Raw genomic sequence first — 54,507 nt, 5'->3', positions numbered from 1 at the left:
GCCGTCGCCCCGGCCGAGTTGCCCGCCGACACCCGCGCCTTCACCGCCCGCGATGTCGAGCTCGCCTGGCTCGACAAGGCGCTCACCGGCCCGGGCGCCGGCACGCCGGCGATCGTCGCCATCGGCGGTCCCGGCGGGATCGGCAAATCCGCGCTGGCCGTACACCTGGCGCACGCCGTCGCCGACCGCTACACCGACGGCGTTCTCCACATCGACCTGCACGGCGCCACCGACGGGCTCCGGCCTCTGTCGCCGCTGGAGGCGCTCGGCCGGCTTTTGCGCTCGCTCGGGCTGGACGGCTCCGCCGTACCGGCCACGGTCGACGAGGCCGCGGCCCGCTACCGATCCCTCACCTCGGCGCGGAACGTGCTGATCATCCTCGACAACGCCCTCGACACCCACCAGGTCCGCCCGCTCATTCCCGCCGGATCGGGGTGCGCGGTCGTCATCACCAGCCGGCAGGTTCTCACCTCGCTCGACGGGGCGAGCCAGCTGAACCTGCCCGGGCTCGACCCGTCCGACTCCACCACGCTGCTGGCCCGGATCGCCAGTCCCGAGCGGGTCCACGCCGAGCCGGAGGCCGCCGGGCGGATCGTCCGGCTCTGCGGAGGCCTGCCCCTCGCCCTGCGCATCGCGGCGGCACGTCTGGCCGCCCGCCCCGACTGGACGCTGTCCTACCTCGCCGACAGGCTCGCCGACGCCACCCGCCGCCTGGACACGCTGGAGTACGCCGACCTGGCCGTCCGCGCCGGCATCGCCGTCAGCCTCCATCACCTCAAGGAGGAGCCCGCCGGCCAGGACGCCGCCCACCTGTTCGCCCTGCTCGGGCTCCTCGACACGCCCACCCACACCCCGGCAGCCACCGCCGCTCTCGCTGATCGGCCCGAGCGCACGGCGGAGGCCGCGCTGGACCGCCTCCTGGATGCCCGGCTGCTCGAACCGGCGGGGCCGGGCCGCTACCGGATGCACGACCTCGTCCGCCTCTACGCCCACGAACAAGCCGACGACATCGTCCAGGACAGCGATCGAGCGGCCGCCACCCGCCGCGCGTTACACCATTACCTCGCCACAGCCAGGACGGCCAGCCTTCTGCTCAACCCCACCTCCGTCATCGTCAGACACCTCCGCGCCGACCAGCCGGGCCTTGGCCTGGACACACCGCAGGAGGCGATCGACTGGATCGAGCTGGAGCGCGACAACCTCATCGCCGTCGCCCGGCAGGCCACCACCCGCACCGACGATCCCGGCACGGTCGAAGGCCTCGCCGCCAGTCTCAACAGACCCTTCAGCCACAGAGGCTGGCTCGCCGACCTGGCCGAGATCCACCACCAGGCCCTGCAGGTGGCCGTCCGCACTGGCGACTGGGCGGGCCAAGCCCGCGGGCACAACCAGTTGGGCAGCATCCACAAGAACCAAGGTCGCTTCGAGCCTGCGGTCGAGCAGTTCGAGCGTGCCCTCGTGTGCTGGGATCGAGCAGGTCTGCCCCTGCGTAAGGCGGGCACCCTCCACAACCTCGGCACGACCTACGGCAAGCTCGGGCGGTTCGACGACGCGCTTGCCACCCAGGACGAGGCGATGGCGACAGCGACAGCCAGCGGCCTGCGCGACTACCAAGCGATGATTTTCAACGGCCGGGCCGCGGTGCTGATCAGAATGGGCCGGCTGGACGACGCGATCGACGCGGGCCGAAAAAGCCTGGAGATCTGGGCGGAGTTCGACGATCCCCTCGGCGAGGCAACGGCGACCGACACGCTGGCCGATGCCTACCGACGCGCCGGCAGGCTCGATGAGGCCGAGGCCGGATACAGGAAGGCGGCCTACCTCCACCACAAGGCCGGTGCCCGCGCGCTGGAGGCCGTTTCTCTGTGGGGGCTCGGCGACACCCTGCACGATCTTGGACGGCAGGACGAGGCACGGAAGCGCTGGCACCAGTCAGCTCGGATTCTGCGTGACGTCCATCTCCTCACCGAGGAGGAGATGGAGGTCCTGCTCGCCCAGGACCTCCCTCAACCTCCCGACCCCGTCAAGCACTTGAGCGCGGGAGCGCGTTGATCAGATCGGTGATCGCCGTGTAGACGACCTGCTCGGAGAGGAACCTGCTCTTCGACTTGTCCTTGTCATAGACGTCGCCGCTGATGTCGACGGAGACGAAGTAGTCGCCAACCCGGGCGATCCCCCTCGGCGCCGCCGTGCCCGGGCGCATTCCGGAATGGATGCCAGAACCGCGCTTGGCGCGCCGTTGGCACCAAGCCCCGGATTCCGCCTCCCCTCGGGGAATCCGGGAGAGCGGCCTGGACAGAATCAGCAGATCCTGGGCCGAGGCGGCGCGAGTGTGCGTGTCATGGTGTGAAGCGGTAGCCCAGGCCCGGTTCGGTGATCAAGTGGGCCGGGTGGGTAGGGTCACGTTCGAGCCTCTTGCGGAGCTGGGCCATGTACTGGCGCAGGTAGTGGGTCTCCTTGACATTCTTGCTTCCCCACACCTCGGTCAGCAGGTAGCGCTGGGGAATGAGTTTGCCCGGGTTGCGCAGCAGGATCTCCAGGAGCTGCCATGCCGTGGGCGTCAGCCGCAGGCCGCCGGAGATCGTCTTGCTGGTCAGGTCCACCGTGTGGTCGCCGATCCGGACGCTGGCCAGTTCGGCCTCCTGGATGGCCGAGCGGTGGGAGACGGCGCGGACGCGGGCCGGCCGCGCAGCCCGTGGATGACGTCCACGCCGTCGATGTCGGGCAGGCCGGAAAACGAAAACAGGCGCCCGCCGATCGTAAGCGCCCGGGCCGTGATGCTAGGCGCCGTCCACCGCGGGCTTCGGCGCGGGATGCGTCCCCCGGTATACCTGGCAGGTGGCCGTCGATGAAGCGGACGGCGCGCTCGCCCACGACCGCCACGCTGGACTCGCGCGGCCCGGGGCAACGATGAAGGTCAGGAGTTCGGGCCGAGATGGCTGCGGCGTTCTTCCGCGGTCAGCTCGCGGGTACGGCGCGATCTGGCCAGTTCGAGCACCGTTCCGGCCGGGCCGCACACCTCGCAGGCGCGGGTCCGGACGAGGCTGCCGCCCAGACCAGTGACCAGCGGGCGACCGAGGATGATCTGCGGGCTCAACCCCCTGACGATCCGCGTACCGTCGGGGCTGAACGCCGCGAGACTGCCGGTCGCGCCCCAGCCGGTCAACTCCAGCGGTTCGCCGCCGCCTGTCGCCCGCCAGAGCCGCAGGTGGCCCGCGGGTTCGTTGGTGACCAGCCAGGTGCCGTCAGGGCTGAACCTCACTTTACGGACGGTGTTCTCGGCGCCCTGCAGCACGGCCGCGGGCTCGCCCCGGCCGCCGGTGTCCCAGAGCCGGATGGCGCCGTCCGCGGCCGCGGCGGCCAGTCGCAGCCCGTCTGGGCTGAAGGCGAGGCCGGTGATGTCCTCCACATGGCCGCGAAGAATCTTCGGCTCGCTCTTGCCGGTCAGGTCCCAGACGACGACGGTGTGGTCGTCACGGGCGTCGGCCAGTTTCATGCCGTCCGGGCTGAGTGCCACGTCGCCGTCGGCGCGGCCCGTGGGCCGGGCCTGCCAGCCGGTGAGCGCTGTCAGCCCGCCGGACGGGGAGATCTGCCACACCTGCGGTTCGGTGTCGAAGGCGCCCGCCACGATCCGCTTTCCATCGGCGCTGAACACCAGGCCGCCCGGGAGGCCGCGGAAGGGCGCGGGTGTGGTGACTGGCGCGCCGGCGGTGGTGAGGTCCCACAGGCTCAGGGTCCCGGCCCGGCCGATGCCCGCCATCCGCCGGCCGTCAGGGCTCAACGCGACGAGGTAGCCGGAATCACGCGGGCCGTGCACCTCGGCCGGGGTCGTGCCGCGCCATATCTTGATGCGGACGTCCCGCGGGCTGAGGAGTAAATCCGGCCCCGCGCTGACCGCCACCGTGCTCGTGTCAGCGCTGAGCGCCAGGGGCCTGCCCTCGCTCGGTGCCGGGTCGCCCGCCGTGATGTCCCACGTCCGCAGGGAGCCGTCCGCATCGACGCTGACCAATGACTTCCCGTCCGGGGTGAACGCCGCCCCGCGCGGATTCCCTTTCGGGCTGCGCAACACCAGCGGGTCGGCGTCGCTGCCCGTCGTCCAGACGCGGATCACGCCGTCGGCGCCGTAGGTCGCCATGCGATCCCCGGCCGCGGTGAACACCAGGCCGTTCAGCTTCGGGGCGTGGCCGGCCAGCTCGATCTGCGGGATCCAGTCGCCGGCCGACGCCTCCGTCGCGTCCCAGACACGGGGAACGTCGCCTTCGACGGTCGCGACCCATGGTCCGTGCGGGCTGACGGCCACCTGCTCCGGCTCACCGCGCGCGGCCGCGCGCTGCAGAACGGGCCGGTCCCGGGTCATGTCCCATAGTCGCAGCGGCGATCCGTTGCCCCCGGTGGCGAGCAGCCGGCCGCTGGGGCTGAACGAGACGCTCCTGACCGCGCGGCCGGGGACATTGAGCTTGACGGGCTTGGAGCGTCCCGGCTTCCAGATGCGCACGCCGTCGCTGTGCGCGCTCGCCACCCTGCCGTCCCGGCTGACGCTGACGCCGTGGACGCTACCGTCAACGGTCCCCAGAACCACGGGCGGACCGCTTGACGCCAGGTCCCACAGCACCAGTTCTCCTCCGGAGCCTCCGGTGACGAGTTGCCGGCCGTCCTCGCTGAACGCGGCGCTCAGGATGCCGTCCGTCCGATCCGCCTGGAGCACATGGCCGGCCCGGCGCGGTGCGGTACCGTCCAGGCTCCAGATCTCCAGGCCCGCCGGGCCCGACCCGGCGCCCCAGATCGCGATCTTTCGACCGTCCGGGGTGGCCGTCGTTCCTGTGACCCTGCGCAGGCCGACCGGGGTGGAGCCGCGCAGCCGGGAGTCTGCAGTGGCCTGGCGGAGCACGAGGTCGGCCTCCGAAGTGGGCTCCACCTCGTACGCCTCGATCGCCAACAGCAACGCCAGTTCCGGGTCTTGCTGGAGCTGGCGGCGCGCTTCGGCGGCCAGCCGTACCGAGGCGGCACGGTCGCGCTCGACGCCCCGGTTGCCTATCTGGACCAGGACGAGCGCGGCCAGCACGATGACCGCGACGGCGGCGACCGGCAGCCCGCCGAAGGCGAGACGGGTCCGGCGGCGGGCCCGGTCGCGCTCGGTCGCGCTTGAGCGGCAGGCCGCCAGGAAGGTTCGCTCCAGCTCGTTCAGCGGTACGAAGCTCGCCTCGCCGTCCCAGAGGGCGAGGCGAGTGCCGCGATACAGGTAGTCCTCGCCGCGCCCGTTGCGGTCCCACTCGGCCGCGTCAGACGTGAGCCGCTGGTGCCGCAGAAGGGTCTCACGGTCGGCGGTGAGCCATTCCCGCAGCCGGGGCCAGCTTGTGAGGAGCGCTTCATGCGCGATGTCGACCAGGTCCTGGTCCACGACGATGAGCCTGGCGGCGGCGAGCCGGTCGAGGACCGCGTCCAGCTCGCCGGCGAGTCCGATGCCGGCGAGCTCGTCCCGGTCGAGACCGCGGCGGGTGTCGGAGCTGCCCGAGCCCAGGGCGACGAGCCGCAGCAGCACGGCGCGGAGCAACTGCCGCTGGTCGTCTTCCAGATCGGCGTACAGGTGCTCAGCGGTCCGCGCGATCGCGCCGGACACGCCACCCACGGCCCGGTAGTCCGCCAGCGCCAGCGTGTCTCCCTGCTGCCTGCTCCACGTTTCGCGCAGCGCGTGCGCGACCATCGGGAGCGCCCCCGTCTGCTCGGCGGCCTCGGCCACCACGGTGACCACCAGATCCGGGTCCACGCTCAGCCCCGCCCGGCCGGCGGGTTCGGTGATGATGGCGCGCAGCTCCTGCTCGGACATGGGTCCGACCGGGAGGTGAACGCTGTCGAGGAGGGCTGCGGTCAGACCGGGATGCGACATGCAGCGCTCGTAGAAGTCGGTGCGGATCCCGATCACCAGCGCCGGGCCGTCCTGACCGCTGACGAGCTCGCTCAGCGCGTCGAGGAAGCCGGCGCGTTCCCGCTCGTCGGCGCAGAGCGTGAACGTCTCCTCGAACTGGTCGACGATCATCACGTCGGAGCCGTCAGCGTCGGTGGCGTGCAACCGGGACAGCGGGTGCGCACCCGGAGTGAGCAGCGTGACGGTAGTTCCGTCGGCGGTCAGCCGCGCGGCCAGCCCGGCCCGCAGCAACGAGGATTTGCCGCTGCCGGTGGCCCCGCGGACCACCGTCAGCGGTCCCTGCTTCACGGCCTTCAGCAGGACCTCGAGAAGGTCGTCCCGGCCGAAGAACAGGTCGGCGGCGTCGACGTCCAGCGGAAGCAGGCCGGGGTAAGGGCAACGGCGCTGCGACCGTTCGAGTTCGGCCGCGACCAGATGCCACTTCCGCTCCCATTCGGCGGGGTCGCCACCGCAGGCGACGGCGTACGCCAGTGTCGCCTCAAGAGTGGGCAGCCGCGTCCCGGTTGCCGCCTCGGCGAGGGTGCTCCGCGAGAAATGCGCGCGCTGCGCGAGTACGCGGTAGCTCGGTCGCCCGGCCTCGTCCCTGAGCCGGCGCAATTCCCAGGCGAGCCTTTCGACGGGACCGGCCAGCGGATCCACCGGCTGCTCGGGCCGCCCCAATGTTCACTCACCTCTTGTTGTCCGGAGCCTTTGCCGCGTTGTCCTGAACCCACGGAGGGCTATTTCGGACATCCCTGGGCCGCCTTAGACCTTAGATCTCCGGCACGACAAGAGGGGGCAAATCATGAGATTTCACGTACTGGGACCCTTGGAGATCCACATGGGGGATGGAGCCGTCGACGCCTACGTGAACCGGGCCGCGCTCCTGCGCGGCATGGGTGACAGCATCTACGTCCGGCGCGACGTCGAGGCCGGCCTGGCGCTCGCGCTGGCCGACCAGGACGGAGACCTGGACGCCCCCGTCCAGTTCTTTGACGTCCGCGCGGACGTTGCCGCGGTTGTAGAACACCTCGGGGGAGGGCGGGGGCCAGCCGGGCGGCCTGGTCGTAGTTGTTCAGCGCCTCGGTCAATCGCCCGAGGTGTCGGTGGAGGGCAGCGCGCTCGAAATAGGCGCGTGACTCGTTCGGGTCGACGGTGATGACCGCGGTGTAGTCGCCGATGGCCTGCTCGTGGTCGCCGGACTGAGCCCGGACGGCGGCCTGGTGCATAAGCATCACCAGCCGCAGCAGCGCGTGCTCGTCCGGGCGGCGGCTGGAGCGACGAGCAGGGCAATCGTCGCCAGGGGGACTTTGGAGCCGCTTGCTCACCCCAGAGGGCGCGGCGCTCAGTCGATGATCGCTGGGAAGTACGGGTCGGGCTCCCAGTCGTCCTCGACACCCGAATCCTCAGGGGCACTCCAGTCGTCCCACGTTGTCCGCCGAGCCGAGGAAGAGCTCCAGGTGCTCCAGCGCAGGGAGCTCGGAGGCCAGAACGCTGCGTACCACGACCGGATCCAGCCGGTGGGACTGAAGCGTCAGGCGGCGCGACGTAAACGCCGGTTCCTCGCGTACTCCTTTCCGTCCCGCTCGCCGGACCTGCGCCATCTGGCAGTCCTGGCACATTCCGGCTTTGTCAGGGCCGCTTGTCACCCTTCCCGGCACCACCCGGATCGGGCTGCCCTCAGCTCCGCTTCCCTGCTGCGACAGGGCAGGCGATGAAGGTCTCTCACCTCCACTCGAATCAACAGCGCCTCACGGCGCACTCGACGACGCGTGAATACTGGATCAGGCACACATTCCGCGAGTGGGCCATCAGTCCGCCAGTAAGACGCGCTTGCGGAGCCGGTCGTGGTTGGCGCGGCCGTGCATCTGCCTCTTGATCGTTTTGACGCGGTTGACGTGCCCTTCGCCGGGGCCGGAGCTGTAGGGCAGGGTGCGGCCGGCGGTGACGGCGTCCTGGTCACGGCGCAGGCCGGCGACGAAGGAGTGCAGCTCAGGAAGGTCGTCGGCGAGGACCGCGGTCATCCAGGCGTCGAGCTGCCGGCCACGGTGGTGCGTCATCATCTCGGCGAAGTGCCGGACACACGCAACTCAGCGATCAGGAAACGATCTTGGCTGCCCGGAGCCGGAGTACCCGCGCCGGAGGCGTGCAGTGAAGGCCGGCCCCGCGGCCGCGCACGCGTGCGCTGATGAGCCCTGAGTTCCGCAACGCCATCAGAGCATCAAGGGCATCTACGCCGACGCGTGGACACCACGTGAGCTACGACACAGCTTCGTATCACTGCTCCCCGATGATGGCGGCCTATCCATAGACGAGATCGCAAAACTGTGCGGACACGCCAGCACATCCGTGACCGAAACTGTCTATCGACACCAGATCCGGCCCGTCATCCAAACCGGCGCCCTGGCCATGGATCGCATCTTCAACGACATCACGGACGCCTAGCGGTCCAGCAGCATGTCACTCAGAAGATCAAAAGGCCGCTCCCGATCACTCGGAAGCGGCCTTTGACCTGGGTGGAGATGAGGGGATTCGAACCCCTGACCCCTTCGATGCGAACGAAGTGCGCTACCGGACTGCGCTACATCCCCAAGGACTCGACCAGGTTAGCAAACTCTGAGGGGTCCTCGCGCCACCGTTTCAGTCACCCACCGCCCGCTTGGGCGGTTCGGCGTACTGATCGAAGAGGACGTCCGCATGCAGCGCCGTGAGATCGATGACCTCAGCCTGGGCGGCCGCCTCCGCGGCCCGCCGCCGCTCGCGTGCTCGCCGCAGGCGCTCAGCGCGTGCCTGGCGGGCCCGTTCGCGGCGTTCCCTATCGACCTGTACGGCGATGCGGAGAAACGCCATGTACGCGAACATGATGACGACCGAGGGAGCCACGCCCCACCACGGGATCATCTTGACCGCGGCCGTCACGACAGAGGCCAGCACCAGCAGTGTGGTGAAGAACAGCAGCCGCCGCCGGCGGGCCACGATGATGGCGCGGCGCCGGAGCCGGAACTGGCGTACATCGACCTTCTCGACCTCGGCAGGAGCCGACCCGTCGTCCTCGTCCGCGTCCGATGGGTCCAGGTTGTCGAGATCGGGAAGCTGGTGTTCGCCGGTGTAGTGCTCTTCGAGCTCGGCCAGTTCGGCCAGGTTCGTCTTGTCTTTGCGCAGCCACATCGGGATCAGGACGCAAAGCCACATCACGACGATGACCAGATAGAGGAAGGCGCTGCTCATGGGCACCTCCGGGCAGCACAAAGACGCGAGTGTGCTCGTCGCGCCTTCAATGTGCTCACGTCACGCACCGTAAGACCGCGTGTCACTAATTGACGAGCATTCGGTGCGGTGTGTCGCGAGATCGTCAAACCTCTTCGACGGAAGGCCCCCCGTGAGCCGCTGACTCACGCGCGCGACGCCACTGCACGAGCAGGCCGCCAGGAATGTCCTCAGCGGTCAGCGCGTAGCAAATGTGGTCGCGCCAGGCTCCGTCGATGTGGAGTTGGCGCCGCCGAATGCCTTCTTCCCGGAATCCGAGCTTCTCAACCACCCGACGGCTGGCTTGATTCTCGGGGCGGATGTTCGCTTCCAGCCGATGCAGCCCCGTGGTGAAGAAGCAATGATCAACGGCCATGGCGAGGGCGGTGGGGGTGATCCCCTTCCCGGCGAGCGCCCCGTCGATCCAGTAGCCGACCTGGGCGGAACGGGCGGCGCCCCACACGATCGCGCCCACGGTCAGCTGCCCCGCGAAGCGCCCGCCGTACGTGATCACCCACGGCATCGCCAGGCCCTGCCGGGCCTCGCGGCGCAGGGTGCCGACCATGGAGACGTACGGGCCGAGCCCGGTCCTGAACAGTGGTGTCTCGGGATTGCTGGGCTCCCAGGGACGTAGCCAGTCGGCGTTTCGCAGCCGGGTCTCGCGCCACACGCGCACGTCGCTCAGCCGCAGCGGCCGGAGGCTTACCGGACCTTCGTTCAGGGTCACCGGCCAGCCACGAAGTCGATCCACAGTCTCATCATCCCCCCATCGGGCACGATGTCGCCACGCATCACAGAATCGCGATCAGCGCGGGTGATCGCCGCCCCGGATCTGATCGACCGCGTGCCGGAGAATCGGCGCGAGTACGGCGACGCCATCGCGTACGCCCCCCGACGATCCCGGCAAATTAACGATCAAGGTGCCGCCCGCCTGCCCGGCCAGCCCTCTGGACAGAATCGAGGTCGGGACCTTTTCCCGATTCGCCAGCCGAATGGCCTCGGCTATACCAGGAATTTCCCGAGAAATTACTCTGGCCGTCATCTCCGGGGTGAGATCCATGGGCGTCAACCCGGTGCCCCCGGTGGTCACGATGACGTCGTAGCCCTGCGCCAGCCCGTCACGGAGCGCTGCTTCCACCGGCTCCCCGTCGGGCACCACCAAGGGGCCCTCCACGACCTCGCAGCCCGCATCGCGCCGCAGCAGGTCCACGAGTAGCGGCCCGGATTTATCCGCATAAACCCCGGCCGACGCCCGGTTCGACACGGTGATCACGAGCGCGCGGATCATTCCGGCTCCCTGGTCCAGCGGCCGGTCTTGCCGCCCAGCTTCTCCTCCACCCGCACATCGGTGATCACCGCGGCCGGATCGACCGCCTTGACCATGTCGATCAGCGCCAGCGCGGCCACGGAGACCGCCGTCAGCGCCTCCATCTCCACGCCGGTGCGGTCTGCCGTCTTCACCCGGCAGGTGATCGCCACGCCCCAGTCCTCGACGTCCAGCGTGACCTTCACGCCGTGCAACGCGATCGGATGGCAGAGCGGGATCAGGTCGGGCGTCCGCTTCGCCCCCATGATCCCCGCGATCCGCGCCACGCCCAGCGCGTCGCCCTTGGGCACCTCGCCGGACCGCAGCAGCTCCACGACCTCGCGCGACAGCAGCACCCGCCCGGTCGCCGTGGCGGTGCGAGCCGACACGTCCTTGGCGGAGACGTCGACCATGCGCGCGGCCCCGGTCTCATCCACATGGGTCAGCCCCGAGTCGCTCACAGCCGGATCACCTCGACAGTCGCCCCCTCGGGCATCTCGGTCACGTCCTCCGCCACCACGATCAGCGCGTTCGCCGAGGCCAGGGCGGCGAGCTGATGGGAGCCCTGCCCGTGCACCGGCGACACCGTGCCGTCCGAAGCCAGCACGCCGCGCAGGAACGAGCGCCGCCCGGCAGGCGAGCGCACCGGCCCGGTCAGGCGGGCGGTCACCGATTTCGGCATGTCCGCGGAGAGCCCGCGCATCTTGTCGAGCGCCGGACGTACGAACAGCATGAAAGACACAAAAGACGACACCGGGTTGCCGGGCAGCGCGAAGATCGGCACCTGGTCCTCCCCCAGCACGCCGAACCCCTGCGGCATCCCCGGCTGCATCGCCACCTTCTCGAACCGGACCGTTCCCAGGGGTGACAGAGCCTCCTTGACCGGCTCGTACGCCCCCATGGACACGCCACCGCTGGTGATGATCGCGTCGGCCCGCATCAGGTGGGTGTCGAGCCGATCGAGGAGTACGCCCGGATCGTCCCCGACAGACCCCGCTCGGAACCCCTCACCTCCGGCCTCCCGCACGGCGGCGGTCAGCGTGAAGCTGTTGGAGTCCCAGATCTGCCCGGGAGCCAGGGGGCCACCCGGCTCGACCAGCTCCGCGCCCGTCGAGATGACGACGACCCTGGGCCGCGGCCGCGCCCAGATCCGCCGCCGTCCCACCCCGGCGATGATCCCGAGCTGGGCGGGCCCGATCACCGTGCCCGGCTTGAGCACGACCTCGCCGGCCTGCACGTCCTCCCCCGCCCGCCGGATCGCGTTGCCGGCGCTCACCGGGCGGGAGATCTGTACGGTGACCGTCCCTCCGTCCGTCCACTCCACCGGCACCACGGCGTCGGCCCCGGCCGGCATGAGAGCGCCGGTCATGATCCGTACGGCGTGCCCGGGCCCCACGGCCCGCAGCTCCACGGACCCGGCCGCCACATCGTCCGTCACCGGCAACGTAACCGGAACATCCGAAATATCGGCAGCCCGTACGGCATAGCCATCCATGGCCGAGTTGTCGAACGGCGGCAGCGGCACCGGCGAGACCACCTCCTCGGCCAGCGTCGCCCCCAGCGCCTGCTCCAGCTCCAGCTCCAGCGGCGCCAGCGGACGAACAGTGGCCAGGATCTCAGCCAGATGCTCGTCAACCGATTTCATCGAGGAACTCCCGCAGCCACGGCACGAAATCGGGCGCCAGGTCCTCCCGGTCCGCCGCGAACTTCACCACCGTCCGCAAATAGTCAAGCTTGTCGCCGGTGTCGTACCTGCGGCCTCTGAACAGCACCCCGTGCACGGGCCCGCCGTCCCCGGATCCGCGCCCGGCGAGCGTGCGCAGCGCGTCGGTGAGCTGGATCTCGCCCCCACGGCCCGGCGGCGTGTTCTCCAGCACCTCGAACACCGCCGGGTCGATCACGTAGCGCCCGATGATCGCCCAGTTGGACGGCGCCTCGTCGGCCGGCGGCTTCTCCACCAGGTCGGTCACGCGTACGACGTCGTCGGCGGCGGTCGCCTCGATGGTGGCGACGCCGTACAGGGAGACCTGCTCCTTGGGCACCTCCATCAGCGCGATCACGCTCCCCCCGAACGTGTCACGCACCTCGATCATGCGCTTGAGCAGCGGATCGCGGTAGTCGATCAGGTCGTCGCCGAGCAGGCAGGCGAAGGGGTGGCCGCCGACGTGCTGCTTGGCGCAGAGCACCGCGTGGCCGAGCCCCTTGGGCTCGCCCTGACGTACGTAGTGGAGCGTCGCCAGCGAGGCCGGCTCGCGCACCTGGGACAGCCGGTGCTCGTCGCCCTTGGCCTCGAGGGCCTCCTCCAGCTCGAACGCGCGGTCGAAGTGGTCCTCGATGGAGCGTTTATTCTTGCCGGTGACCATGAGCACGTCGAGGAGCCCAGCGGAGGCTGCCTCCTCGACGACATACTGGATCGCGGGCTTGTCGACGATGGGCAACATCTCCTTCGGTGTCGCCTTGGTCGCCGGAAGAAACCGGGTGCCCAGACCCGCGGCGGGCACGACGGCTTTCGTCACAGGGTCGAAGTCAGCCATGAGTAGACCCTAGTGGAGGTATCTGTGGACAAGCTGAACCTGCGTCGTGAGCTGAGCTCGGCACGTGCCTCCCTCTCCCCCGAACAACAGCGGGCAAACTCCATCAAGATCCGCGAAACGCTGCTCGACCAGCCGTGGGTCCAGATGGCCGGTCTCGTGGCCTGCTACTGGTCAACGGGGTCGGAGCCGGATACGCACGGGCTCGTGTTCGCTCTCTGGAAACATGGAGCCACCGTTATCCTCCCCATCCTGCTTGAGGACAATGACCTGGATTGGGCGGTGTACGACGGGCCGGACTCGCTCGCCCCGGGCCGCTTCGGGATCATGGAGCCGGTCGACACCCGCCGCGGCGTCGACGCGATCCGCACCGCCGCCCTCGTGATCGTCCCGGCCCTGGCGGTGGACAGGACGACGGGTGTACGTCTGGGACGGGGCGGCGGCTCGTACGATCGTGCCCTGGCCAGGGTGGGCCCCAATGTCCCGACCGTCGCTCTGCTGCACGACGGCGAGCTGATCGACGGCATCCCGGCGGAGCCTCATGACCGGCACGTCCGTTTTGCCGCGACCCCAGAGGGACTCACTAGGCTTATGTGACCGCAGGTACGAGAGGGGGCCAGATGACACTGGATGTCTGGCTTCTTCTTGGCGCCGCGATTGTCATCGCCGCCATCGCGTCCGTACGCGTCGCGCACCGCACCGGCCTGCCCAGCCTGCTCGTGTACCTCGGCTTCGGCCTGGTCCTGGGCGAGGCCGGGTTCGGGATCCCCTTCGACAACCCGCAGCTCGCCCAGCAGATCGGACTGACGGCGCTGGCGGTGATCCTGGCCGAAGGTGGACTTACCACGAACTGGTCCCATGTGCGCCGTTCAGTGCCCTTGGCCCTGATCCTGGCGACCGTCGGCGTGGCGGTCAGCATCGTCGTGGTGGCACTGGTCGTACAGACGCTTCTCGGGATGGACCAGACGACGGCGCTGATCCTCGGCGCGGTGCTGGCCTCCACGGACGCCGCCGCCGTCTTCTCCGTGCTGCGCAGGCTGCCGCTGCCGCCCCGGCTGGCGGGCGTGCTGGAGGCCGAGTCCGGCTTCAACGACGCCCCCACGGTGATCGCCGTGGTGCTGCTCAGCGGGGCGGGGCGCTCCTCGGCGTCCCTGGGAACGTTCCTTCTCGAGACCTCGGTCGAGCTGATCATCGGTGCCGCGGTCGGCCTGGCCGTCGGCCCCGCGGGCGCGTACGCGCTGCGCCGCGTCGCGCTCCCCGCCTCCGGTCTCTATCCGCTCGCCGTGCTTTCGCTCACATTCGTCTCGTACGGCGGGGCCGTGCTGCTGCACGGCTCGGGGTTCCTGGCCGTCTACCTGACGGCGTTGATCCTGGGCAATTCGCGGCTGCCGCACCGGGCGGCGACCAGGGGGTTCGCGGAGGGGGCCGCGTGGCTGGCCCAGATCGGGCTGTTCGTCATGCTCGGCCTGCTGGCCAGCCCCCAGGAGATGCCGTCGTCCATCGTGCCCGGCCTGATCGCCGGCACCGTCCTGGTGCTCCTGGCGCGGCCGCTCTCCGTCATGACGAGCTCGCTGCTGTCCTGGGCGCTGCGCGTCGGCAGGGTGAGCTGGCGCGAGCAGGCGTTCCTGTCGTGGGCGGGGCTGCGCGGCGCGATCCCGATCGTGCTCGCCACCATCCCCTGGGCGTCGAACGTGGAGGGATCCAAGGAGATCTTCAACGAGGTCTTCGTGATCGTCATCGTGTTCACGTTGCTGCAGGGGCCGACGCTGCCGTTCGTGGCCCGGCTGCTCGGGGTGGCGGCGCCCGGCGAGGCGCACGACCTGGAGGTCGAGGCGGCGCCGCTGGAGGAGCTCAAGGCGGACCTGCTGCAGGTCAGGGTGCCTCCCGGCTCGCGGCTGCACGGCGTGGAGATCTTCGAGCTCCGCCTGCCCGCCGGGGCGCAGGTGACCCTGATCGTGCGTGACGGCAAATCCTTCGTCCCCACCGGAAATACCAGGATCAGGGTGGACGACCAGATCCTCCTGGTCACCACCGCCTCCTGCCGTGACCAGGTCGAACGCCGCCTGCGCGCCGTGAGCCGCAGCGGAAAGCTGGCGGGCTGGTACGGAGAGCGGGGACTGGAATAGGCGTTTGACCTAATCGGTTACCATTAGCAGTCGCATCCCTCGAGTGCCAGACCTTAAGGAGGAGCGCGTGCCGACGTACCAGTACGCCTGCAACGACTGCGGCGAGCAGCTTGAGGTCGTTCAGAAGTTCACCGACGACGCGTTGACGATCTGCCCTGCTTGCGAGGGGAACCTGCGCAAGGTCTTCTCGGCCGTCGGCATCGTGTTCAAGGGGTCGGGCTTCTACCGGACCGACAACCGCTCGTCGTCGACCTCGACTTCCACGACGTCCTCTTCTTCCTCGTCGTCGAAGCCCGCGGAGAGCAAGCCCTCGGACACGAGTTCGTCCACCCCTGCCGCCGCCCCCGCCGCAGCCTCCAGCTGACCTTCCCGTCAGCCACCGCGGCCTCCCTTTCTCAGTAGCGCCCCCCAGGACCCGGCTGCGCAGCGTCAACCGCCGCGGCCACGGGCACCTGGGCGGGTTCGCACGTGCGGCCGCACGCTCGTCACGCGGATTCGCGCACCAACGCGTCGGACCCGCGCCATCCACCGCCGCGGCCACGTGCATGGGTCGGACCCACATGCACGCGTCTCCCTCGCGGCCCGCATCCGTGCACGACCGCGGCGAGACACACGCATCGGGCCACGCCCACCCCTCGCGCGGGCCCACATCGACCTCCATCCGCGCACCGCCGCGGCCGCACATGCCTCGGAACCGCCCCACCCCTCACACAGGCCGATACCGGACCCCGCGCGCCGCCTCGCACAGGCCCAGATCACCCCCTCAGCCGGGCCCACGCTCGCGTGCCACTGCAGCCCCGACGCAGATCTCCCGCCCGCGTGTGCACCGTTGCCAACGCCAGACATCCGGCCCCGGCCCCCCACTCTCAGGGATCCTGGATCCCCACGCGCCAGCCATCCCCGCCCGCTGATGCGCAAAGCCGGACGGCAGCCGCCCAAACCTCAGGATGCCCTTGAGCTTCCGGCCCCTGGGCGCCCATCCCCTTAGGCCTTGAGAGCCGAAATCGAGTTATCCACAGAACGGAATTCGGCTCGCCCTGGCCCGTCCCCGATCCGGCTACTCTCTCGGCCATGGTCACTCGCGCAGACATCGGCGTCATCGGCGGTTCCGGCTTCTACTCGCTGCTCGACGACGCGGAAGAGATCAAGCTCTCCACACCCTACGGCCCCCCGAGCGACGTCGTCACGGTCGGACGCATCGGCAAGCGTTCGGTGGCGTTCATCCCCAGACACGGACGGGACCACCGTTTCCCGCCGCACCGCATCCCCTACCGCGCCAACCTCTGGGCCCTGCGCATGCTCGGCGTCCGTCAGGTGCTCGCCCCCAGCGCCGTAGGCTCCCTGAGAGCCGAGTACGGCCCAGGCGCCATGGTCATCCCCGACCAGCTCGTAGACCGCACCTCAGGCCGCGTCCAGACGTACTACGACGTGGACGGCGCGGTCCACGTCTCCTTCGCCGACCCCTACTGCCCGTCAGGCCGTGCCACCGCGGTGGAGACCGCCCGCTCGACCGGCTGGGAGACCGTCGACGGCGGCACCCTGGTGGTCATCGAAGGCCCACGCTTCTCGACGCGGGCGGAGTCCCAGTGGTTCGCGGGCAACGGGTGGTCGATCGTCGGCATGACCGGCTTCCCCGAGGCCATCCTGGCCCGTGAGCTGGCCCTCTGCTACACCTCGCTCTCCCTGGTGACCGACCATGACGCCGGGGTCGAGGCCGGTCAGGGCGTCACGCACGACGAGGTCCTGGAGTTCTTCGCGCAAAACGTCACCCGCATGCGCACCTTGGTGGCGGAGACCGTACAAGCCCTCCCAGAAGAGCGCAGCTGCCAGTGCGGGGCGGCTCTTGACGGCATCAAGCTCCCCTTCGAGCTGCCGTGATCCGGGCCTGGCTGATCCGCTACGGCCGTCGTCGCCGCCTCGCCGCGGCGGCGCTGGCCGCCCTGGCCGTCCTGTCGGCCTTCATCGCCACCCGCCCCGAGCCGGCACCCACGGTCCTGGTGGCGGCCCGCGACCTGTCTCCCGGCCCTCTCGCCCCTGGCGACCTGACCCCTGCGGCCCTCAACCATCCACCCACAGGTGCCGTACGCGCAGCTGCGGCGGGCCAGGTGCTCGCGAGCCCCATGCGCAAGGGCGAGCCGCTGACGGATGTCCGCCTTCTCCATTCGTACCGGCTCCCGCCGGGCATGGTCGCCACCCCGGTCCGCATCGCCGACGCCGCGACCGCGAGCCTCCTCACCCCGGGGGCCACGATCACCGTCCTGGCGGCCCGGGAGGAAATCCATCCGGCCCACGCGGTAGCCGAAGACGTACGGATCATCACGATCCCCCAGTCGGCCAAAACGACGAGCGAAACCCACGGCGCCTTGATCGTGTTAGCCACCACTCCGACCCAGGCCGCCGAACTCGCCTCCGCCCAGACGACCGGCCGCCTTTCGATCACTATCAAGGCTAACCCGCTGTAATCGCTCAGCTACGCTTTTCTCATGAGCGGATTCAAGAGGTTCCTCATGCAGGGGAACGTCATCGACCTGGCCGTGGCGGTCGTCATCGGGGCGGCCTTCAACTCGATCGTGCAGTCGTTCGTGGCCGACCTCCTCACCCCGCTGATCTCGGCGTTCGGCGGCCTGCCCGACTTCTCCTCACTCAAGGTCACGGTCGGCCGGTCCAACTTCATGTACGGCAACTTCATCAACGCGGTCATCTCGTTCCTGATGGTCGCCACGGTGGTCTACTACCTGCTGATGAAGCCGTACACGCATCTCAAAGACCGCAGTGCCGCCAAGATCGGGTCGAAGACCCGCGACTGCCCCGAATGCCTGTCGGAAATCCCCAAGGCCGCGTCCCGCTGCGCCTTCTGCAGCTCACAGGTCGCGTAGGGGCGCTAGAGCAGCGAATCGATCTTGGGATCGTACTCCCAGTGCCATGGCTCGAACGGGCTGCTGTAGGCCCAGGAGGGATGGAACCACCCATACCTCTTCGAGTTCTTCTCCATCCAGACGAACTCCGCCGACCCGGACCTCTCCACCCCTCCACACAGGTCCACGGCCAACCCGAGCCCGTGGTTGCTCCGCCCCGGCACGGCGGCGAACCCCGGCCGCCGGTAGTAGACCGACTGCTGCTCGGCCAGGCTCCGATAGGCGTCGGTGACGCACATGTTCTTCCCGAACCGCTTCCGATAGGCCTCGTTCAGGCTCACGAACGCGATGGTGGCGTCGGCCCTCAGGCTGAAACCCTTCTGCTGCAGCGGACAGAGCATGCTCTTCGGAATCAGCCCGTTGGGATAGTCGTTGGCCGTCGCCGCCCGCAACGGATTGCATCCCAGCGCCGCCCGCCCGACCTTGTCGATCTTGATGCCCATCTTCACGAGCGCGGCGGTCAACGACTTCACGATCTTGTCGGAACGCTGCCGGAGCGTGTCCACCTCGGCCGCCAGCTGCGCCTCGGCCAGCAGGTTGCCCGCCCGCAGTTCCTGCGCCTCCGCGGCCAGCCCCTCGGCCTGCTTGTACAGCGCGCTGGTCTGCTCGACGGCCTGCTGCCGTACGGAGACGATCTGAGTCACGTCGCTGAGCGCCCGAAGCGTGGTCTCATCCGCGGTCCCGGACAGGAACGGCACGATCCCGTCCGCCATGATCGGCTGCTCGTACAGCAGCTCGGCCATCTGCGACACCGGCTGCCGCATCACCGCGACCCGCCGCTCCAGATCCTGCAGAGCCGACAGCTTCGTCTTCAGCTGCCTCTCGGAGGCGGCGATGTCCGACCGCCGCTTCTCCAGGGCCTTGGTGGCGTCCTCGAGCTCCTTGGCCGACCGCTCGGCCTCTTTGCGCAGCTCCGCCAGGTCGCCCGGAGCCTGCCGCTCCTGCTTCTGCACGACCTGCGCCTGAGCGCGCCCCTGCCCGGAAGGCACGAAAAGAGAAGCCACCGCCATGACTACCGCGATCAGACCCGCTGATCGAGGGGCTGGCACCTTCGACTCCTCCGTTTGCAAACTCGTTACCTGGGTCAGGCACGCACGTTACTACAGCCCCCCGAGTGCCCGGACCGAACTCGGGAGAGCTGTTATGAGACAAAAAGCGCACTCTGTCCGCCCACCCCCACAACCAGGCAGATCCCACCACCCAAAACAGGGCCTATCAGATGCCAGGCACCAAACTCCCACCAACCCTCAACCCCACCCCTTCCTCCTCCTCACGGCACACATCCCACAACCAGGTGTCCACCCACTCCCCCGAACACCCAACCTGAGTCTGAGTCCGCACCGGAGCCGGCGTAACGGGCTCCTCCACCCGCGGCGCCAAATCCTCAACAGGCGGCACCGCCGGGACAACAGCCCGCGGCCGACTCACCACCCGCACAGGAGCCGGCACACTCCCCTCGTACAGCCGATCCGGATGCGCCGGAGCCCGCACCACCACCGGCCCAAACCCCATCCGCACGACCCGCTCCCGAACCACCGCCGGGACACTCCCCTCAAACCCCCGCATCTCCCCAGCCAACAACCCCCCAGCAAGGATCGCCGGCGCCAACAACGCCCCGAACAACACGACAGGCCGCCGCCGCGCCTGCTTGCATCGCCTCCTGGTCACAGGCAGACGCTATCGACGCCGGATCCGCAAGATTCCGTCCACTTGTCATGCCTTTACCGCAGCTCAGAGCACCCATAACCAACCCCACCAAACTCACCCCTGCTCCACGTCCCACGCAGTGCCAGACTTTCGCTAGGCTTACGAGAGTCCGCCTCCGTAGCTCAGGGGATAGAGCACCGCTCTCCTAAAGCGGGTGCCGCAGGTTCGAATCCTGCCGGGGGCACCAGGCCCGACCAGCAACAAAGCGCCCTTGACCAGCGGAAACGCGAGTCAGGGGCTTTTTGATGTGTCCGGCGGTGTGCGGTTGTGGGTGATCGCTTGCGGATGATCGTGCCAAATACGTGCGCACGGCTGACGGCATGCAACGCTCTTGCCGAGCCCCTCCCCCAACCACTTGCGATCATCACCTTTTCGCAAGCCATCCCGGGAGTCCACAATGTCCGATTCCACAAAAGTGCTTCAGAACGGCCCCTTTCGCCGCTGGACACGCAGGTCAGCGAGACTGCTCCCCGCGCACGAGGGGATGATCCCGCGGTCATCCCCTCGGGGTGCCACTCCTCGACCTGCTCCCCGCGCAGGCGGGGATGATCCCGCCCGCGACGACGAAGAGGTGGATGACACCTCGTGCTCCCCACGCACGCGGGGATGATCCCTGGTCACTGCACGATCTTCTCGCCGCTCAGGAGTGCTCCCCGCGCACGCGGGGATGATCCCAAGACTGACGCCCTCACGCGGGCCTGGCGGACGTGCTCCCCGCGCACGCGGGGATGATCCCGGCAAAGTCGCGGTTCTGCTGACGCAGAGTCGGTGCTCCCCGCGCACGCGGGGATGATCCCATGCTCGGGCTGCGCATGCTGTCCAAGATCTCGTGCTCCCTGCGCACGCGGGGATGATCCCCCCGGCAACCCCAGATGCCCTTCTTTCGACCTGTGCTCCCCACGCACGCGGGGATGATCCCGACAGGGGCATTGAGCCCTTGACCGTTGTTATGTGCTTCCCGCGCACGCGGGGATGGTCCCGCCGGCGGCAAGGACGGCGGGCCCGTCCCGGCGTGCTCCTCGCGCATGCGGGGATGGTCCCGTCCCGTCAAGGAGGATCAGGCCCGCGTCATGGTGCTCCTCGCGCACGCGGGGATGGTCCCGCGGCGGTCTGATCAAGGGGATCATCACCGTGTGCTCCCCGCGCACGCGGGGATGGCCCCAACGTCGCGACCAACCTCGGGGCGGGCACGAAGTGCTCCCCGGCACCTGCGGGGATGATCCCCGCAGGTGCCGGTACAGCCCGTCGTCGTGCAGGTGCTTCCCGCGCACGTGGGGATGGTCTTGCATGGAGGATCCGTCGCAGAGGGTTCGGGGATGTTCCCCGTGCACACGGGGACGGCCACATCTTGCGGGGAGTGGAGCCAAGTTGCCTGCTACCCCGCCGATGATGCAGCCTGGGACGACTGAATCAGCAGCTTGATAACCAGAATGTCCGCTATGCCCTTTTCTGTGGAAGTGCTCAATTCTGAGCCCAATCGTGGACAACGTCGCAGGTCGGCGAGAGTGCTCCCCGCGCGGGGATGATCCCGTGCGCCTGCGTCCCCAGGCGCACGGAGTGCTGTGCTCCCCGCGCACGCGGGGATGATCCCGACGGGCATGCAATCCTCCCTCCATTACCGGTGTGCTCCCCGCGCACGCGGGGATGATCCCTGGCGGCGCCGGTGCCGGCTCACGGTTCGGCCGTGCTCCCCGCGCACGCGGGGATGATCCCTGCAGGTTGCGCTGCTCGATGTTCTGGTACGTGTGCTCCCCGCGCACGCGGGGATGATCCCGTTGACGACGACATCGCGGCCGAGTTCCTCACGTGCTCCCCGCGCACGCGGGGATGATCCCATGCGGGCCCGCCGCGTTCTGCTCTGGCACCTGTGCTCCCCGCGCACGCGGGGATGATCCCGCCAAGGCGATCTCGGCCAGCTCGGGGACGATGTGCTCCCCGCGCACGCGGGGATGATCCCGGCGCAACCGTCCGAGACAGGATCTTCCTCAGGTGCTCCCCGCGCACGCGGGGATGATCCTCGGGTGAGCCACGGCATGGTCAGCCTCCTGCCGTGCTCCCCGCGCACGCGGGGATGGTCCCTGGGGCTTGGCAGAGGAGTAGTTTCCCGCGTTGTGCTCCCCGCGCGCTTGGGGATGATCCCGTCGCCGCCTCGATCAGGCCCTCGCCGCCCCGGTGCTCCCCGCGCACGCGGGGGTGGTCCTACGGAGAAGGGGCGGGCCAACCGAGAGGCCTTGTGCTCCCCGCGCACGCGGGTATGGTCCCTTCTCCTGCGACTCCCGCTCGGGCGCAAGTTTGTGCTCTCCGCGCACGCGGGGATGGTCCCGGTGACCTGCGTGAGGAACAGGAGGAGGCGAAGTGCTCCCCGCGGCACGCGGGGATGGTCCCCAGGCGTTCATGGCCACATGCGAGAAGATCGGGTGTTCCCCGCGCACGCGAGGATGGTCCCAGCCGACCTGTCGCCATGTAGGAGACGATCGTGTGCTCCCCGCGCACGCGGGGATGGTCCCATGTCGTCGGTGTCGGCAGCTTCCCGGCCGATGTGCTCCCCGCGCACGCGAGAACGGTCTTGTCGGCTGCTCCCGGCCAGACCCCCGGATGCCCTATCTGCGCACGCTGGATGGCCTTGCTTCGCCGCTCTGGGTCAGCGCAATGATCGCATGCTCCCTGGGCACACAGGACGAGTCCGTTTGGGCGAGCCAGAGTTGCCTGCTTGCGAGCGCAGCAACAGCCCGACCAGATTAGCTGTGCCAAATACGTGCGCACGGCTGACGGCATGCAACACGCTTGAACCCCTCCACCAACCACTTGTGATCATCACCCTTTCGCAAGCCATCACGGGAGTCCGCAATGTCCGATTCCACAAAAGTGCTTCAGAACGGCCCCCATCGCCGCTAAACACGCAGGTCAGCGAGAGTGCTCCCCGCGCACGCGGGGATGGTCCCGCGGATTTGACCTGCTTGTTCGTGGCCGCGGCGTGCTCCCCGCGCACGCGGGGATGGTCCCGGCCGCGCGGTGCGCGCCAGGGGCGCGTACATGTGCTCCCCGCGCACGCGGGGATGGTCCCATGATCCGAGCGATGGTGGACGAGTACGTGGAGTGCTCCCCGCGCACGCGGGGATGGTCCCGTCGGCGACATCATCATGCCCGGCGCGTTCTCGTGCTCCCCGCGCACGCGGGGATGGTCCCGAGCTGACCGACAACCGGGAGAAGCGGCATGAGTGCTCCCCGCGCACGCGGGGATGGTCCCGGGCCTCGGCCGCACCGCAGCCGACGCCCTGTGTGCTCCCCGCGCACGCGGGGATGGTCCCAGGTCGAGGTCGTACTGCACCGCGATCGTGGTGTGCTCCCCGCGCACGCGGGGATGGTCCCCGGATCCAGCCCATCGGCCCGGCGGGCGCCTAGTGCTCCCCGCGCACGCGGGGATGGTCCCATCGCCAGCAGCGGCTACACCCCCGTCCAGGCGTGCTCCCCGCGCACGCGGGGATGGTCCCGCGGTCATCTCCGGGGCGTGGCCAGTCGAGCCGTGCTCCCCGCGCACGCGGGGATGGTCCCTACGTCGGCATGAGCCGGGGCAGCCTGGAGAAGTGCTACCCGCGCACGCAGGGATGGTCCCTGGAGCACTACGAGGCACGTCGTCCAGGTCGTGTGCTCCCCGCGCACGCGGGGATGGTCCCGCGCCCAAATGGGCACAGGTGGCCGACGTCCTGTGCTCCCCGCGCACGCGGGGATGGTCCTCGGATGGCGACCGACAACGGACTCGCGAAGGGGTGCTCCCCGCGCACGCGGGGATGGTCCCGGCCGGAACACCTGCTCGGGGCCCAGGTTCGCGTGCTCCCTGCGCACGCGGGGATGGTCCCCACGACGATCTCGCGGACGCTGATATCTGCGGGTGCTCCCCGCACGCGGGGATGGTCCCGTGGCGCCGTCCGTCAGCGGGATCCACGTGCAGTGCTCCCCGCGCACGCGGGGATGGTCCGACGTGGCGTCCTTGTCCTCGATTTCGCAGCTGTGCTCCCCGCGCACGCGGGGATGGTCCCGCACGTAGGCGAGCCCAGGTTCCGCCAGGCTGGTGCTCCCCGCGCACGCGGGGATGGTCCCCAGGATGGCCGCTCGACCCACCGCGTGAGCTCGTGCTCCCCGCGCACGCGAGGATGGTCCCGGGTCGGTCCTGCGGTAGACGATGCGGGCGCTGTGCTCCCCGCGCACGCGGGGATGGTCCCGAGATCCTCGACCGCATCCGCGGCACCCGCCTGTGCTCCCCGCGCACGCGGGGATGGTCCCCAGGGCATCCGCGAGAGTGTCCTTACCGGACCGTGCTCCCCGCGCACGCGGGGATGGTCCCGGCGCCTACATCGCGTCCGTCACCTCCAGCGAGTGCTCCCCGCGCACGCGGGGATGGTCCCGAACCTTGGCCGTGTGGGATGCGCTGGTGGACGTGCTCCCCGCGCACGCGGGGATGGTCCCTACTGCTCCCGGACCGTGGACGGCCGGGCGCCGTGCTCCCCGCGCACGCGGGGACGGTCCCCGGTGCCGCTTCTGTCCGCAGGAGTGCGGGTCGTGCTCCCCGCGCACGCGGGGATGGTCCCCGTGCTCTCGAACTGCAGCATCGCAGGGTCGGGTGCTCCCCGCGCACGCGGGGATGGTCCCTGGCTGGTCATCGCCATCGCCGCCGTGGTCGGGTGCTCCCCGCGCACGCGGGGGTGGTCCCGTGGACGACGTAGAGGCGCGCGGGCATCGTGATCAGGGTCGGTGGATGTTTCAGTGCCGCTGGAACAAGGTTCGGCACAACCGGGCCTTGAAAGCCTTGAGCCGGGCGCACGGTGTGCGGTGCACCGTGCGGTGCTTTCTGCTCGCGTGGTGCTTGTGGCGTTTGTGATGGTGCTTGTGGATCTTGGCATGCTTGGGTCGGAGCCTCTGCCCGGGTACGGGGTGGGAGATCTGCTTCGGCACCGGACGATCGAGCGTGGCGACAGGTGATGGACTGGCCGATGGGGTCACAGGGGGCGTCGAAGGAGGTCGATTTTGTGTGACTGACATGGCTGCCAGCTTCGGGTGGGTTGGTTGCTGGGGCCGTTGAGCGGCCTGGCCCAGCGAGTAGCCGAAGCCGCCGCTGAATCCCATGGTCGCGGCGAGAGCGAGCGCCATCCACGCTGCTCGCCACCTTCGCCGTGGCCTGGCTGGTGTCTTGCGGACGTACGCGCACGGTGGAAGAGCGTTCACCATCACCCCTGAGATCATTAACTGACAGTAGGTAGACGGTCACACAGAGAGGTTGGTTGCGGGAATCGCGGACGGAATCAAGTGATCTACGGTTGCTCAATCTGATGCCACCGTCTGCTTATAGGAGCGAACCCACGGAGCGCGCGCTGCGTACGTCCTGGCGTCTCAGCATCTCAGAGCCGGGAAATGACAATGCTGGTGCGTTATGCGCCCCTCGCGGGAAAGGCGTGGCTGAGGGACAATCCGGACGTCCTCGTACGTACTGGAGACCCGTCATGACGACCCCGCCGTCGCCAACCCCCCAGGCGTCACCCGATCACCCGCCGGCCGACCGCCCGGCCCGCACCGACACGACCCCGGCGCCTCCTTCCCTCACGCCACCGGCGATGGCACAGCCGCCCGACTGGGAGTACTCGGGGATCGATCCGAAGCTGATGCACGACTTCGAACGCGACCTCGGCCAAGCGGAGGACACCCTCGGCCGCAACGAGCCGCAGATCCGCCGGATGCTGGAGAACCTCGACCTGGACACCTCGCGGCTGAACGCGATGCGGGAACTCGGCAACTGGATCGGCGCCAAGCGGCCGGAGTTACGGCGCCGCAACGAGACGATCCAGGCCGTGACCACGGAATGGGGCACAGATGCTACCGGCGGGCTGCGCCCTTTCGACGAAACCATGTACAGCGGAGCTTCCGGCGATCCGGACGTGTACGCGGCTGCGCTCAAGCTAGGTGAGGTCAGCCGGAACGGCGCGGTGGACGAGAAGACCATCGCCGAGTTGGAGAAGCGGGCGGGGGACGAGGGGTTCGCCACATCGCTGATGTACGCGCTGGGGACCGAGCGGTTCCGGAATCTCATGGCGGCGCTGGTGTACCAGAAGGATTCCGACAAGCGGCGCTTACAGGCGGCACTGGGCAAGGCGCTCGGGGCGGCCAGTTCGCGGTTGAATGCGTCATGGCGCAAGGAACTGCTGTCGAATCTGCGAGTACCGGTCGATCAGCACGCGCTGTCGGCGCTCCTCCCCCACGGGACTTACCAACGGGATTTCCTGGTGGCCGTGGCCAGGACGCTGGAAGGTCTGGACCGCAAGACCTGGAATGATGCCGCTTCGGCAGGCATTCCGCAGGATCCTATGATCGGCGTGATGACGGCGCTGGCCAACCATCCGAAGGCGGCTCAGGACTTCTTCGCCGGAGATCCCAACGCCATGAAGCGGTACGTCACCGAGCGGCCGATGTACGACAACGGAACGGCTTTCGGAAAAGCGCTCGAAGCCGCGACCATGACCTACCGGGACCACTCCGGCACACCGCAAGAGCCGTCGCCTGGATTCATCTCGGCCAAGATGGTTTCGGAGTTCATTCGCTGGGAGGCCCAGCGTGTCCTGGCAGGCACCGAAGGCCCTTCCTTCGCGACAACCGGTACCACCGCGCGCATCCTGGCTGCCTACATCAACGACGTCAATCGCGCCGCCAAAGCAGCTCGTGATGAGGATTCCAGCGTGTTCGGCGCCCATCGTGCGAATCTTCCGCCAGAAGATCAGGTATGGGGAGCGCAGTTCAAGAAAGAGGATCTGCGCAAGGCTATGGAGGACGCGTTCAAGCACGACCCGAACGCATTGGGCACAGTCACGGCAGCGCAGACGGCATGGACCAAAGGTCTACTCAATTATGCCGCTGCACAGGTGGCCAGCGGCAAAGGTGAGTCTGTTCTCAAGGCCAGCGCGCAGGAAGCCGGGGCGGGCTTCGGCTTGATCACCGATGCCAGCGGGCTCGCCAAGATCCAGCAAGGCAAGGAGCTGGATGAGGCGCAGGAGCGGAGCATGAAGATATTCACGGCGGTGGTCAACACCGGGCTCGCGATTCCGCAGGCAGCTGCCGGAGCGATAACGGCCGGCACTGTGGGCGCATGGACCGGCATGATCGAGGACGCCGCCAAGACGACAGCGAACGCCGACAAAGCAACGTACAACGCCAACACAGCCAAGAGCCAGGCGAAGTTCTTGCTCGATCAGATCGCCGCCGATGCCATGCTCAAGAACGGGTTGTTCGGCAAGCCCGAACCGCCCGCCAGTACGCATCCGTGGAGTTCCCTGAAAGGTGCAGGAGAGGGAGAAGACCCCCGGAAGGCGCCCAACAACTTCTTGAAAGACGACGGGAACTCGCTTATGACGTTCCATGAGATGACGCCGTACGACGACGACATCCACCCAAGGCTTGACGCCTATGAAAGATGGCTCTACGACGGTCTTGCCGGGCCGCCCTGGGAAAAGATTTCCGGAGACCTGGAAACGGGTTTCGAAAGAGGGTTCTCGGAGTTCAAGGCATCATGAGACCATATCTCGCTCTTTCGGTCGCAACGCTGAGCGCACTGTCCCTGCTGGCCGGGTGCTCGCAAGATGAACCTCCGGTGAACACGACGCCGCTCCCATCGGTTGCGGCCCCGCCATACCTCTGCGACTACATTCCACTCGACGCGGTGCGATTGATGACTGGCGTGCAGGACCCCGTGGTGAAGGGACGATTCACCATGTCCGCGAACGAGGGCGAGAGCTCCGGCGGATGTTTCATCTATCAATCGGACGGGCCGAAAGTACTGGACGTGACTCTGTCTCCCGATGGCTCAAAAGAAGAGGTGGAGTGGGTGATCAGCAAGGGTGCCAAACCCCTACCGGAGATCGTTCCCGGCTCGATCGGCCATTATGGGCAGGACGGCAGCGCTGACAACACCCAAGCGTCTGCAACTCTGGTGCACGGCCTCGACAAAGTGATCGTGGAGCTGTGGCGAGGCGTCAAAGGGCGGGACAACACCGCCGACGTGGTGGCTTTGATGAAGCTTGTCGGGCCGAAGCTGATCGTCGAGGCCAAGACGAAGGACTGAGCCGATGCCCGCGATGGTGAGCAACCCGCTACACGAGGCGCTCCAGCACGCTATCCGCACGGTCGGCCCAATGATCGAGCAGATCAATGCTGACGTCGAGAGGCCCTGCCGGATGTTCCGTTCCGGCAAGGTCTGGACCGGCTCCACCGCCAAGCAGTTCGACGCCCAGCTCAATCTGTTCAGTACGCGAGCCAGAACCTCCGGACAAGCGATCATGGACGAGTTACGGCAGTTGCTGGGTCGTACGCCGAGTGAGGTGACTGAGGAAGAAGCTGACTCCATCAGGCGGAAGTATGGAATCGCATGACACCAGCACGATCACGTCCCCTGCCTATGACCAGTAGAAACCCGGGTGGCTATGCGCGAGGATCGAGTTTGAGCGGCTGGGGCTGATCGTTGGCGCGTGATCACACAAAATGTGCGCGGCCGGTGGCATACCGTACTCCACGCCACGCCTCGGACAGCCAGACGCGAGGTCTCGCTGCCATACGCCAGCCCTACCGGGAGTCCACAATGTCCGATTCAATGAAAGTACTCAAAAACGCCCTCGGCAGCCGCTAAATGCCCAGGTCAGCGAGAGTGCTCCCCGCGCACGCGGGGATGGTCCCTTATCGCCGCTTGATTGCTTGACTTTCTCGGCGTGCTCCCCGCGCACGCGGGGATGGTCCCGGGCACTACAGTTCCCCGCGCGGCCCGGTGCGGTGCTCCCCGCGCACGCGGGGATGGTCCCGTCGCGCTGACGATCACCTTGCCGGATGGCACGTGCTCCCCGCGCACGCGGGGATGGTCCCAGCACGGACATGGGCGTGGTCGTGGACAACGTGTGCTCCCCGCGCACGCGGGGATGGTCCCGGGCACTACAGTTCCCCGCGCGGCCCGGTGTGGTGCTCCCCGCGCACGCGGGGATGGTCCCCATTACCCCGACCGCCAGAGAACTTTTCCGTCGTGCTCCCCGCGCACGCGGGGATGGCCCCGTTCCAAACATGGTCATAATGGGTTTTTTCAGTGCTCCCCGCGCACGCAGGGATGGTCCCAGGGTAATCATGCGGATGTCGAGATCGGTGGCGTGCTCCCCGCGCACGCGGGATGGTCTTGCCCCGGCACTCGGCCCAACGCAGGGCCTGCGGAGGCGCCTATCAGTCATGAGGGGCGCCCCGCAGGCCGGGACGTCACTCCAAGGCGTCGGAGATGCGGCGCTTGGCGATCTCGTCTTGGCCGACGATGCATTTGGCGTAGACGCGCAAGAGCACGTCCACGCTGTGGCCTGCCCACTCGGCGACCTGAGGAGCGGAGACGCCGGCGTTGAGCCAGGTTGACACGCAGGCGTGGCGAAGGTCGTACGGACGGGCCGCCAAAGGCGAGGCGAACTCCTTCTCCGTGAGTGCCACTTTCCGTGCGGCCTTCCAGGCGCGTCGATAGGTGATGAATGGAAGCTCTCCGCCCTGCACGCCATAGAAGACGCGTCCGTCCGGTCCCTTCCCGAACTCTGCGAGATGTGCCCGAAGGATGCGGACCAGCGGTGGAGGGATGGGCACCGTACGGGTGTGGCCTTCGGCGCGGTGCTTGAGTGCGCGTTCCTGTCTGGCGGTGCCGGTGTCGGTCCATTCCCGTCCGGAGTAGGGCGCGGCCTTGAGCAGGTGGAGTTCTCCCCAGGCGTTTGGTGGCTCCTCCATCTCGCCGGATTCCGGGTTCTTAGCGAGAGATGGGAGGGTGATGTTGTCGCGGCGCAGGTTGATGGCCTCCTCGGGGCGGAGGGCGGCGTAGTACATCAAGGCAAAGAACGCGACGAGGCGCTCGCCGCTTGGCTTCTGCGCCTTCACGGCGGCGAGCAGCGCCTTGGCCTGGGAGTGGTTGACGACGCTGCGCCGGTCTACTTCGTAGGTGCCGGCGGGTGGCTTCCACTTCAGCGTCTTGAGCGGGTTGGCGGGCAGTAGCTTGAGTTCTACGGCGTAGTCGAGGGCGTTGGACAGCAGCATCCGGTGTTTGCGGACGGTGTTTGGTGCGGCGCGCTGGCCGTTCAGAAGGGACGTGGCGGCGTCCAGGAGGTCACGAACGAGGCCGGGGTCGTCGGTGAGGGCGGAGACGGGCTTGGTGTTGTATGCCAGCCAGCGCAGAGCGGTTTCGGTTTCCTCGGGAGCTTCCTTTCGTTGCTTGGTGTTGCAGGTCCAGCGGTGCATGGCGCTGCGGAGCTCGCGGTCTTCCGGCTTGCCGCGCGTCGTGCTGTACATGGCCGGCGATGCGGCGGTGAGCGCGCGGGCGATGTCCTGGCGGTACTTCGGCGCGGCTGCCTTCCACTTCATATCCACGAACCTGCAGACGAAGTCGTACCAGCTCATCTCTGCCTGGTGCGTGCGGCCCCAGGAGACGGGCTCACCGATGGCGCGGCTGAACGCCTCTCCCCGGCGGGCCGCGGCCTGGAGCTCGCCGCGGTAGGTGTCGGCTTGGGCCGCGTTGCGGAACGGCTTGCGCCAGACTTTGCCGCCGACCTTCCAACGCACGTAGTAGGTGGTGGCCGTCTTGCCCTTGTAGATCTCGGTCTTGTAGATGCGTACGTCGTAGGTGATCTCCTTCATCAGGCGGCCTCCTCCATCTTGTCGAGCCAGCGGTCCAGGTCGGTCCGGCGGATTCGGAGATCGCCGTTGGGGAGCTTGAGGCAGCGTGGGGCGCGGCCCTTGGCGCGCCAGTCGTAGAAGGTCGAGCGGGAAATCTGGAGTTCGGTGCAGAGTTCGGGGAGGGTGAGCATCCCTCGTGAGTTCGGGCCGGTGGCCAAAGGGCGTCTCCTTGCGGATCAGGCGGTTGGGTGAGCGGCCCCGTGCTTGGTGGCTGTGGGCCGGGCGTCGTCGGGACGAAGAAAGAAGAAAGAGTCAGCTGGGCGTGGTTGGGTTGTCGTTCTCGCGGGTCAGATCCCGGGGTGGCGGTGATCGGCTCTGCTCGGCTGGTGTCGGCGAGGTTGCCGGGTTCTTTCGTGGGCGACGAAGGAAGATGCGATCCACGCCGAGCGCGTTTTCGCTGCTGAGAGCTGGGTCTTGTGGGTCATGAGGGCTTGTTTCTTCTTTCTTCGTCGGGGCTGGCACGGCGGTAGCGGACGGACGGGCGGCCTCCGGTGGGTGTGGTGAACGTCTCGTACTGGCCGGTGGCGGTGAGGCTGGCCAACAGCTCGTCGAGGGTCTGTTTGGGCACGTTGCGGGAGAACAGTGCGCTGATCTCTGATCGGGTCAGGCCGGCGTCGGCGGCTTGATCGAGGGCGCGGCGGATGCGGTCGATCTTCGGGTCTCGCATCTGCTTGTCGAGGACGAAGATGGCCGAGGCGATGGAGTAGCGGACCAGGGCAGCGGCAGCCTGAAGGTCGGCGGCAGTGATGTGAGCACGGGCTTCGAGGGCGGTGTACAGGGCGGCGATGCGCAGGCAGTACGGGGCGGAGCGGCGGGTGAACTCGGTCCAGGCGTGGTCTTCGTCGTCGGCGGCGGTGAACTCCTCGTACAGCTCGGTCGACCACAAGGCGCGGGCCTTCTCGTCGAGGGCGATGCGCTTGATCTGGCGAGCCCGCTTGATGGCGTCGTGGAGCTTGCCACTGAGGCCAGCCAGGAGATCGGGTGCCACGCCTTCGGGGATGGGCAGGCGCTTGGAGCGCTCGACGTAGATCGGTAGGAAGCGGTTGTAGGAGCCGCCGGCCATGTCCGCCTCCGCCAAGCGCATGCGGAACTCTTTCGGCGTGATGTGGCCGATGATCGCGATGTGCGGGTTGGATGCCCGGTAGGCGTTGCGAGTGAGGACGGCGAGCGTGCGGCCGTCCCATGCCTGGCGGAGCATCGTGCCGAGCGTGGAGCCTTCGCGCTTGGCGCGGGCCATGACGGTGGAGAACTCCGGCTCGGTGACCGACAGGCGTTTGTCCATGGTGCCGCCGGGGTCGTCCGGGCTGTCGGGGTCGCGGATGCGTTCGATCAGTCCTTCGCCGGAGGACAGGCCGGTGACGCAAAGGTCGGCGTAGCCGATGCCGGCGTGGTGCAGAAAGATCTCGGCGGTGTCGGTGGCCTGGCCTTTGCGGCCGGAGCCGGTGCGGCCGAACAGCAGCGGCCAGATCAGGAGTGGGTGGCGGGTGTTGCCGATCTGGACGAACGGGCCAGGGCCGATGACGGCGCCACAGGCCGACAGGGCGGAGACCAGGACTCCCACAGGGTCGGCCTCAGTTGACGGGTCGGCGGCCTGCACCAGCTCCCCTGGTAGGCCATAGAACATGGCGGGGCTGGCGGCCGGAGCAGGTGCCGGTAGGCCGATGGTCAGGTCGCGGTGCAGGCGGGCGATGGTGGCATTGGCGTCGAGGTTCTCCAGGATGGTGTTGGCGTCGAGCGGGTTGGTCATGCGATCCCCCGGCGTGGCTGGCGTGCTCCGGAGGTGAGACCGGAGCGGATGGTGGCCGTGGCCTCTCGGGGGGACAGGCCGATGGCTTGAGCGGCGGTGTGCAGGGCATCTTCGGTCAGGCGGTGCGGTAGCAGGCCCGTGGCGACGAGTTGGCCGAGGGCGAAGGCTGCGGCGTTCAAGGTGTGATTGCGGGTGCCCGGCGTGGCGTCGAGTACGTGCTGGAGTTCATTGCGGAGTGCGGCCAGTGCGTAGCCGGTCGATTGAGTGCCGAGTGTCGCCAGCACGTCGGAAGCCGTGAAGCGGATCGATGGCCGTTCGGGTGTTGACGGTGTGAGGCGTTCGGTGAGCCAGTGCGGTAGTGGTGCGGGGTTGATGGTGTGGATGGCCTCGTAGGTTCCGGTGCCGTCGGGCAACGTGACGAAGCTGCCGGGGCCGACGACGTACCCGCCGGTGGCACGGGTGTCGATCAGCCAGCCGAGCCCTTGTCCCTTGGCGCCAGAGGTGTTGCCGAGCGTCAGCCCCTCGGGAGCGGTGAAGTACAGATGCGTGCCACCGCGTCGGGTGCGGGCTTGGAAGGTCTCCAGGGGTAGCGGCTGGCCAGCCTGTTCGCATAGGAAGGCCAGGACGTCGGCCCCGTCGTTCACTCCTGGCTGGTTCCAGGGCGGTGGTGGCTGCTCGCCCGCCTTCGGGGTGTCGAGGTCGATGACGACCAGGCGGGAGGGGCCGGTGGCGATGCCGATGTTGAACGCGGTGCTGTTCCAGAAGCGGCTGATGGTGTCGGGGTCGGTCGTGTGGTGCTCCTTCCACTTCCAGCCCTTGAGCGGCACCTTGTCCCCCGGTGTGAGCGGGAAGACGTGCCAGCCTCGGGCGGCGGCGGCCAGCGCGTAAGACCGCGTCTGGCGGGGTGGGCGAGGTGTCATGCTGGTGGTTGCTCCTTGAGTCGGCCCTGCGGGGCCGGTAATCGGTTGGGGCATGGCCCCGGCGTCGTGCTTGGTGGCTGTGCGCCGGGGCCGCTCGTTGTTATCGGCCGTCGTGGTGCAGGTGGCGGACGTAGTTCCAGAGGTGGCGGCCCATGCGCAGGCGTAGGCCGGTGGCATCACAGCGGCGGCAGTACCGGGTGCCGCCGCGGCGGTGCGGGATGCGGCCTTTGCCTTCGCACTTGCGGCAGCGGCCGAACGGGCTCAGGTAGCACCGCGAGGCGTAGCAGAGGGTGCTGATGATCGTGGTGATAGCGACGAGCAGGGCAGGGTGCACGATGGCCTCCTGGGCCGGTTTTCGGGCGTGGTCGAGGAGGGCCGCTAGCGTGCTAACGGCCTGGCCAGGGCTTGTTTCTTGTGCTAGCGGGTGTGCTAGCGCTAGCAGGGTCGACTGCTAGCGCTAGCGGCCCCATAACAAGTCAGCCGGAGCGCTTCTGACGGTTACGTTCGGCAATGGCCTCGGTGAGGTCGTCCAGACGGATGCCGCGTCGGGTGACGGGCTTGCCGTCGATACGGCGTCCTATATCGCCCACGCGCAGCCCGTGCGGCTTGAGGGCACTGGTGAGCTGTTCGGACTTCCAGCCGGTGTAGACGTCGGGCCGGAGTTCGGTCAGGCGGGTGCACAGGGCTTCATTCCAGGCCGCGGTCTCTCCGGCGGGCCAGATTTCGGTGAGGTCGGCCAGGACGTCGAAGACAGGTGCGTCCTCGCGGGCCTGGGTGCCGGGTTCGGGCAGGGTGCCAGCCAGGCCGCGGAGGCGCTTGGCGCGGGTGATGACCTTGTCGGCGTCGTTGGTGTCGAGGTAGTAGGAACGGCGGGCGGCGGGCTTGCCGAGACCCGCGAGGATGCCCCATCCGGCCTCCACCACCGGCTGGAACACCGTGGCGCGGTAGCCCTGCTTGTACATGGACGTGCCGAGGATCATGTCGTTGGCGGTCTGGTCGGCGACGCTCATGCAGTAGCGGGTGTTGACATTGCGGGTGATGCCGGTCGGCAGGCTGTCCTTGTCCGGGATCTGGGTGCCCAGCAGCAGGATCACGCCGAGGGCGCGGCCGAGCTTGATGACCTTCTCGCAGATCTCGCCGGCTTCCTTGCCGTACTGCTGGTGCAGGAACAGCTCTTGGATCTCGTCCACGGCCACGATCAGCGGGTGCAGGCCGGAGCCCTTGAGCGAGGCCAGTTCGGGAGTGACCTTGTTCTCGGGGGCCTTGCCGAGGGAGTGGTAGTGGGCGATGCGCTTGGAGCGGCGTTCGCACTCCTTGTACAGCCAGGCGAACATCGCGGCGCAGCGGGCGATCGTCTCGTCATCGAAGCCGTTGCCATACTCGGTGCAGACCGGCTCCAGGACCTTGAAGTCTCCTACTCCCTTCAGTTCGTAGATGCGTAGCTCTGCGCGAGGGTCGAGGGCTGCGGCCAGGACCGCGAGCCTGAGTCCGAACGTCTTGCCGGAGCCGGGCTGACCGCCGACGAGCCAGTTGCGGAACACCAGCTCGGCGTTGACGGTCTCCATGCGCGGCGTCGTGGCGAACGGGAACGGCTTGAACACGTCCACCTGGCCGTCGCGCAGCAGCGGCCAGGGCGGCTGCTTCATCTGCGAGGAGGGCTCGTAGCCGACCCACAGGGCGAGGCGGCCGGGGTGGCCGGCGGCCGGTTCGGGCCAGACCTGGTCCATGGGGAGCCGCATGGCTGAGGCGAGACGGCCCCGGCGGGCCACCACCTCAGCGGCTTCCACGCCGAACGGTAGGTCGATGATCGCCAGGTGGCCAGGGCCGTCCCGGTGGATCTCCTGCGGGAAGCTGATGGCGTTCGGGTCCTTACTGACAGCCTGGGTGATGCCGGAGATACCGCAGTGCAGCAGCGCGCGCCGTACCAGCTCGGCGGTCAGCTTGCGGTAGCGCGGGCCATCGCTCACGCGGTTGGTGATCGGGTTGTCGGCGGGTCGTCCGGCTCGGGCCAGCAGCGGCACGGCCAGGACCAGCACGCCGAGGCGCAGCCAGCCGGGCACATCGGCTACCAGGAAGGCCAGCAGGCCCACCAGAGCAACGATGGTCAGCGCCAGAACGACCGTCCAGCGCCAGCGGGACTGGCGTTGGCGCTGCCTGTCCAGCTTGAGCCACATCTCGGCATCGTTACGGTCTGCGGCGTACTGGCGAAGCGCCCAGTTGCCCTCCTCTGCCGTTGCCCAGTGCAGCAGCCGGCCGATGGACTTGAAGACGCCCGGGATTGCGTACCAGAGCATCTTGACCAGGTACTTCGGCGAGCGAGCGCCGTGGTAGCCGAGGACGTATGCGGCGTCGCGGAGCTGCCAGGCGATCATGGCGCGGATGGACTGCCAGGTGCGCAGCCATGCCGGGATGATCGGCGCACGGCGACGCTTGACCCGCGTGGTGACCGGTGCGGCGTCCTCGTCGGGCGGGTCGACCGGCGGGCCGATGACCCGGTCGGTGATGGCGATGGTCTCGCGGTCGAAGAAGTCGTCGTCCGGGGTGGGTTCGTCGGTCTGGCGCGTACGACGTCGGGAGTCGAGCGGTACGACGTCCGCGTCGCCGTCTTCGGCCTGGGCGCGCTCGGTCCATTCGAAGCCGTCGAGTTCGTGGCCGGGTGCTGGACGGCGGTCGGGCTCGTGCGGGTCGTGGGTCATGATGAGTGCACCTCGTGTGCCTTGGCGGTAGCGGGGTGGCGGGGCGCGGCCACTGTTCTTGGCGGAGTGGGGGCCGCGTCCTGCTTCTGCGACGGCGCGCGGTCGGAGCGCGCTTCGTCCGGTTGTTCGTCCGCGGTCGGGTCCTCCGGTCCGTCCGCCGCGACGTCGGCGGTCGGTCCGGCGGCTGCGGTCCGGTCTGGTGGTGCTTCGGTCCGCAGGCGGGCCAGGAGTGCCCCGGCGCGGTCGGTGGAGACGGACTGGCCGGTCTGCCGGATGGCGTCGCGGAGCCGGTCGCGGGTGAGCGGGATGCCGCGCGTCTCGTGGTCGGCGGCGACCTGCCAGCCGAGCGGCATCAGGTCATCCACATCGGCGCGAGATCGTTTTGCGGTCTTCTTCGTGGCCCTGTGCTTGGGCTTCGGCGGCAGAGCGGGGCGCTCGGGCGCCGGTGCGAGCTGGACGCGGTCAGGAGCCAGTTCGCCGAGCCGGTAGAGCGCTCGTTCGCGGCGCGTGGCCTTGAAGCGCCACAGCCAGCCGTACCGGTCCTGGAGGTCGGTGCGGGCGAGGATGCGGTCACGTTCGCGGCCGAGAGCGTTCGGATAGGAACGGATCTCCCACAGCACCATCCGGCGCCACAGGGCGAAGGTGGACGGGAAGGCCAGCACCCAGCGGGAGAGCCTGATGGACTCCATGTGGTCGGGCTTGGCCAGGTCGGCACGCTTGCGGATGGCGTACGCACCGACCTCCACGGCCACGACCCACAGGCCGGGGAGCATGGCGTGAGCGACGATCCCGAACAGGGTTTCCTCGCTGGCCACGTTCAGATAGACAGTGGCGCCGGTCAGCGACCAGGGCACCAGTCGGAGCAGGCGGAGGCGCATGCCGAGCCGGGCGAGGACGATGTCCAGCGCGGAGAAGACGGCGATGCCAAGGTCGATACCGAGTGGAACGATCCAGGCGAACCAGCCAAAGGACGGCACAGCAGCCTTGGCCACCGTGGCGAAGCTGATCACGAACCCGAGCAGACCCAGACCTGCCACGGCAGCGGCGGTGACCGAGATGGCGGTCTGCTCGCCTTCGCTCAGCGGGCGGGGTCCGTAGATGGTGGCGGTCATCGGCCCCACCGTCCCCGGCAACGCGGGCAGCCTGGGCGGTCGCACCAGTTCGCGCGGTGGCTGGACCAGATGCGGAGCACCTTGTCCGGCGATCCGGCCGCGTCGACGGTGAAGCGTACGGCCTGGCGCAGGCGCAAGCGTTCTTGCGCGATGCGCACCAGGTCACAGGAGAGGAACCCTGCGGCGAACGTGATCAGGTAGAGCAGGACGGTGATCATGCGGCCCTCCTCATCGGGGCGTGGATCTGGTGGTCGAGGTCTGCGGCGAATACGCCGCGGCGGCACGGCGCGCAGTAGAACTGGACGGGGCCGCCGTCGAGCTGCGCCTTACAGCGCGGGCAGCAGTTGAGCGGCCACGGCGACAGGCGAGCGCCACGGGTCGGTTCGTGCATGGGACCTCCCTTCAGATGCCGGACTGTGAGCGAGTGAGGATGCGGCACATGCGGCAGCCGGGCAGGCAGCGGGTGCCGTGCGCGGCACAGAGTTCGACCTGGCAGCGGACGCCGCAGCTACGGCACCGGTACGCGCTACGCGAGCGCTTGCCGCAGTCGGCGCACTGGAAGCGGGCCATCAGGCGGCCACCATCCGCAGGTCGCGGAGTTCGTCGGCGGTGAGGCCCGCCCAGATGCCGGCCTCGGGGAGTACAGCCAGCGCGTAGGCCAGGCAGGCTGCGCGGGCCGGGCATCGGGCACACACGGCTTTGGCCGTCGTTTCCCGGGCCTCCCGTGCGTCCTCCCGCTCGGGCTCGAACAGGTCAGGGCCGGTGAAGAGCTCGGCATCGCCGCTCTCGCAGGCCGGGTTGGCGTTCAGCAGGTCGTCGCGGAGATCGGACAGTTCCTCGTCGCCCAGGACGGCGGCGGTCACCTCGTTCATCGCCGCACCCCCAGCAGACCGGCGAGGGCCTCGGCGACGGCGAGCCGGTAGCAGGTCGAGCAGACGGGCGGCGTCGGAGCCTCCTCGTCGGACGCGATCTCCTCGGCACCACCGCAGACGAGGCAGATCCACTGGATGGACCTCCAGGTCACGCCGATCATGGGCAGGTCGGATGCGGGCTGCGTGTTGCTGGACCCGTGGGTCATGATGAAGACACCTCTTCTAAGGGGTGCCGGGGCGCGGATCAGGTTTGGCGACTTTGGGCCGCGCCCCGGCTTCTGCTGTTTGGAAGTTCAGCCGAGACCGTTGCTGAAGGCGATCAGGGCTTGGGCGATCGTCTGTACGGCGCCCACGGCGGTGTTGACGGCAACTGCGGCCTTGTGCGGCTGAGTGACCACGAAGAAGGCCGCGAGGATCATCAGCACCGTGGGCACGAAGCGTCGGGGTCGGAGAGCAGGCATTTGGCGGTGATCCCTTCCGGTCGCGGTTGGGCCTGTCTCTCCTGCTGACAGGCCCTCTATCGAGATCCTGTCCTGTACAGGTATAGAACAGGCTTGGCGGGTCCGTCAAGCTTCTTTCGAGGCCCGCCGTGTTCGTGGCACTAGAAAACCGCGCAGGTCAGGGGGTACGGCAGCGTTCAAAAGACGGTGCAATTGAGCGAATGGGGGTGCACGACGGCCCGCAGGGGGTGCAAACTGTCGGCGACACCTTGATCACCCAGGGTCGCCGACCCGCTGCGCGCCGGGAGTGCCATGAAGCTCCGAGAGCCGAATCACCAGCTCGCAGCGGTCATGACGAGAGCCGCGTGCTCCAACAAGGCCCTCGCCCGGCGGGTACAGGACGTGGCCGTGAGCCATGGCGCGGACATCCGCTGCGATCACGTGTCGGTGAAACGCTGGCTCGACGGAATGCACCCCCGCGGAATGACACCTCACTTCATCGCCGACGCTCTCAGCCGCAAGCTCGGCGAGCGCGTGAGCGTCCGCGACATCGGCATGATGTACGCCGAGGCGACACCGTTCAAGGCCAGCCCGCGCAAGCAGCAGGCCGGCGGTCTGAGCGATGGTGTGACGGTCCTCGTATCAGGCGACCTCTCGGCCAACCCCCAGGTGGTCGAGAGCGACGTCTCGACGGACTCCTGGAACGACTCCATGGTCACGTGGCTGGTGAATCCCGCACCGATCCCGAAGCCTCTGACCGAGGGGCGCCTGGTGACCGCCTCCAGTGTCGAGGCCGTCCGTGAGACGACGGCGATGTTCGCGAAGCTGGACTACCGGTTCGGCGGCGGCCACGCGCGGTCCACGGTGGTGCAGTACATCGCCATGGAGGTGGAACCGCTCCTCAAGCACATAAGGCCGGACACGGCACTCGGCAAGCAGTTCCTTTCCGAGACGGCGGCCATGCTGCGCCTCGCGGCCTGGATGGCGTACGACACCGGTCGCCACGGCCTTGCCCAGCAGTACATGACCAAGGCCCTCCACCTGGCCCGCGAGGCGGACAACCGGATGCTCGGCGGCCGCATCCTGGCCGGCATGAGCCACCAGGCCAATTACCTGGGCCACTACGGCATGGCCGTGAACCTCGCCCGAGCCGCTCAGATGGGCGCCAAGGACGCCGCAACGCCCACGGCCATGGCGCTGTTTAGCGCCATGGAGGCGCGAGCGCTGGCATCTCAGGGCGACGAGGCCGCGTGCAGCAGGGCGCTAGGGGAGGCCGAGCGCTGGTTCGAGCGGCGGATGCCCGAGGATGATCCGGTGTGGCTGCGGTACTTCGACGAGGCCGAGCTGGCGGCGGAGTTCGCCCATTGCTTCCGCGACCTCGGCCATCACCACCGGGCCCGCGATCGGGTGCTGCAGAGCGTGGAGCTCTCCGAGAGCCTCTACGTGCGCAGCCTCTCCTTCGTGCGCACCATCCTGGCCACGAGCCACGTGGCCGGCGGCGAGCTAGAGCATGGGCTCGCCGTAGCGCGCGAGGTAGTGACCACCGTGGCTGACCTGCGGTCGGCCAGGACGCGGCGCTACGTACGGGACTTCGTCAAGCAGCTCGCGCGCTTCGGGAACGATCCAAGAGTGCGCGAGTTCCAGACGTTCACCGAGACCCGGCTCGCCCGAGCCTGCTCCGAGGCGAGCGCTGCGCGGTAGCCGCTCAGAACGGCCTCCAGACGCGTGGGAGGAGGTCGTGCCGCAGTGATGCCACACGCCGATCGAACTCTGCGCGGATCTCCGGACTCTGGTCCACGTTCTGCATGAGCCACGTGGTCATCGTGGTCTCCCGGATCCGGCGCAGGGTATGGAATCCCGGCCATTCGGTGATGTCGAAGCCGTACGCGTCCACAGCCTGTGCGTACTCATCTGTCGACACCCACCGGAACCCCCTGAACGGGATGCCGATGCCCGTACAGAGATCCCACTCGCGCGGCCCCCAGGCGAACGCCTCGAAGTCGAGCAGGATCACACTCCCATCCGTACGGCGGAGAAGGTTGTTCTTGTGCCCGTCGCCGTGAATGTGGCCGACGGGCAGAGCGAAGTCGAGAGTGTTGTACTCGGCGTAGAGGCCCTTGACCCGCTGCCGCAAGAACTCGAGGTCCTCGTCCGCGACGCTGGAGGCGTTGTCCAAACGATCCTCCACACGAGCCAGCGGGTCGAACAACGGCAGCACCAGGTCCACCGGCTTCGGAACGTCGTGTAGTTGCCTGAGCATCACCACCAGATCAGCGAATCCCGGCACCGGCCCGCCACTGTCCACGTGCAGCCAGAACGTCACCACCCGCCCCTCGTGAACGGTTGCCTGGGGACAGTCCGGGAACAGGCGTACGCCCGGGAAGCCGGCTTCTTCCAGCCAGTTCGCGACCGCCACTTCCTTCCGGACATCGGAGAGGAGATCCACGCTCCGAGCGATCCTCACCACCACCGGTGCCGACACGAGGCGATACAGCGCGTTCTCGCCGAGCCGTATGGGCACCGCCCCGCGACTGTCGAGTCCGGCGTGCTCACAGGCCACGACGAGCGCTCTGTACGCGTCCTGCTGGCAGAATCCTCGCGTGGTGGGGGTCTCGGTCATGGATCAGCCCTCTCTGCTCGTGTTGCTCGGTGGCGAACTGGTGGCCACGAAACGGCCCTTGCTGGGGATGACGACGATCAGGCCCTCCTGCTGAAGCAGTTCCAGGGCCTTGCGTACCGTGATGCGTGCCGTGCCGAACCTTTCGGCGAGGACAGGTTCACCAGGCAGCCGGACATCAGAAGGGAACTCGCCGGCCTTGATGGCGACGCGGAGTTGGTTGGCCACGTCCTCGTAGCGCGTGGCAGGCTTCGCGCCTTCTGCGGCCTGGCCTTGCACTCTGCGACCGCGACCCATCTGGCTCACGACGAGGCCCTCGCGTTCCAGCTCCGCGAGTGCTTGCCTTACCGTGCCGCGAGCGACGCCGTACGTCTGCATGAGCGCCGTCTCGGACGGGATCATCCCGCCGGGCGGATACTCGCCGCTGGCGATCCGCTGGCGGAGGTCACTGGCCAATGTGGCGTAGGCGGGCTGAGCTTTGCCGTGAGTCATGAGGCTCCCTTGCCGAGCAACAACGGACTCAAGGCTAGGGCGAGCGCGGCTTCGCGGTAATGAACGCCATCTCGGTGGACAGCGCCCCTTCGCGTCTGCTCTGCCACCGCCCCTGGATTGGCGCGAGCGATCTCGCCCCACGCGTATCGATCTGAGCCGCTCGCGGTGTGTGCCGCATGGCCCCTCAGGCGACACCATCAGCGGGCCTCACCCGAGAGAAGCAGTCGCCACAGAGGGGCCGCTTTAGCCCATCGCCAGGGGCCGGCATAGGCGACAACGGTAGGAGCGCTTCGCTCGGTGCGACGGAACAAATACATACCGCCGGCGCCCAGCAACTCGTAGACGATCTCCGAGCATGCACAGGTGTAGTCGAGCACCCGCCGATGATCCGAATGATGGTCCTTGATCCGGTCTTCTATTGCCCAGTCAATGGAGATTCTCGGGGCGGTGACTCGCTCAGAGGGGTGTGGGGAGAGCCCGGGACATGGCCAGTCATCCCTCTTACGACCTGACCGTTGAGCCATTGAGCTGACCTCCTACCTCGCGATGTGGCAACGTTCCTGCACGTAGACGCTTATGAGCATATGCCTACTAGACCATATGAGGTAGTGGTGTTGTGATGATGATCTACTGTGATCGACTTCGGTTCCGATCGACCGGTGCACCGCCAGCTCGCCGACATCATCCGCGAGGACATCGCAGCGGGGCGACTCAAGGCTGGCCAGGCACTCCCCTCAGAGACTCGACTGATGCAGCAGTACGAGCTCGGCCGGGTCGCCGTACGCCAGGCGCTCGGGGTGCTGCGCAGCGAGGGGCTGATCGTCACCGTGAAGCGTGAAGGCTCCTACGTCCGCCCACAAGTGCCTGTTGAACGGGTCTCGGTGGAGCGCACAGCAGAGGTCACGGCCCGCATGCCGTCGCCTGACGAGCGGAAGGAACTGGACATCCCCGAGGGCGTTCCGGTGTTCGTCATCAAGCAGCCGCGCAAACGTAACCGGGTCCTGGCAGCAGATCGAACGATTCTCGTTTGGGATATCCCGTCTCAGGGAGCCTCGGCCTAAAGCGTCTAGGTACAGCACGTCGCGGCGCACATAGCCGTCCCAGGTGTACAAGAAGCACTCTCGGTGCAGCTTTGAACGCCACGGCGTGTGGACTATCTCCGCCGGGCTTCGCAGGACGGAGATAGCGCGACAGCGACGCGCGACATGGGCAAGGAACCATCCCCCCGTGCGCGGGGAGCACCACGCCGGCGCCGAGCTCGTCGGCCCGAGTGCGGAACCATCCCCGCGTGCGCGGGGAGCACAGGGTCGTGAGCACGTTGTCTGTGAAGATCACGGGACCATCCCCACGTGCGCGGGGAGCACGAGCCATGACGGCGGGACGAGGCGGATGGCTAGGGGCCATCCCCGTGTGCGCGGGGAGTACCTGTCGAGGCTGGCCAGGTAGGCCCAGCACGGGGGACCATCCCCGCGTGCGCGGGGAGCACTCTCGCCGACCTGCGGATTGCCTGGCGCCAAGACCATTTCCGAGCACCTTGAAGAATTCGGACATTTCACCGCCGCAATCAAAGACCCTTCTCTGTGGCAACGCCACGGCGTCGCCGACATAACGCAATCAACGCCGCCCATGCGGCGGAGCTTAGCCACCTTGCTCCAGCTGCGCGGCGGTTCAGAATCGGCCACTATGGGAGTTATGGCAATAATCGGCCACTCCGAGAGCAACCGCTCGAATAGACGCAAACACTGAATGCTTTTCATCCTCACGTTGCCTGCGCAACTTGGTGATTCTGAAGGACGGCGATGGCCTTGCAGAGGTGGCCGGCCTTGCTGGGGCTACAGCGGAGCTTGCGGAGGATGCGCCAGCTCTTGAGCTGAGCGTTCGCGCGTTCGCCGGGTCCGCGAAGGCGGGCGTGTGAGTGATTGGCCAGCTTCTGAGACTCGGGCTTGTTCTTGCCCTTGTACGGGGTGCGGACCGGGCCTTCGGCTCCCTGATAGCCCTTGTCGGCCAAGACGATGATCCCGGCCTGTTCGAGCTTACGCAGGATGCCCCAGATGCGGGCGGCGCTCAGGTCGTGCGTCTTACCCGGCAGCGCGCCCGAGGTCCACAAGATCGTCCCGTTCGGCGAGGCGATGACCTGGACGTTCATCCCGTGCACGCGATGCTTGCCGGAGAAGTACGGCCGATCGGCGGCGATCCGATCGGTGCGGATCAGCGTGCCGTCCAGCACCAGGTAATGCAGCCCGTCCCGCTTTGCCTTGCGCAGCGCCTGCCCGAGCTTCGGTGAGCGGGCCGACAACAGCGCGACGGTCTCCTCCACGTACCGCCACGCGGTCGCCGTCGACACCCCGAACCCTGCCCCGAGCTCGCTGAATGTCTCGCCCTTACGCAGGTAGACCAGCACCAGCAGCGCCTGCTGCCCCGGGTTGAGCAGCCGCCAGGCCGATCCGATCGCCTTGCGGTGCTGGCGGATCACTCCGGCGACGTAGTTCAGCGTTGAACGCGACAAATCGACGGCAGCACGATAGAACAGCATCCGAGGCCCCTGGTTGTGACGGATCTGGTTGTGGTGATCAATCCATCTACCAGGGGTTTCTTACGTCGTCAGGCGAACACCAGGCTCGCGATCATGCTGTTACCAGCAACCCGCAGCCAGGGGGATGCAAAAGCCTCACTCGTGGGCGACCCCTCGGTGCCCGTCCAAGGCACTTTGATTGGAATATACAAGCCGCCAGAGCAACGAGATCTATGCCTTTTTGACATGGCTCCCATGGCAGCGACCGTCGCTTCACACCCCCATAGCCTGCATGAACATGTTTCCGTCTGCAGTACTCCCATTTGGCGATCACGAGCATGGGCCGCAGGATCCTTCTCATCAGCGTAACGTGAGAAGAGGGATAGCGAGCGCGATGGGAGAACCAGTGACACCGTTATTCACCGTTAGGGCTTTCGTCCTACTCTTATTCGCTACTGTTATCGGTTTAGCCGTGACGCTACTGAACCTCAGGTCGCACAAGGACCTGGCCAAGGCGCTGCTCGCGGGTGCGGCTGCGGCGGGGGCCGCACTACTTGGGGCGAACACTCTCATCGAGCTTCACTGACAACACGAGGTGGGCGATCAGCTGCCCGATAAAACCGATGGGCTCGGTTGATCTGTGACGACGTAGGCCAGCGGCTCGCAGGCGCCACAGGTGAGTACTCTTCTTGATGCAAGATGATCCCCGCGCACGCGGGGATGGTCCCGTGAGAAGAGGAACAGCCACTCTCACAGTCAAGTACTCCCCGCGCACGCGGGGATGTGATCACGAATGACCCCAGCGGCAAGGGTACGACCTACTGGGAGAATGCCTGCGCATGCTCTTTCCAGCGTGCGCAGGCCGCCCAAGACACGAAGAACACGACCTCTGCCCCAGCCTTGAGGTCGGGTGCAAGGGTTCATCCATGTACAAGGAAGCCTTGAGCTGGCTGCAATTCCAGTAACAGTTATCGCCCTCGCTCCACACCCACGCGCGCGGACGGGATGATCAGTTGGCGCGTGCAGGTGCGAGGCTGAGCAAGCCGCAGCCGTACGCCTTGGCGCGCCCGATGCCGTTGATCACGGCCGCCGTGAAGGCCGCCGAGTCGGTGACAACCAGGTGACCGTCAAAGCGGACAGGATCAACGGTGACGCGCCCTGCTTCCCGCTTCTTCCCAACCAGTCTGGGGGCCGGATTCGCGGCCACGTCTGGAGCACCCTGCCGGCTGGAGGGGATGACGAAACCATGCTGCTCGCCCTTGCTGATCAGCCATTCAATCTGCTGGGCAGGCTGCTGAAGTGGAACGCGCTTCCGCTGCTCTTTCCCGTCCTCGACACGGACATCACGGGTCGGGTTGGCCATGAGCCGGAATGCGAACTTCCGTCCAGGCGCGATGACGTCTAGTACGGGCTGAAGGGAGCGGACCTCCGCCGGCCGCAAGAGCAGTCCTTCGGGGAGACGTTCCCAGTCGGGAGCCGTCTGGCTCTGGACATATTGCACCAGGCCGCCGCCCGCCACCGTATCGAGCCGCCAGAGCACGCCATGCTGGCTGCGGAAAGTAGCGGTCGGCGGCAGCTCAGGGTACGCGGACATGATCGTTCTATGCATGTCGTGAACGTCGGCGACGTCGCGCAGGAACGCGCGAGACTGCTGGTTGACGGTGAGCTTGGTCAGAAACACAACTTCTCTCCCGCGGAGATCATTTCGTCAGTCAGCGGGACCTCTCCGGTCCGTACGGTGCGGGGCGCGAAACGCCGGTTACCCTCAACAAAGCTAAGAGGCTGATCATGACGAGCCTCAGCATCGAGGGCGTCCGCCGGGCATTCCACGACGGTACGCAGACCAGGCCGGATCGTCTGGCTCTTCATCGAGGCACGGGCCGTGGCAGAGTTCTCCAGCCACCCGTACGCGGCCAGAGCTTTCTCTGCTGTCCGAGACGTCGGCCCTTCTCCACGAGCGAGAAGGGGCCGCGCCGGGACGTACGCCTTGCGCCCGAAAGACAGCCGCCAGTGTGGCCGTTCCACCGCTTCGGCCACCCTGGTCAGCAGTCGCTCATCACCTTCCAGCACCACCAAAAAGAGCCCATCGGCTAGGTAGTACCGCTCGCTGACGACTGTGCGATGCCCAGTGCCCTGTGTGGTCGGGACGTTCTGCGTGACGTGATAGTCACGCTCGACGACGCCCTCGCGGTCTACGCGCACAGCCAGGCGAAGCCGGGCCAACTCGGCGAGAGCGGCGTCGTCGTTGCGATCGATCCCTAATGCCGCGCACAGCAGACCCAGGACGCCCGATTTCGTCGGCTCAGTCATCGTGTCGCGGATGATTCCGCGTGACCTGATGCCCCATGACTGCATCGGCGCGTCGAAGCACAGGGCGAGCGACGTGGGACCGTCGTACGTCATCCGCCGTACTCCCCGGCGCCGGCCAGCAGCCCCTTGGTGAAGGCATCGAGACTGCCCACGACCTGTAGCCCCTCGATGGCGGGGATCTCCCGAGACACGGATGCGGCAACGGCCGTGCGGATCTGTTCACCGCCATAGAAGGAGCGAAGCTTGCCGAAGTGATCGACGAGACACCGGGTCGAGCCCTCCATGATGTCGTTGTCGACAACCGGCTTGAGGAAGGCATTGGCCAGGTTCCAGGCCCCGTGGTCACGCACCACACCGAGGAGCGTGTCGGGCATGGTGCGCGCCGCCATTGAGTTCTGCTTGCCGCTCGGCACGGCGTTGATGAAGGCCAGGAGCCAGGCCTGAACGGTGCGCCGGATGAGGTCGATGTCGCCTTGCAGGTTCTCCGTCAACTGGATCAGATCGACGTTCGCGTACCGGTAGTAGCAGGCGGAGTTGAAGTCGATCGTGCCGAGCATGTCGGCTCCGGACTCGGCGTCCGGCTTCAGATCGTCGACTGCGGTGTAGAAGTCGAACTCGGTGGCGACGACATGCGTCGAGATGGCGTGAGCAACCTGCGAGGCGGCGTTGACGTTCAGGTCCTTGTTGTCCGCGATCATCCGGCCGAACAGGGCGATGTCCGCGACCCGACCAGCGTCGAGAATCTGACGCGCCATAGCCTGCGCGGCCTTGTCCGGCTTGATCTTCTCCTTCTGAGCTTTCGTCTTCGCGGCGGCGAATTTCTCCAGGCTGTCCCAGCGTTCCTCGCAGTACGTCGTCAGGTGGTCGATTGCTCCCTTTCCGACATACAGCAAGTACTCCGTGAGCCCGCGGCTCTGGTCCAACCCGAAGCCAAGCTGCTGCAAGGCGGCCGTGGCGACGGCCTGCGCCTGCTCACGGTCACGCTTTTGGGCGACGAGGCGCTCTACCACGCCGTCGAGCAGCCGCTTGGTACGGACTCCGACCTCGGACTCGTCGAGCCCGTACACCTTGAAGAGTTCCCGCGCGGCGCGCTTGAGGCTTTGACTGGAGATGCGTCCCCGGACATGCCCGCCGAACGTGGCCGTCTTGGGCTGGCCCACGTCGTCCCGGTTCAGGTTGCTAACGGGGAAGGACTGGAGCAGATGAAGCTCGATGATCATTGGGTCGTCTCCGGGGAATCGGTGGGAGGCTGGTCATGGCCCTTGGCCGGCTTCGCAGAAGCCAGCGTGTAGTACTCCTGGGCCCACGTCAGGCGTACTCTGCTCGCCCTGTCGCCTCGGTGGTCCTTGCCGAGCAGAACAAGCAGGTCGCTGAGCAGCCGCTCATAGTGGACGGGAACGTCGTGCGCCGACAGCAACCGGATCGTCTGGCGTAGATAATGCGGGAGAGCCTGTTTGTCCTTGGCCAGCAACTGAGTCAGTCGTCGGTCCACTACCGGGCTTTCCAGCTTCTTCTGCAGCCTGCCGAGCGACGCGCCAAACGAGCGCGATCCTCCCCCGCCCCGCCAGTTCAACGGATGTAGCGAGAACAGGCCGCCCACAAGCAGCCACGTCTCCGGTTCGGAGCCATCGCCCTGAGGCGGATCGTGCTGGAACACGATCTCGTACGCCTGATACTGCCTTCCCTCTACGAAGCTGTGACGCAACCTGGCGAGCACCCCGCGTGCCTCAGACACTCTCCGCCGGTCATCCGAGCGCAACGCGTTTTCGAGGCCGCAGAGGTACGTGATGTACGCGTCCCGCCGTATGGAGAATTGGTCAGGCATCAGGCTCCTCCGGTCCATCGGTGTAGCTCGTGATCCGGGCACGAAAGACGCGCTCCGCGGTCTCCAGGCGACCGTCGAAAATGGCGCGGTGCTTTCCGAGCGCGAGCATGGCACGGCTCTCAGCGGGTGAACCAGCAACCCAGCGGTCCACCGCCACACGGGCAAGCTCGATCACGTGCCGTCCCCATGCCCGCGCTGTCGGCGCTTCCGAGTGGCCAGCCGTACGAGCCTTGCCCAAGTCGATCAGAAATGCTCCGAACGGACGCGCGAGGCGAGGCCAGTAACCGCGGCTGACGTCTGCCACAGGCTGATCAGCCTTGAACTCACGGTGATATTCCGTCTGGAACGAACGCAACGCGGAGCCCACGTCGTCGGCAAGGGCAATCGCACAGCCGATGATCCCGCTCAGTTTCTCGTCATGTGCTCGAAGCAGCGGAACAGGTGCGGGAATCTCCTCTTCCAGCCACGTCTCAACGACCGTCGCCTTGGAATCAAGATGTTGGCCGAAGAGGCGGAGGGTGTAAACAGCGTCTGCGGGAATGTAGCCGCTTTCTGCCAGTTCGGCTATCTGATCGAGAGCCACGGGGCGCTGGCGGTACCGGTTCTCTTCCCAGAGATCGCTCAGGAGAAGCTCAACGCTATGGCGCCATACGCCGCGCAGGGGATAAAGCCGCACCGGCAGCATGGGCGCGTCCTTTTTGAACTTCCCCTTCGCGTCTTTGGGCGTGCGGAAGGCCGCCATCTTCTCCTCGTCTGGCAGCTTCACATCGAGCCGCGTCCCAGGTGTGATGACAGCGCCATCCACCACGCTGCTTCCACCCGGCTCCCTTGTGAACAGCAGTACGCGTCTCGATGGCCAGGTCAGCAGGTCTGTCCAGCCTCGCGCGGTGCGCTTGTCCGGTCTCGGCGAAGGCCCAGTCGGCTCCTCCCAAACTGGCCTATCGTCGGAAGTGGTCATCTCCGGCTTCTCGTAGTCCGGCAGGTAGACCATGGCATTGAGCAGGAGGGTCTCCTTGAGGTTCTGCCCCTCGACCAGGACGACTCCGAACCAGTTGCAGGGTGCCCGTTCCGACGACTTGTCCTTCTCGTACGGGGTCTTCATCCCTCCTGGGTCGAAGGCCTGAACCGTGACCAGCCACCGGGCCGCCTCTTGCGGAGTCAGTACGACCTTGTCTTCGGACGTGGTGTGGTCGAAGAGGGTCACATTGTTGCCGACGGCGCGGTATGGAACCAGCTTCGCCGCCGTAGCCGAATTCAGGGACCTCAACTCAGCGCACTGCATGAACGGCACTTCCGGGTGGAACAGATCGAAGCGCTCCCGGCGGCGCTCCAGGTATTTGCGGAGCGGATCGGCGGGGATGCTCTCCGCCTCCCACAGGTCTCGCCATACCGTCTCATTGGGCGGGCCATATGCGCGATGAAAGACCGCCAGGAGGAGGCGATGGAGAGCCGCCGTCATCGTGGGGGCCTCTGTCGCGATACGGCGGACGGTATGCGCCTTCGCGATGACATCCTCAAGTCCCATGGCATCAACCCTCCCGTCGAGTCCCACGACGGGAATCCAGGGCTGAGTCAGCAGATCGAACGATGGCGCCATGTCGTCAGGCGAGGGCATCGGCGTCCTCCAGAAGGAGGCCGAGGCCATCGCGATACCGCAGCACGTGGCCACCGACCGTACACCCGTCTTCGGTGAACATGAGAACCCTGTGCTCGTACAGCCACGGCGAACGTTGGAAAAGCTGCGGCACTGGGGTCGCAGCGATCGCCCGTACGACATCGGCAGGCATGTCAGCCGATACGGCGAGTTGGAGGGCAGCGTCCAGTAGTGCTCGTAACACGTCCTCATCGGGAGAGTCGAGAGCGGTCAGGTCGACTGAGTCACCGCCAGAGACCGGAACGGCCCGGCCGCCCTGAGACGCTCGGAACAGCACGACGTCAACGGGAGGGACGTCGTCGGAGTGCTCCACCGCGGATATCACCTGCTTCGCGTTTGTCCTGCGTGCTTGCTGTGCTTGGTCAACTCGCCAAGGTGAGAGACCGCATTGGGGTGCGGGAGATACATGAGACGGGCGTTGCGCTCAGCCACCTTCAGCGCGTGAGCCAGACGTTCGGTCTCGATCTGCCATAACTCCTCCCACCCGGACGGACAGGTGATCGCCCCGTCCGGCCCGTAGACAGCATCGACCAAGGTGGGTACGTCATCAGGCAGGTTCAGACAGGTCCTCTCCCGCAGCAGAGCCCAGGTTCGCATGAGTGTGATCGGCGCGTAGACCGATTCGCTGTACCGCGGAAACTGAGGGCCAGCCTCGGTGTCGACCACGCCCGCAATCGCCAGGCGAGGCTCCCCCCGCGCCCTGTCGTGGCGGTGAAGCCGGCCAGCTCGTTGGATCAGCCAGTCCACGGGAGCAAGATCGGTGAGCATCGCGTCGAAGTCGAGATCCAGTCCCTGTTCCAGGACCTGGGAGCTGACCACGATCGCCCTTGGCCGTGCTCCGTTCTTGCCGAAGGCGGCCTTCAGTTCGGTTTCAACGGCCCGACGCGGGCCGTTGTCCAACTGACCGTGGATCACGAACAACCGAGGGCGTATCTCCGCTGGCAGGGCCGCAACGCGTGTCACGAGAGCCGCGTGGGTAGCGATCACCCTTCGTACCAGGTTGTGCATCACGACGGCGCATCCACCATCCGCCACCTGTTCCAAGGCCCAATCGACTACGTCTTCGTCGTTGATCGGAGTGAGATGAAGCAGGCGACTGACGTTGAGGTCGGAAACCTCGGCACCCTCGGCCACGGGTTTGCCGGTGCCGGCCACCGTGACCCTCGGGTAGTCGGTGGATGGCTCCGCTTTCGGGGTATCCCGTGGCAGGCACCTGAGCAGGCCCGATTGCCAGGCTGCCACCAGCTCCTGCCGCCGCCCCGAAGGCAGCGTGGCCGACAGCATCACCACCGACGTACCCAGCCGTCCGAGCCAGGCGAGCAGCCGATCGAGCAGCGTCGACATGTAAGTGTCGTACGCGTGGACCTCGTCGATAACGACGACCTTGTTGGTCAGCGCGGCCAGGCGTACGAAGACGTGGCCCGACCGGATAGCCGCCTTGAGGGCTTGATCGATCGTTCCAACGCCGACCGGGACGAGCAGGCTCTTCTTACGAGTGAACCACTCCTTCGCCTGGACATCGAAGTCGTCCTCGTCGTCCCGACCCACGTCGCTAGGGTCGGCTGCCCGCTCGTTCAGGTGATCGAGGGCGCCGGAGTGAATCAGCCGGACGCTGACCGTCTTGTCGTGTCCAAGGCGCTCTAACAGCTGCTCCAGTTCGGTCAGCATCTGGTTGCTCGTCGCTTTGGTCGGATTAGCGACGTACGTCCCCAGGAGACCATGGCTACGCATCAAGGCCGCAGCAGCCTGGATACCTGCCTTGGACTTACCTTCCCCTGTCGGAGCCTCCACGATCACTAATGTCGGCTGGTCCCGATCCTCTGTTACACGCTCGACGACAACCTGCACCGGCCGCGGCTTCTCACCCTGGAACAACTCGCTGAACGACGTGGGCGGCTCCCAGGGGCACAGCTCAAGCCTCTCCACGGCTAGCGACGCGCGTTCGTCAGCTCTCCTGTTGTAGACCGGAAGATCGAATACATCGGCATAGGGGAAGTTTTCGGTGTCCGACGCGATCCAATCGCTGATCGTGGTCAGAGCGGCGAGGGCCACCGCAGCGGCGCTGCTCACGTGCACGTCCTGCCAAGGGATCTCTCCGGGATCCGGCAGGCCGCGCACAGCGATGACCTCGCTGACGAGCCGATCGCGCCGTGCTTCCCAAGTCGGGCCACCGTGGTTGTTGATCTCTCGCCGCGCCTGCCGCAGCGCTGTCCCATCAGGGAAGTAGCCGTGGTGCCCGCCGAGCGCGGCAGCAACGAGTTCGGCAGTGGCCGGCGGTGCGCCCCAGCGACGGAGGAGGTCTCTCATATGCATGGCCGTGACCAGTCCATGCGGGGTATCGATGCGCCGCCCGAGCTCCGGCCTCTTCGCCATCCTCCTCAGATCAGCAGCGGCCGACTCATCGAACCTCGCCAAGGCAACTTCAACCTGAAGCCCCTGAAACGTCGGGCTATGTTTCCCCAGATCGTGCAGCCCGCAGAGAGTAGCGATCCACGCGTCCACCTCGCCCAACGGCTCGAACGCAGCACGCAGTTCGTCTCGGCATTGCGGCCCGGTCAGCACGCCTACAAGGCGTTGGGCTACCGCGGCGGTATCGAGAGCATGGCAGACCAGGGGGTGGACTTGGTCATTGCGTGCCTTGCCCCAGGCAGGCCAGACGCCTGGATCGACATTCACTGAATAACCCGATCAACCGGGTCCAGAGCGCTGCCGATGAAGCACACTTCGAAGATCGCTCGCTCCGCCTGCCGCGGTTGCCATCGATCCCATGGCCCTCCACGCGCTGCAGCGCCGCCAGCTAACTGCCTGCATCTTGGCAACGGCACGTTCGGCTCTCGATTGTGCTTGGTCCGGACCGTACGAGCCTCAGCAGATGATCCCTTAACCAACCGGTCATGGGGTGTCCCCTCACCGAGCATGGAGTAATTAAAGGGCATCATCGCCATGTAGAACCCGCAAATGCGCCGATCGACAAGCGTCACGGTCACGGCCTGCTGGGCGATGAGCCTGGCAAGGATAGGTTGCCGATGGAAGACGGTTCTGCGGTACCCCTTGTCAGGCAGGCTGAGTTGCCCAACATCTCGCAATGATGCAGCCTGGAACGACTGAATCGCAGCTTGATAGTCAAATGACCGTTACGTCCTTATCCGCTGAAGTGCTAATTTTGGGCTCCACCGCTGACAACGTCGCAGGTCAGCGAGAGTGCTCCCCGCGCACGTGGGAATGGCCCCAAGACCGAGGCATACCGGCCCGAGGGCGGTTTGTGCTCCCCGCGCACGCGGGGATGGTCCCCGCGACAAGGTTGCGCAGTACTGGTTGCAGGGTGCTCCCCCGCGCACGCGGGGATGGTCCCGGGTCGCCAGCCTCGGGCCGACGCTGGCCCCGTGCTCCCCGCGCAGGCGGTATGGTCCCCGGGGCGACCTTCCCAGGCATTACCCCGGCGTGTGCTCCCCGCGGACGCAGGGATGGTCCCCACTGGGCCTCGATCTCCGACCCCACCACGAGGTGCTCCCTGCGCACGCGGGGATGGTCCCGTCGTGCTGCAGATCGACCCGGCTGGCTTCTAGTGCTCCCCGCACACGCGGGGATGGTCCCATCCGGCACGGCATCCGCTAGACGTGGTTCGTGTGCTCCCCACGCAAGCGGGGATGACCCCTTGTTCGGCCGCCCGTAGTGGGCGACCAGTCGGTGCTCCCCGCGCACGCGGGGATGGTCCCGGCATGAAGGACGAGACGGGCCGCGGCCACTTCGTGCTCCCCGCGCATGCGGGGATGGTCCCCTGGTCCCCGAGTTCGAGGACTTTGTGGATCAGTGCTCCCCGCGCACACGGGGATGGTCCCGGCATCATCGGCACGGCCGCACTCGCCGTCACGTGCTGCCCACGCACGTGGGGATGGTCCCCCGCCCGGCCACGGGCTGCATGCGGAGGTGTGGTGCTCCCCGCGCATGCGGGGATGGTCCCACCTCCGACGGCACCCTGCTCGTCACCCCCAAGTGCTCCCCGCGCGCGCGGGGATGGTCCCTCGTGAACCGGCAGGTAGTCGGTTGGCTCGCCGTGTTCCCTGCGCACGCGGGGATGGTCCCGTGCTCGGGTCGGCCATGTACCGGGGCAGGTTGTGCTCCCCACGCACGCGGGGATGGTCCCTTGATCGGGTTGATGCGCTGGCCTCGGAAGGTGTGCTCCCCGCGCACGCGGGGATGGTCCCCATCAGAACCTGCAAGTCCCCCTCGCTCTTCGGTGCTCCCCGCGCATGCGGGGATGGTCCCTCGTCGCGGTCGCCGTCAAACCGAGCCAGCTTGTGCTCCCCGCGAATGCGGGGATGGACCCGTCTCCCACATGGCGTCGGTGACGTGTACGAGGTGCTCCCCCGCGCATGCGGGGATGGTCCCGGCTCGCTCATCTCGTACAGGACCGCGCCACCGTGCTCCCCGCGCACGCGGGGATGGTCCGATGCTGTTCGGCGCGACGAGCGACCCCGACGAGTGCTCCCTGCGCACGCGGGGATGGTCCCATCCTGCACGGCATCCGCCAGACGGGGTTCGTGTGCTCCCCGCGCACGCGGGGATGGTCCCACCGTCATGTCCTTGCTGATCAGGCTGATGGCGTGCTCCCCGCGGACGCGGGGATGGTCCCTACGCCTGTCTGTTCCGGGCTCATGTGCTGCCGTGCTCCCCGCGCACGCGGGGATGGTCCCTGGGCGGCAACTAACGAACTGAACAAGGGGGTGTGCTCCCCGCGCACGCGGGGATGATCCCTTCATCCAGACCGAGTGTAGGACGACGCTGAAGGTGTCCACGTAGGCGACATTCGCGCTGTCTATATGGACGACAAGGAAGACCCCGCCAGGCTGGTGCCGGACGGGGT

General features: G+C 67.4%; 46 protein-coding genes, 2 tRNA genes, 1 pseudogene and 3 CRISPR repeat arrays. Of the genes and pseudogenes, 13 read left to right on the top strand and 36 right to left on the bottom strand.

Annotation, left to right across the window (positions count from 1 at the left end; all coding sequences use genetic code 11):
* On the top strand, window positions 1-2,052 hold a 2,052-nt coding region (locus tag ACIBI9_RS63620), incomplete at its 5' end, for a tetratricopeptide repeat protein (RefSeq protein ID WP_397238145.1).
* Here ACIBI9_RS63620 and ACIBI9_RS63615 read toward each other — a convergent pair.
* From ACIBI9_RS63615 to galU, 13 genes and pseudogenes are all read right to left on the bottom strand, one after another.
* The gene (locus tag ACIBI9_RS63615; protein ID WP_397238143.1) at window positions 2,024-2,203 is read right to left on the bottom strand and encodes a hypothetical protein; all 180 of its coding nucleotides are present in this window, start codon (window positions 2,201-2,203) and stop codon (window positions 2,024-2,026) included. The two genes, ACIBI9_RS63620 and ACIBI9_RS63615, sit on opposite strands and share 29 nt — an antisense overlap.
* Window positions 2,204-2,339: 136 nt before the next feature.
* The gene (locus ACIBI9_RS63610) at window positions 2,340-2,603 is read right to left on the bottom strand and encodes a winged helix-turn-helix domain-containing protein (RefSeq protein ID WP_397238141.1); all 264 of its coding nucleotides are present in this window, start codon (window positions 2,601-2,603) and stop codon (window positions 2,340-2,342) included.
* Window positions 2,604-2,917: 314 nt separating this feature from the next.
* Window positions 2,918-6,583 carry a helix-turn-helix domain-containing protein gene (locus ACIBI9_RS63605; RefSeq protein ID WP_397238139.1) on the bottom strand — a complete coding sequence of 1,222 codons (3,666 nt, stop codon included), beginning with the start codon at window positions 6,581-6,583 and terminating at the stop codon, window positions 2,918-2,920.
* 91 nt (window positions 6,584-6,674) lie between these two features.
* On the bottom strand, window positions 6,675-6,932 hold the full coding sequence (locus tag ACIBI9_RS63600; protein ID WP_397238147.1) for a hypothetical protein: 258 nt from the start codon (window positions 6,930-6,932) through the stop codon (window positions 6,675-6,677).
* Between the two features lie 22 nt (window positions 6,933-6,954).
* Window positions 6,955-7,131, bottom strand: a pseudogene (locus tag ACIBI9_RS63595) (tetratricopeptide repeat protein); the annotation flags it as partial.
* Window positions 7,132-7,713: 582 nt separating this feature from the next.
* Window positions 7,714-7,965 (bottom strand): transposase, encoded by a 252-nt coding sequence (locus ACIBI9_RS63590; RefSeq protein WP_397238137.1) that lies wholly within the window; start codon window positions 7,963-7,965, stop codon window positions 7,714-7,716.
* Between the two features lie 454 nt (window positions 7,966-8,419).
* Window positions 8,420-8,493, bottom strand: a tRNA-Ala gene (locus tag ACIBI9_RS63585).
* Between the two features lie 49 nt (window positions 8,494-8,542).
* The gene (locus ACIBI9_RS63580) at window positions 8,543-9,130 is read right to left on the bottom strand and encodes a hypothetical protein (protein WP_397238135.1); all 588 of its coding nucleotides are present in this window, start codon (window positions 9,128-9,130) and stop codon (window positions 8,543-8,545) included.
* 124 nt (window positions 9,131-9,254) lie between these two features.
* Window positions 9,255-9,899: a GNAT family N-acetyltransferase gene (locus ACIBI9_RS63575; protein WP_397238133.1), complete on the bottom strand. Its 645-nt coding sequence runs from the start codon at window positions 9,897-9,899 to the stop codon at window positions 9,255-9,257.
* Between the two features lie 54 nt (window positions 9,900-9,953).
* Window positions 9,954-10,436, bottom strand: coding sequence for a molybdenum cofactor biosynthesis protein B (locus tag ACIBI9_RS63570; protein WP_397238131.1), 483 nt, complete (start codon window positions 10,434-10,436; stop codon window positions 9,954-9,956).
* Complete coding sequence (gene moaC, locus ACIBI9_RS63565; RefSeq protein WP_397238129.1) at window positions 10,433-10,915, bottom strand: cyclic pyranopterin monophosphate synthase MoaC; 483 nt, start codon at window positions 10,913-10,915, stop codon at window positions 10,433-10,435. The genes ACIBI9_RS63570 and moaC overlap by 4 nt, the downstream gene beginning before the upstream one ends.
* On the bottom strand, window positions 10,912-12,099 hold the full coding sequence (gene glp, locus ACIBI9_RS63560) for a gephyrin-like molybdotransferase Glp (protein WP_397238127.1): 1,188 nt from the start codon (window positions 12,097-12,099) through the stop codon (window positions 10,912-10,914). Before glp ends, moaC begins: the two co-directional genes overlap by 4 nt.
* Window positions 12,086-12,988, bottom strand: a complete 903-nt coding sequence (gene galU / locus ACIBI9_RS63555; protein WP_397238125.1) for a UTP--glucose-1-phosphate uridylyltransferase GalU — start codon at window positions 12,986-12,988, stop codon at window positions 12,086-12,088. Before galU ends, glp begins: the two co-directional genes overlap by 14 nt.
* A gap of 24 nt (window positions 12,989-13,012) precedes the next feature.
* On the opposite strand from galU, the gene ACIBI9_RS63550 reads away from it, so the two are divergent.
* The 6 genes from ACIBI9_RS63550 to mscL all read left to right on the top strand — a co-directional run bounded on the left by ACIBI9_RS63550 (window position 13,013) and on the right by mscL (window position 17,987).
* Window positions 13,013-13,582, top strand: a complete 570-nt coding sequence (locus ACIBI9_RS63550) for a 5-formyltetrahydrofolate cyclo-ligase (RefSeq protein ID WP_397238123.1) — start codon at window positions 13,013-13,015, stop codon at window positions 13,580-13,582.
* Between the two features lie 23 nt (window positions 13,583-13,605).
* Window positions 13,606-15,111 (top strand): potassium/proton antiporter, encoded by a 1,506-nt coding sequence (locus ACIBI9_RS63545; RefSeq protein ID WP_397238121.1) that lies wholly within the window; start codon window positions 13,606-13,608, stop codon window positions 15,109-15,111.
* A gap of 67 nt (window positions 15,112-15,178) precedes the next feature.
* On the top strand, window positions 15,179-15,475 hold the full coding sequence (locus ACIBI9_RS63540) for an FmdB family zinc ribbon protein (RefSeq protein WP_397238119.1): 297 nt from the start codon (window positions 15,179-15,181) through the stop codon (window positions 15,473-15,475).
* 707 nt (window positions 15,476-16,182) lie between these two features.
* The gene (locus ACIBI9_RS63535) at window positions 16,183-16,989 is read left to right on the top strand and encodes an S-methyl-5'-thioadenosine phosphorylase (RefSeq protein ID WP_397238117.1); all 807 of its coding nucleotides are present in this window, start codon (window positions 16,183-16,185) and stop codon (window positions 16,987-16,989) included.
* On the top strand, window positions 16,986-17,573 hold the full coding sequence (locus tag ACIBI9_RS63530; RefSeq protein WP_397238115.1) for an RcpC/CpaB family pilus assembly protein: 588 nt from the start codon (window positions 16,986-16,988) through the stop codon (window positions 17,571-17,573). The genes ACIBI9_RS63535 and ACIBI9_RS63530 overlap by 4 nt, the downstream gene beginning before the upstream one ends.
* Before the next feature lie 21 nt (window positions 17,574-17,594).
* On the top strand, window positions 17,595-17,987 hold the full coding sequence (gene mscL / locus ACIBI9_RS63525) for a large conductance mechanosensitive channel protein MscL (RefSeq protein ID WP_397238113.1): 393 nt from the start codon (window positions 17,595-17,597) through the stop codon (window positions 17,985-17,987).
* A 5-nt stretch (window positions 17,988-17,992) separates the two neighbouring features.
* Here mscL and ACIBI9_RS63520 read toward each other — a convergent pair whose 3' ends face one another.
* Window positions 17,993-19,036: a D-alanyl-D-alanine carboxypeptidase family protein gene (locus ACIBI9_RS63520; protein WP_397238111.1), complete on the bottom strand. Its 1,044-nt coding sequence runs from the start codon at window positions 19,034-19,036 to the stop codon at window positions 17,993-17,995.
* An 808-nt stretch (window positions 19,037-19,844) separates the two neighbouring features.
* Here ACIBI9_RS63520 and ACIBI9_RS63515 point away from each other — a divergent pair.
* The 4 genes from ACIBI9_RS63515 to ACIBI9_RS63500 all read left to right on the top strand — a co-directional run bounded on the left by ACIBI9_RS63515 (window position 19,845) and on the right by ACIBI9_RS63500 (window position 28,141).
* Window positions 19,845-19,920, top strand: a tRNA-Arg gene (locus ACIBI9_RS63515).
* Between the two features lie 1,318 nt (window positions 19,921-21,238).
* Window positions 21,239-22,301: a CRISPR direct-repeat array (repeat unit 29 nt; unit sequence GTGCTCCCCGCGCACGCGGGGATGATCCC).
* A 345-nt stretch (window positions 22,302-22,646) separates the two neighbouring features.
* A CRISPR array of direct repeats spans window positions 22,647-24,441; the repeat unit is 29 nt; unit sequence GTGCTCCCCGCGCACGCGGGGATGGTCCC.
* A 787-nt stretch (window positions 24,442-25,228) separates the two neighbouring features.
* On the top strand, window positions 25,229-27,286 hold the full coding sequence (locus ACIBI9_RS63510; RefSeq protein ID WP_397238109.1) for a hypothetical protein: 2,058 nt from the start codon (window positions 25,229-25,231) through the stop codon (window positions 27,284-27,286).
* A gap of 77 nt (window positions 27,287-27,363) precedes the next feature.
* Window positions 27,364-27,834 carry a hypothetical protein gene (locus tag ACIBI9_RS63505; protein WP_397238107.1) on the top strand — a complete coding sequence of 157 codons (471 nt, stop codon included), beginning with the start codon at window positions 27,364-27,366 and terminating at the stop codon, window positions 27,832-27,834.
* Window positions 27,835-27,838: 4 nt separating this feature from the next.
* Window positions 27,839-28,141, top strand: a complete 303-nt coding sequence (locus ACIBI9_RS63500; protein ID WP_397238105.1) for a hypothetical protein — start codon at window positions 27,839-27,841, stop codon at window positions 28,139-28,141.
* A gap of 272 nt (window positions 28,142-28,413) precedes the next feature.
* Window positions 28,414-28,929: a CRISPR direct-repeat array (repeat unit 29 nt; unit sequence GTGCTCCCCGCGCACGCGGGGATGGTCCC).
* 74 nt (window positions 28,930-29,003) lie between these two features.
* On the opposite strand, the gene ACIBI9_RS63495 is transcribed toward ACIBI9_RS63500, so the two are convergent.
* The 12 genes from ACIBI9_RS63495 to ACIBI9_RS63440 all read right to left on the bottom strand — a co-directional run bounded on the left by ACIBI9_RS63495 (window position 29,004) and on the right by ACIBI9_RS63440 (window position 38,254).
* Window positions 29,004-30,407 carry a tyrosine-type recombinase/integrase gene (locus tag ACIBI9_RS63495; protein WP_397238103.1) on the bottom strand — a complete coding sequence of 468 codons (1,404 nt, stop codon included), beginning with the start codon at window positions 30,405-30,407 and terminating at the stop codon, window positions 29,004-29,006.
* Window positions 30,407-30,604 (bottom strand): helix-turn-helix transcriptional regulator, encoded by a 198-nt coding sequence (locus ACIBI9_RS63490; protein ID WP_397238101.1) that lies wholly within the window; start codon window positions 30,602-30,604, stop codon window positions 30,407-30,409. The genes ACIBI9_RS63495 and ACIBI9_RS63490 overlap by 1 nt, the downstream gene beginning before the upstream one ends.
* Before the next feature lie 263 nt (window positions 30,605-30,867).
* Window positions 30,868-32,193 carry a DUF3987 domain-containing protein gene (locus ACIBI9_RS63485; protein WP_397238099.1) on the bottom strand — a complete coding sequence of 442 codons (1,326 nt, stop codon included), beginning with the start codon at window positions 32,191-32,193 and terminating at the stop codon, window positions 30,868-30,870.
* Window positions 32,190-33,113, bottom strand: coding sequence for a bifunctional DNA primase/polymerase (locus ACIBI9_RS63480; protein WP_397238097.1), 924 nt, complete (start codon window positions 33,111-33,113; stop codon window positions 32,190-32,192). The genes ACIBI9_RS63485 and ACIBI9_RS63480 overlap by 4 nt, the downstream gene beginning before the upstream one ends.
* A gap of 100 nt (window positions 33,114-33,213) precedes the next feature.
* Complete coding sequence (locus tag ACIBI9_RS63475; protein WP_397238095.1) at window positions 33,214-33,447, bottom strand: hypothetical protein; 234 nt, start codon at window positions 33,445-33,447, stop codon at window positions 33,214-33,216.
* A 142-nt stretch (window positions 33,448-33,589) separates the two neighbouring features.
* A complete protein-coding gene (locus tag ACIBI9_RS63470) occupies window positions 33,590-35,809 on the bottom strand; it encodes a cell division protein FtsK (RefSeq protein WP_397238093.1) in 2,220 nt (739 codons plus the stop codon).
* Window positions 35,806-36,921 carry a DUF2637 domain-containing protein gene (locus ACIBI9_RS63465; protein WP_397238091.1) on the bottom strand — a complete coding sequence of 372 codons (1,116 nt, stop codon included), beginning with the start codon at window positions 36,919-36,921 and terminating at the stop codon, window positions 35,806-35,808. Before ACIBI9_RS63465 ends, ACIBI9_RS63470 begins: the two co-directional genes overlap by 4 nt.
* Window positions 36,918-37,139: a hypothetical protein gene (locus ACIBI9_RS63460; protein WP_397238089.1), complete on the bottom strand. Its 222-nt coding sequence runs from the start codon at window positions 37,137-37,139 to the stop codon at window positions 36,918-36,920. The genes ACIBI9_RS63465 and ACIBI9_RS63460 overlap by 4 nt, the downstream gene beginning before the upstream one ends.
* Window positions 37,136-37,312, bottom strand: a complete 177-nt coding sequence (locus tag ACIBI9_RS63455) for a hypothetical protein (RefSeq protein ID WP_397238087.1) — start codon at window positions 37,310-37,312, stop codon at window positions 37,136-37,138. The genes ACIBI9_RS63460 and ACIBI9_RS63455 overlap by 4 nt, the downstream gene beginning before the upstream one ends.
* Window positions 37,313-37,490: 178 nt before the next feature.
* Window positions 37,491-37,793: a WhiB family transcriptional regulator gene (locus ACIBI9_RS63450; RefSeq protein WP_397238085.1), complete on the bottom strand. Its 303-nt coding sequence runs from the start codon at window positions 37,791-37,793 to the stop codon at window positions 37,491-37,493.
* Window positions 37,790-37,999 (bottom strand): hypothetical protein, encoded by a 210-nt coding sequence (locus tag ACIBI9_RS63445; protein ID WP_397238083.1) that lies wholly within the window; start codon window positions 37,997-37,999, stop codon window positions 37,790-37,792. The genes ACIBI9_RS63450 and ACIBI9_RS63445 overlap by 4 nt, the downstream gene beginning before the upstream one ends.
* Window positions 38,000-38,086: 87 nt before the next feature.
* Window positions 38,087-38,254, bottom strand: coding sequence for a hypothetical protein (locus tag ACIBI9_RS63440; protein ID WP_397238081.1), 168 nt, complete (start codon window positions 38,252-38,254; stop codon window positions 38,087-38,089).
* Window positions 38,255-38,584: 330 nt separating this feature from the next.
* Between ACIBI9_RS63440 and ACIBI9_RS63435 the strand changes: the two genes are divergently transcribed.
* Window positions 38,585-39,934, top strand: a complete 1,350-nt coding sequence (locus ACIBI9_RS63435; RefSeq protein ID WP_397238079.1) for a hypothetical protein — start codon at window positions 38,585-38,587, stop codon at window positions 39,932-39,934.
* Between the two features lie 4 nt (window positions 39,935-39,938).
* Here the strand turns inward: ACIBI9_RS63435 and ACIBI9_RS63430 are convergent, their stop codons facing one another.
* Together ACIBI9_RS63430 and ACIBI9_RS63425 are read right to left on the bottom strand one after the other, a co-directional pair.
* Window positions 39,939-40,853, bottom strand: coding sequence for a phosphotransferase enzyme family protein (locus ACIBI9_RS63430; RefSeq protein ID WP_397238077.1), 915 nt, complete (start codon window positions 40,851-40,853; stop codon window positions 39,939-39,941).
* A 3-nt stretch (window positions 40,854-40,856) separates the two neighbouring features.
* Window positions 40,857-41,342: a GntR family transcriptional regulator gene (locus tag ACIBI9_RS63425; RefSeq protein ID WP_397238075.1), complete on the bottom strand. Its 486-nt coding sequence runs from the start codon at window positions 41,340-41,342 to the stop codon at window positions 40,857-40,859.
* A 632-nt stretch (window positions 41,343-41,974) separates the two neighbouring features.
* On the opposite strand from ACIBI9_RS63425, the gene ACIBI9_RS63420 reads away from it, so the two are divergent.
* On the top strand, window positions 41,975-42,403 hold the full coding sequence (locus ACIBI9_RS63420) for a GntR family transcriptional regulator (RefSeq protein WP_397238073.1): 429 nt from the start codon (window positions 41,975-41,977) through the stop codon (window positions 42,401-42,403).
* Between the two features lie 698 nt (window positions 42,404-43,101).
* Here the strand turns inward: ACIBI9_RS63420 and ACIBI9_RS63415 are convergent.
* From ACIBI9_RS63415 to cas3, 8 genes are all read right to left on the bottom strand, one after another.
* On the bottom strand, window positions 43,102-43,875 hold the full coding sequence (locus ACIBI9_RS63415) for a transposase family protein (protein ID WP_397238071.1): 774 nt from the start codon (window positions 43,873-43,875) through the stop codon (window positions 43,102-43,104).
* A 988-nt stretch (window positions 43,876-44,863) separates the two neighbouring features.
* Window positions 44,864-45,535 (bottom strand): type I-E CRISPR-associated protein Cas6/Cse3/CasE, encoded by a 672-nt coding sequence (gene cas6e / locus ACIBI9_RS63410; RefSeq protein WP_397238069.1) that lies wholly within the window; start codon window positions 45,533-45,535, stop codon window positions 44,864-44,866.
* On the bottom strand, window positions 45,526-46,257 hold the full coding sequence (gene cas5e / locus ACIBI9_RS63405; protein ID WP_397238067.1) for a type I-E CRISPR-associated protein Cas5/CasD: 732 nt from the start codon (window positions 46,255-46,257) through the stop codon (window positions 45,526-45,528). Before cas5e ends, cas6e begins: the two co-directional genes overlap by 10 nt.
* Complete coding sequence (cas7e, locus tag ACIBI9_RS63400) at window positions 46,254-47,384, bottom strand: type I-E CRISPR-associated protein Cas7/Cse4/CasC (protein ID WP_397238065.1); 1,131 nt, start codon at window positions 47,382-47,384, stop codon at window positions 46,254-46,256. Before cas7e ends, cas5e begins: the two co-directional genes overlap by 4 nt.
* On the bottom strand, window positions 47,381-47,989 hold the full coding sequence (gene casB / locus ACIBI9_RS63395) for a type I-E CRISPR-associated protein Cse2/CasB (protein WP_397238063.1): 609 nt from the start codon (window positions 47,987-47,989) through the stop codon (window positions 47,381-47,383). Before casB ends, cas7e begins: the two co-directional genes overlap by 4 nt.
* A complete protein-coding gene (gene casA / locus ACIBI9_RS63390) occupies window positions 47,982-49,586 on the bottom strand; it encodes a type I-E CRISPR-associated protein Cse1/CasA (protein ID WP_397238061.1) in 1,605 nt (534 codons plus the stop codon). Before casA ends, casB begins: the two co-directional genes overlap by 8 nt.
* A gap of 4 nt (window positions 49,587-49,590) precedes the next feature.
* Window positions 49,591-49,956 (bottom strand): hypothetical protein, encoded by a 366-nt coding sequence (locus ACIBI9_RS63385; RefSeq protein WP_397238059.1) that lies wholly within the window; start codon window positions 49,954-49,956, stop codon window positions 49,591-49,593.
* Between the two features lie 8 nt (window positions 49,957-49,964).
* Window positions 49,965-52,319, bottom strand: coding sequence for a CRISPR-associated helicase Cas3' (cas3, locus tag ACIBI9_RS63380; RefSeq protein ID WP_397238057.1), 2,355 nt, complete (start codon window positions 52,317-52,319; stop codon window positions 49,965-49,967).
* Window positions 52,320-54,507 lie beyond the last annotated feature (2,188 nt).

Source organism: Nonomuraea sp. NPDC050451 (assembly GCF_044458585.1).
The sequence above is the reverse complement of the archived record's forward strand: the minus strand, read 5'-3'. Positions and strand labels throughout refer to the sequence as shown.

Coding starts and splice junctions, on each gene's coding strand:
- ACIBI9_RS63615 (WP_397238143.1), bottom strand. CDS start 2,203: ATGCGCCCGGGCACGGCGGCGCCGAGGGGGATCGCCCGGGTTGGCGAC.
- ACIBI9_RS63590 (WP_397238137.1), bottom strand. CDS start 7,965: ATGATGACGCACCACCGTGGCCGGCAGCTCGACGCCTGGATGACCGCG.
- ACIBI9_RS63580 (WP_397238135.1), bottom strand. CDS start 9,130: ATGAGCAGCGCCTTCCTCTATCTGGTCATCGTCGTGATGTGGCTTTGC.
- ACIBI9_RS63570 (WP_397238131.1), bottom strand. CDS start 10,436: ATGATCCGCGCGCTCGTGATCACCGTGTCGAACCGGGCGTCGGCCGGG.
- glp (WP_397238127.1), bottom strand. CDS start 12,099: ATGAAATCGGTTGACGAGCATCTGGCTGAGATCCTGGCCACTGTTCGT.
- galU (WP_397238125.1), bottom strand. CDS start 12,988: ATGGCTGACTTCGACCCTGTGACGAAAGCCGTCGTGCCCGCCGCGGGT.
- ACIBI9_RS63545 (WP_397238121.1), top strand. CDS start 13,606: ATGACACTGGATGTCTGGCTTCTTCTTGGCGCCGCGATTGTCATCGCC.
- ACIBI9_RS63535 (WP_397238117.1), top strand. CDS start 16,183: ATGGTCACTCGCGCAGACATCGGCGTCATCGGCGGTTCCGGCTTCTAC.
- mscL (WP_397238113.1), top strand. CDS start 17,595: ATGAGCGGATTCAAGAGGTTCCTCATGCAGGGGAACGTCATCGACCTG.
- ACIBI9_RS63520 (WP_397238111.1), bottom strand. CDS start 19,036: ATGGCGGTGGCTTCTCTTTTCGTGCCTTCCGGGCAGGGGCGCGCTCAG.
- ACIBI9_RS63510 (WP_397238109.1), top strand. CDS start 25,229: ATGACGACCCCGCCGTCGCCAACCCCCCAGGCGTCACCCGATCACCCG.
- ACIBI9_RS63500 (WP_397238105.1), top strand. CDS start 27,839: ATGCCCGCGATGGTGAGCAACCCGCTACACGAGGCGCTCCAGCACGCT.
- ACIBI9_RS63495 (WP_397238103.1), bottom strand. CDS start 30,407: ATGAAGGAGATCACCTACGACGTACGCATCTACAAGACCGAGATCTAC.
- ACIBI9_RS63485 (WP_397238099.1), bottom strand. CDS start 32,193: ATGACCAACCCGCTCGACGCCAACACCATCCTGGAGAACCTCGACGCC.
- ACIBI9_RS63480 (WP_397238097.1), bottom strand. CDS start 33,113: ATGACACCTCGCCCACCCCGCCAGACGCGGTCTTACGCGCTGGCCGCC.
- ACIBI9_RS63470 (WP_397238093.1), bottom strand. CDS start 35,809: ATGACCCACGACCCGCACGAGCCCGACCGCCGTCCAGCACCCGGCCAC.
- ACIBI9_RS63465 (WP_397238091.1), bottom strand. CDS start 36,921: ATGACCGCCACCATCTACGGACCCCGCCCGCTGAGCGAAGGCGAGCAG.
- ACIBI9_RS63460 (WP_397238089.1), bottom strand. CDS start 37,139: ATGATCACCGTCCTGCTCTACCTGATCACGTTCGCCGCAGGGTTCCTC.
- ACIBI9_RS63455 (WP_397238087.1), bottom strand. CDS start 37,312: ATGCACGAACCGACCCGTGGCGCTCGCCTGTCGCCGTGGCCGCTCAAC.
- ACIBI9_RS63450 (WP_397238085.1), bottom strand. CDS start 37,793: ATGAACGAGGTGACCGCCGCCGTCCTGGGCGACGAGGAACTGTCCGAT.
- ACIBI9_RS63445 (WP_397238083.1), bottom strand. CDS start 37,999: ATGACCCACGGGTCCAGCAACACGCAGCCCGCATCCGACCTGCCCATG.
- ACIBI9_RS63440 (WP_397238081.1), bottom strand. CDS start 38,254: ATGCCTGCTCTCCGACCCCGACGCTTCGTGCCCACGGTGCTGATGATC.
- ACIBI9_RS63435 (WP_397238079.1), top strand. CDS start 38,585: ATGACGAGAGCCGCGTGCTCCAACAAGGCCCTCGCCCGGCGGGTACAG.
- ACIBI9_RS63430 (WP_397238077.1), bottom strand. CDS start 40,853: ATGACCGAGACCCCCACCACGCGAGGATTCTGCCAGCAGGACGCGTAC.
- ACIBI9_RS63425 (WP_397238075.1), bottom strand. CDS start 41,342: ATGACTCACGGCAAAGCTCAGCCCGCCTACGCCACATTGGCCAGTGAC.
- ACIBI9_RS63415 (WP_397238071.1), bottom strand. CDS start 43,875: ATGCTGTTCTATCGTGCTGCCGTCGATTTGTCGCGTTCAACGCTGAAC.
- cas5e (WP_397238067.1), bottom strand. CDS start 46,257: ATGACGTACGACGGTCCCACGTCGCTCGCCCTGTGCTTCGACGCGCCG.
- cas7e (WP_397238065.1), bottom strand. CDS start 47,384: ATGATCATCGAGCTTCATCTGCTCCAGTCCTTCCCCGTTAGCAACCTG.
- casB (WP_397238063.1), bottom strand. CDS start 47,989: ATGCCTGACCAATTCTCCATACGGCGGGACGCGTACATCACGTACCTC.
- casA (WP_397238061.1), bottom strand. CDS start 49,586: ATGGCGCCATCGTTCGATCTGCTGACTCAGCCCTGGATTCCCGTCGTG.